This is a genomic window from Roseateles subflavus, assembly GCF_030285365.1.
GTDB lineage: Bacteria > Pseudomonadota > Gammaproteobacteria > Burkholderiales > Burkholderiaceae_C > Roseateles_B > Roseateles_B subflavus.
The window spans coordinates 333,705-386,702 of sequence record NZ_JASVDS010000001.1 but is presented as its reverse complement, the minus strand read 5'-3'; the positions used below and the strand labels follow the sequence as shown (position 1 = coordinate 386,702).

Genomic DNA, 52,998 nt, shown 5'->3' with positions numbered 1-52,998 from the left:
CAGTGGCAGACGAGCTCGGGCATGCCCAGCACGTGGCCCGGGAAACGGCCGCCGGGGAACCCGACATGGCCGCCCTGCTGCGGCTGCCACAGCGTCACGAAGGGGCCGGCATCCTGGGGGCCGGGCAGCGAGGCCGCCGGCACAAAGGGGTCGTTGCGGGCGTTGAGCACCAGGGCCGGCACGCGGATGCGTGGCAGCTGGGGCTTGGCCGAGGCCCGCGCCCAGTAGTCCTCGGTGTTGCGGAAGCCGTGCAAGGGGGCGGTGAAGAGGTTGTCGAACTCGTAGAGGTCCCGCACCTCGCGCAGGGCCTGGCCATCGAACAGGCCGGGATGCTGCTGCAGCTTGCGCAGGGCCTTGGGCACCATGCTGCGCAGGAACATGCGGGTGTAGACCTGCCGGTTGAAGCCGCTGCCGATGGCGCGGCCGGAGGCGGCGAGATCGATCGGCGAGCAGATGGCCGCCACGGCGCCGGCCGTCTGCGAGGCGCTCTCGCCGGCTTCCTGCGCCCAGCGCAGCAGCGCGTTGCCGCCGAGGGACACGCCCGCCGCGATCATCGGCCCGCGGTGCTGGCGGCGCACCTGCGCCAGCATCCAGCCGATCTCGGCGTAATCACCCGAGTGGTAGGCCCGCGGCGCGAGGTTCAGCTCGCCCGAGCAGCCGCGGAAGTGCGGGATGACGAAGCGCCAGCCGCGGCGCCGGGCCGCATCGGCAAAGGCCTGCGCGTAATGGCTCTGCGAGCTGCCCTCCAGGCCGTGGAAGAGCACCAGCAGGGGCACGTCCTCCCGGGGGGGCGCGGGGGCGGCGTCCCGGGGATGGCGGCCCTGCGGCGGGGGATCGAGGAGGAAGTCGGCGTCGATGAAGTCGCCGTCCGGCGTGTGCCAACGCTGGCGCTGGAAGGCCAGGGGCTCACCGAAATGCCGCCGCGCGAACAGGGCCGGCCAGATGGTCTGGACCTGCCCCCCGGGCTGCCACCAGGGCGTGCGGAACTCCATCAGTGCAGGATCGTGGGCTCCTGCACGACTTCCTGGATGTCGTGGCCGGTGCCGGGGCTGGCATGGTGCAGGACCATGCGCCAGCCGTGGGAGGTCTTGAGGTAGACGTTGGTGGCAATCACCCAGGCGCTCTGCACGCCGTCCGCGCCTTCCACCTGCACCCGCTCCAGCACCTGATGGATGGCGGTGTCGCCGGTGTGCAGGCGCCGCACGCGCTCCGGCGTGACGGCGATGGGGCCTTGCTGGAACACGGTCTCGAAGGCCGCACGGATGGCTGCGAGGCCCACGACCCGCGGGCCGCCGGGATGGACGCAGGACACTTCGTCCTCATCCGCCCAGATGTCCATGAGCCGGTCCAGCTCGGCGTGCTGCAGGGCTTCGTAGAACTGCTGCTCGATGTCCTCGGGCGAGGCCATCAGCGCGGCGGTCTGCGCCTTGGGGCGATGCATCGCGAGGCCTTCAGTGGGCGGCGTGCAGGTGTTCGCCGTCCTTGAGGCGATAGACGGTGCCGCAGTAGGGGCACTTGCCGCCGCCTTCGTGCGAGACGTCCACGAAGACGCGCGGATGGTTGCTCCACAGCGGCATGGCCGGGTTCGGGCAGGCGACCACGCCGGGGCCTTGCACGTCCTTGGCCAGGACTTCGACGACGGATTTGACTTCGCTCATGAGGGCTTCTCTTTGGGGGGTTGGGGCTGCAGACCGGGCACTCAGACCGGGCTCAGCCAGTGGGCGTACTTGGGATTGCGGCCGTTGACGATGTCAAAGAAGGCCGCCTGGATCTTTTCGGTGAGCGGGCCGCGGGAGCCCGTGCCCAGCTCGATGCGGTCCAGCTCGCGGATGGGGGTCACTTCCGCCGCGGTGCCGGTGAAGAAGGCTTCGTCGGCGATGTAGACCTCGTCGCGGGTGATGCGCTTCTCCACAAGGGGCAGGCCCAGGTCCTGGCAGATATGGAAGATGGTGTTGCGGGTGATGCCGTTCAGCGCGCCGGCCGAGAGGTCGGGCGTGTAGACGACGCCGTTCTTGATGATGAAGAGGTTCTCGCCGGCACCCTCGGACACGAAGCCCGAGGCGTCCAGCAGCAGGGCCTCGTCGTAGCCGTCGTCCGTGGCCTCCATATTGGCCAGGATGCTGTTGGTGTAGTTCGAGACGGCCTTGGCCTGCGTCATCGTGATGTTGACGTGGTGGCGGGTGTAGGAGCTGGTCTTGACGCGGATGCCGCGCTTGAGGCCTTCCTCGCCCAGGTAGGCGCCCCAGGCCCAGGCGGCGACCATCAGGTGGATCTTGTTGCCCTTGGGGCTCACGCCCAGCTTCTCGGAGCCGATCCAGGTGAGCGGGCGCAGGTAGCCGCTCTCGAGCTGGTTCTCGCGCACGACGGCCTTCTGGGCTTCCTCGACCTCCTGCAGCGTGAAGGGAATCTTCATGCGCAGGATCTTGGCGCTGTTGAACAGGCGCTCCGTGTGCTCGCGCAGGCGGAAGATGGCCGTGCCCCGGGGGGTCTTGTAGGCGCGCACGCCCTCGAAGGCGCCGCAGCCGTAATGCAGGGTGTGGCTCAGCACATGAATCCTGGCGTCGCGCCAGTCGACCAGCTGGCCATCCATCCAGATCTTGCCGTCGCGGTCGTCCATGGACATGAGGGCTCCTTGCTCGTGGGCTTGAGGGTCAACCCGGAGATTCTATGCCGCACCCGTGCCGGGAACGTCGTCCGGCGCCCCTGGCGGTCGCCGCAACTCCCACCGTTGCAGGACGCCCTTGCGGAACTGCAGCTCCAGGCGGATGCCGCCGGCGTCCGTCCAGGCCCAGGTCTCCGCCTGTCCCTCGACCTTGGCGCCGAGGCTCTTCGTCATCGGCAGCACGTCCATCAGCTTCATGCCCTCGCGCAGGCGGGACTGCAGCATGACGGCGCTGTCGATCTGCCCGACGGGCGCGCCGTTGGCCGTCTGCATCACCCGCATCAGGCGGCTGAACTGCAGGAGCAGCCAGAACACGACCACCGTGAGCGCCAGGATCACGCCCTTCCAGCCCAGCAGCAGGCCACCGCCCACCAGCGCGGCCAGGGCCAGCGCGATGCCCACGACCGGGTTCATGCCGCGCCTCCCTGCATCGGGTCGGCGCTGCCGTCCTGCTCGTCCCAGCCATAGGCGCGCTCGACGCGGGCGACGCGCAGCTCGTAGTGGCGGTACCAGCGCAGGCGGCCGGTGTCGCGCGCGGCCTGGTGGCGCAGCTCGGCGCGCCAGGCGGCGACGGCGGCCTCGTCGGCCCAGTAGGACACGGTGATGCCCAGGCCGTCGGCCCCGCGGGCGCTCTCGGCGCCCAGGTAGCCCGGCTGCTGCGCGGCCAGCGTCACCATGGCCTCGGCGGTGGCGTCGTAGGCCGGATCCGGCGCCCGGCGCTGGCTGGTGAAGATCACCGCGACGTAGGGCGTCGGGAATCGTCCGGCAAAGCCGGCGGGCGGCATGGCGGGGGCGGGAGTCGGGCGCATCGTCGGCTTGGGTTGTGTCGGGGAGAGGCGTATTCTGTGCGATCGCGGTGCCCGCCTCCGCGTGCCTTCGCGGCGTGGCGGCCACTCTCAACGAGGTCTCCAGCACAGGCGTCGTGGCGCCGGAGGTATCGGCATGTCGGAGCGAATCCCAGTGGGGCGCCTTTCGCGAGGTGGCGCATGACCCTGCGGCGGCGCCTGCTGCGCTGGCGGGTCCGCTGGCGCGAGGGGCCGTCCCTGGCCCAGGGCCTGCCCTGGGCGGTGCTGCTGCTGGGGCTGCTGCTGAGCCTGGGTCTGTGGTCGCACGAGCGGCGCGAGGCCGAGATCGTCCTGCAGCGGGACGTCGATGCCGCCCTGCATGCCGCCAGCCAGCGTCTGGGCCACCGGCTCGACGCACTCCAGCAGATCCTCTCGGCCGTCCACGCGCTGGCCCAGGCGCAGGAGCCGGCCGGCGGCCCGGCGCTCGACGAAGCGCGGCTCGCACGCTTTCTTGCGGCCATGCCCCTGGGCATCGAGCATGCGGGGCTCGAGGGTCTGGCGCTCGTGCGCTGGCTGCCCAGCCGCCCGGAGGATGACGAGGCCGCGCCGCGCGCCCTGCTGGGGCCGCTGCTGCCGGGGCCGGGGCCGCTGGGACAGCCGCAGGACCTCTGGCGGGACCCGCTGCTGCGGCCCGCGCTCCTGCGGGCGCGCGAAAGCGGGCAGATCACGTTGAGCCCGGCCCTGGACCTGCGCCGCTGGCGCCTGGGCCACAGTCCGGGCGTCCTGCTGGTGCAGCCGCTGTTCCGGCCGGCGCCCGACGGCAGCCGCCGGCTGGAGTCGTGGGTGCTGGCCCCGGTGTCCGTGGCCGCCCTGATGGATCCCTTGCAGGCCCAGTTGCCGCGCGGCCTGAGCCTGCGGCTCTTCGAGGGCGACGCCCCCGGCGACGACACCCTGCTGTACCAGGCGGCGCGGGCGCCCGCGGGCGGCTTGCTGCAGCGCCAGCAACGTTTGCTGCGCGGCGGGCAGGACTGGACTCTGCAGCTGCAGGCCCACGAGGACTACGCGCCGCTGGCTGGCCGGGCGGAGCCCCGCACCCTGGCCCTGAGCGGCGTGCTGGGCAGCGTGCTGCTGGCCCTGCTGGCCTGGGCGCTGGCCGGCTCCCGCGAGCGGGCGCAGGCGCTGGCACAGCGCATGACGCGGGCGCTGCGTGAGAGCGAGCAGCGCTGGGCCTTCGCGCTCGAAGGGGCGGGTGACGGCGTCTGGGACTGGGACATGCGGGCCGACGTCCTCGTCACGACCGCGCGCTGGAAGACGCTGATGGGCTGGCCGCTGATGGCCGGCGAGCCTCGCTTCCAGCAGATGCTGCCCCTGGTCCATCCGGACGAACAGCCCGGCCTGCGGCAGCGCCTGCGGGACTGCATCCAGGGCGGTGTCGGCAGCTTCGAGGTGGAGTTCCGCGTGCGGGCGGCCGACGGCGGCTGGCGATGGCTGATGGCGCGCGGGCGCATCGTCGAGCGCGACGGCCGGGAGGTGCCGCGGCGCATGATCGGCACGCTGTCCGACATCGACGCCCGCCGGCAGTCCGAGGCCCAGATCCACTTCCTGGCCCGCCACGACCCGCTGACGGAGCTGGCCAACCGCGCGCACTTCTCGGAGCGCCTGCAGCTGGCCCTGGCCCATGCCCGGCGCTATCACGAGACCCTGGGGCTGATCCTCGTGGACCTGGACCGCTTCAAGCCGGTCAATGACCTCCACGGCCACGCGGTGGGCGACGATCTGCTGCAGGCCATGGCGCGCCGGCTGAAGGCGGCCGTGCGGGAGACGGACGTCGTGGGGCGCATCGGCGGCGACGAGTTCCTCGTGCTGCTGTGCGGCCCGGTGAGCCGCGACAGCGCCCGCCACGTGGCCGAGAAGATCTACAACCTGGTGGCGCAGCCGCTGCAGCTGGGTGAGCTGCGTCTGGAGCTGACGTGCTCGCTGGGCCTGGCGCTGTATCCCGAGGATGGGGACGACGAGCGCAGCCTCAAGAAGGCCGCCGACGATGCCATGTACGCCAGCAAGCGCGCGGGACGCCTGCTGCTGGGGACGGCCGGCCACTGAGGCCGCCGCAGGTGCCGGCGCTGGCGCCCAGGGGCCAGGTCAGCGTCGACGCGTCAGGGCTTGACCTGCAGCAGCACGCAGCGGACCCAGTGCCCCGCCTCGAGGTCGGCGCGATGGCCGGCCAGGAACTTCTCGGCGGTGGAGTTGGCGGAGAGGAAGCGCATGCCGTGCAGATGGCCCATGCCCGGCAGCGGGCGCGTCCAGGCGCGCTCCAGCACGCCGTTGAACCAGGACACCTGCTCGTCCTCGCCGGGCTCCGCGTCGGCCTGCCCGAGCAGCAGCACCACCTCGTAGGGCCCGTGGTCCAGCGTCTCGGAGGCGCTGGTCAGCACCTGCAGCCCGCCATTGCTGATGTTCAGCACCAGGCCCGCCGGGCCGCGGGTGAACTGCACGGGCTTGAAGATCCAGCCCGGCAGCGAGGCCACGTCCTGCTGCGACGCCGGCAGGTCGAAACGGGTGTGCTGGCGCTGCTCAGCAGAGTCGGTCATGGCGGGCTCCTTGGTGGCAGGGGCAGTTCGAGATGCGCCCCATCGTAAGCAGACTTCGCCGCAAGAGCCAGTCCCTGTGAAGCCCGGCAGGGGGCCGGGATGCCAACCTTGACTCAGTCCAGCCCGCGAAGCACGTCGATGGCGTCCTCGATGCGGTCCACGGCATGCACGGTCAGGCCCTCGATGGGCTTCTTGGGCGCGTTCGCCTTGGGCACCACCGCCACACTGAAGCCGAGCTTGGCGGCCTCCTTGAGCCGCTCCTGGCCCCGGGGCGCCGGGCGCACCTCGCCGGCCAGGCCCACCTCGCCGAAGGCGATGAAGCCGCGCGGCAGGGCCTTGCCCCGCAGGCTGCTCTGGATGGCCAGCAGCACGGCGAGGTCGGCCGCCGGTTCGCCGATGCGCACGCCGCCCACGGCGTTCACGAAGACGTCCTGGTCACTGGTGGAGACCCCGGCGTGCCGGTGCAGCACGGCCAGCAGCATGGCGAGGCGGTCGCGGTCCAGGCCGACCGAGAGCCGGCGCGGGCTCGGCCCGCCGGAGTCGACCAGGGCCTGCAGCTCCACCAGCAGCGGTCGCGTGCCTTCGAGGGTGACCAGCACGCAGGAGCCCGGCACCGGGTCGCCGTGGGTGGAGAGGAAGAGGGCGCTGGGGTTGGCGACCCCCTTGAGGCCCTTGTCCGTCATGGCGAAGACGCCGATCTCGTTGACGGCGCCGAAGCGGTTCTTGATGGCCCGCACCAGGCGGAAGCTGCTGTGGGTGTCGCCCTCGAAGTACAGCACGGTGTCCACGATGTGCTCCAGCACCCGCGGCCCGGCCAGCGCGCCTTCCTTGGTGACGTGGCCCACCAGCACCATCGCGCAGCCGCCGGCCTTGGCCGTGCGGGTGAGCTGCGCGGCGCACTCGCGCACCTGGGCCACGGAGCCGGGCGCGGAGGAGAGCTGGTCGGAGTAGAGCGTCTGGATGGAGTCGATCACGCAGAAGGCCGGCGACTCCGCCTCGATGGTGGCCAGGATCTTCTCGAGGTTGATCTCGGCCAGCACCCGCACCTGGGCGCCGGAGAGCCCGAGCCGCCGGGCGCGCATCGCGACCTGGGCGCCCGACTCCTCGCCGGTGACATAGAGCACGGTGCACTGCTTCGAGAGGGCGTCCACCGCCTGCAGCAGCAGCGTGGACTTGCCGATGCCCGGGTCCCCGCCGATCAGCACCACGCCGCCGGCCACGATGCCGCCACCCAGCACGCGGTCCAGCTCTTCCTGGCCGGTGGGCGTGCGGTCGTAGTCGCTGGCCTCGATCTCGCTGAGCGTGGCCACCGGCTGGCTGCGGGCCAGGGCCTGGAAGCGGTTCTTGCCGCCGCCGGCCGGTTCGACCAGCGTCTCGACGAGCGTGTTCCAGGCGCCGCAGTGCGGGCACTTGCCGAGCCACTTCGGGCTGCTGCCGCCGCATTCGCTGCAGCTGTAGATGGTTTTTTCCTTGGCCATGGTCGGCATTGTGGCGTGACCCGCCGCCCCCTGGCGCTCGCCGGGCGGGACCGCCTCCGTCCTGTGGACCACGAGTGGCCCCGCGCGGGCCGGGCGCGGGCGGCGTTCATGACCCAGGCCCCGTGACCTCGGCAAAAACCCGGACAAAGTGCTACAACCACGGTTCGCCGCCGCCCACCGCTGTCTTCGGGCGCGGCCTTCGCTGGAGCACCTCGACATGGAATTCTCGACCTGGCTGGCCTTCTTCGCCGCTTCCTGGGCCATCAGCCTCTCGCCGGGCGCCGGCGCCATCGCCGCCATGAGCTCCGGCCTCAATCACGGCTTCCGCCGCGGCTACTTCACGACCTTTGGCCTCGTGCTGGGCATCCTCACGCAGATCGTGCTGGTCGGTGCGGGCCTCGGCGCGCTGATCGCCGCCTCGTCCTTCGGCTTCGCGCTGGTCAAGTGGTTGGGCGTGGCCTACCTCGTCTACCTGGGCGTGCAGCAGTGGCGCGCGCCGGCCAAGCCGCTGGTGGCGGCCGCCGAGCCGGGCGAGGCCCGCGCGGTGAGCCTGCGTCAGCTGGTGCTGCGTGGCTGGGCCATCAACGCGGTCAACCCCAAGGGCACGGTCTTCCTGCTCGCCGTGGTGCCGCAGTTTCTGGACATGCACCAGAGCCTGACGTCGCAATACACCGTCATCGGCGCCACGCTGTGCTTCACCGACCTCGTGGTGATGGCGGGCTACACGGCGCTGGCGGCCAAGGTGCTCTCCGCGCTGCGCAGCGCCGAGCACATCAAGACGCTCAACCGCGTCTTCGGCAGCCTCTTCATCGCCGCCGGCACGCTGCTGGCCACCTTCAAGCGCGCCGCCTGAGCCGGGCCTGCGCAGGAACCGGGTCGCCGCACGCGGCGCACCCGTCGTGAAATGCAACGGACGCGCCCTCACGGCGCGTCTTCTTTTTGGAAACTGAATGAGTACGACTGCAATGCCGGCCGCCCCCAGTGCCGGTCTGTCCTCCCGCTGGCTGTTCTGGGGCCCCACGCTGATCTGGGCCAGCACCTGGCACGTGATCCTCTACCAGCTGGACAGCGGCGTGCCGGTACTGAACTCCGTGGCCTGGCGCTTCGCCCTCGCGGCGCTGATGCTGGCCGGGCTGGCGCGCTGGCATGGCGAGTCCCTGCGCCTGCCGCTGTCGGCCCACGGCCTGATGCTGGCCACCGGCATCGTGCAGTACAGCGGCAACTACTTCTCCGTCTACGAGGCCGAGCGCCACATCCCCACCGGTCTCGTGGCGGTGCTGTTCTGCCTGATGGTCTTCGGCAATGCGCTCTCCGGGCGGCTGTTCTTCGCCCAGACGGTCAGCCGGCGCTTCCTCGTTGCGGCCAGCGGCGGGGTGGTGGGCGTCGTGATGATCTTCTGGCCCGAGATCGCCGCCACCGGCGCCCGGCCCACCGCGGCGCTGGGGCTGGGCCTCGGGCTGCTGGCCGTGCTGTGCGCCTGCGTGGGCAATGTGCTGACGCTCACGCTCACGCGCCGCGGCCTGCCCCTGGTGCCGGTGCTGGCCTGGAGCATGGGCTACGGCTCGGCCTTCCTGGCCAGCCTCTCGCTGGCCAACGGCACGGGCTGGCACTTCAGCTGGCAGCCGAGCTACCTGCTGAGCCTGCTGTACCTGGCCGTGGCGGGCTCGGTCATTGCCTTCGTGCTGTATTTCAAGCTCGCGCAGCGCCAGGGGCCGGCCCGGGCCGCGCTCACGGGCGTGGTGATTCCAGTGATCGCGCTGGCCATCTCGGCGCTGCTGGAGGGCTGGGTGCCCACCGCGCTGTCCGTGGCGGGCATGGCCCTGTGCCTCGGCAGCATCTACGCCGCCACGCGGCCGCAGCAGTAGGCCGGCGCGCCCCGGGGGCGCCTCAGGCGGGCGCGGGCCGGTGTCGCAGCGCGAGCGTGCCGCCGGCGGGCAACGACTGCCAGTCCTGGAGCATCCGCAGCGCCTGCGCGTGGAGCGAGGCGCCGTAGTGCCGCGCGTCCGTCGCCGGCACCCCGACACCGCGCGCCTCGCAGGCCAGCCGCACGCCGTCGGCGAAGGCGTCGGCATCGAAGCAGCCGGCCCACAGCTGGGTCTGCAGGGCCTCGACCACCGCCTCGACCTGCCAGGCCCCCGCCGCGGCCTCGGCCGCCTCGGCCGGGTGCGCATGGAGCTGGCGCATCGTGAAGGCCGGCTCGGCACCCCGGGCGACCTGGTCCAGGAAACCCTGGCGCAAGGCGGGCAGGGCCTCGACCAGCACATGGATCAGGTCATGCGGCAGGGTGCCCTGACGGGGCATCTGCAGCCGGACGCGGCTGCCGTCGTCGCGCCGCAGCTCCAGGGTGTCGACCTTGTCCTGAGCCGGGTGCTTGGTGGCGATCAATTCCATGGCGCCAGGATACGGGGGCCGGGCGCACCTTCGCGGCCTCAGGCCCGGTCCATGGGGCCCGCCGGGGCGATCTTCGGCAGCGAGAGCACAAAGCGCGTGCCTTCGCCCAGGCGGCTGCTGAGCTCGATGTGGCCGCCCAGCACATCGCAGACGATGGTGTAGACCAGGTGCAGCCCCAGCCCGCTGCCGCCCTGGCCGAGGCGCGTGGTGAAGAAGGGCTTGAAGACCTGGTCCAGGTGCTCCGCCGGGATGCCGCGGCCGTTGTCGCTGAGGGCCAGGTGGATGTGCTCGGCATCCTGGCTCAGCAGCTCGATGCGGATGCGCCCGCCCGGTCGATCCCCGAAGGCGTGGATCACCGCGTTCTGCACGAGGTTGGTCAGCACCTGGCCGAAGGGCCCGGGGTAGCCGTCCAGGCTGAGATCCTCAGGCAGCTCGATGAGCACCTCGTGCTGCGGCCCCTTGAGCGAGTGCTGCAGCAGGTGGACGACCTCCTCGCAGACCTGCCGCAGCTGGAAGGGCCGGCGCTGGAGGCTGGCGCGGTCGATGGCGACCTGCTTGAAGTCGCGCACGAGGCCGGCACTGCGCTTCAGATTGCCCAGCGTGAGATGCAGGCTCTCCTCGGCGAGCTGCAGCTGGCGCTCCAGCTCGCTGCGGCGCACGGCCGGGCCGGCGAGTGTCTCGCGCACCGCGCGCAGGGTCTCGGCGGCGGTGTCCGCACCGATCAGGGCGTTGCCGATGGGCGTGTTCAATTCATGGGAGACCCCCGCCACGAGCGAGCCCAGGCTGGCCAGCGTGTCCCGCTGCACCAGCTCCTCGTGGGCCTGCTGCAGCTGCTGGCCGCGCTCCTGCACCCGGGCCTCGAGCGAGAGATTCAGCAGCCGCACCGACTCCTCCGCCTGACGACGCTCCTGCACCTCGTGCTCCAGGGCGCTGCGCACGCTGTGCTCCTCGCGGCGGTGTGCGGCGAGGCCCGCCGCCAGCGTGTCGAAGGCCCCGGTCAGGCGGATGAGCTCGGGCGAGGCGGCGGCCGGCAGCGCGCTGGGCTCCTCGCCGCCGCGCACGCGCTTCGCCTGCGTCTCGATGGACTGGCTGAGCGCCTCCAGCGGTTCGTAGAGCCGGCGCCGGACCACGCCCCGCAGCAGCAGCAGCGTCAGCACCAGGCCGAACAGGCCCACGCTCAGCATCCAGCGCACGACGGTGCGCAGGATGCGGTCGATGCTGTCCACGGGAATGATGCGCACCGCCCACCAGTCCGGCCCCGGCATGCGACTCCAGGCGACCAGGTAGCGGCCATCCGCCGTCATGCCGTCCTGTCCGCCCGCCTGGCCGCCCGTGCCGGCGCCCCGGGTCTTCAGCAGCGTGTGGACCTGGTCGAGCACCGGGTCCTTCAGGTCCTGCAGGGCCAGCTGCCCCTGCGCCTGGGCGATGCGCTCGCGCAGCTGCGGGTGGGCGATCAGCTGACCGGCGCCGCTCAGGATCATGGCCGTCGAGCCCATGGGCGCCTCGGCGTCCACGATCTGCTGCAGCAGCGCGTCGATGGTGATGTCATGGCCGACCGTGCCCACCCAGCGCCCCTGCCAGTCCAGCGGCTGGATGACCGAGACCATCCAGGCCTTGGCCTCGGTGTCGAAGTAGACCGGGGTCCAGAAGCGCTGCCGCTGCGGATTGCGCGCCGGGTCCGAGCCGGTCATGGTCGGGTAGCTGAAGTTGTCGGTGGTGGGCGTGGCGCTGCGGCCCCAGTCGATCCCCCGCGAGAACACCATCAGGCCCTTCTCGACGAAGTCCGTGTAGACCGAGAAGAAGGGCGGCACGAGCGCCGGCCCCTGTTCGAGCAGCAGCTGGTGGCTGACGACGGCGCGCCGCCTCGCGGAGGCATCGGGGCCGTGGGCACCGTGCTGCAGATAGAAGGTGGGCGCGCGCTCGGTGTCGATCCAGCGCGGCTTCAGCCGCCAGACGCCGTCCGCCTGACGCTCGAACAGCTCGGCCCAGCGCCGGTCGATCTCGGCGTCACTGGCCTGGCCGATGCGGCGCTGCCATTCCTGCCCCAGGCGCTCGACGCTGGCCTGCGCCTGCAGAAAGACCTGCCCCTGCTGCGCGGCATGCAGGCTGACGGTGCGGCGCATCACCGGCGGCACCACCTGCAGGGCGGCCTGGCCGATCACGGCATAGGCCAGGCCGGTCAGCACCGCCAGCATGACGGTCACCAGCAGGCTCAGCTGCAGGACCAGCTGCCGTGACAGCGACTGCCGCAGGAAGACATTCAAGAGTCGCTTCATGGACCCCCGGGGGTGGGCCGACGCCGGTTGGGTCGGTGAATGCCCATGCTACCCCGAGGGTCGGGATTCCGGCGCCTCAGCCGTGTGGCGAATCCCCGGATCGCCCGGTCATTCCTCGGGCACGAAGATCCACAGCAGCAGGTAGATCAGCAGGCCGCCGCCGACGCACAGGCTGGTCAGCACGAAGAGCAGGCGCCAGATCCAGGACTCGACGTTGGTCATGCGGCCGAGACCGCCGCAGACGCCGCCCAGCCAGCGGTCGTTGAGGCTGCGGCGCAGGAGGGTGTTGCCGGCCGCACCGGCCGTGCCGCTGCCCATGCCGCTGCCCATGCCGGCCTGGAAGCCGCCCTGGCTCTCCTGGCCGCCCGCCGCCGCGGACTCGCCCTGCAGGATGCGGGCCTTGGCGCGTGCGAACTCGTCGTCGCTCAAATGGCCCTGGCGATGCAGTTCCGCCAGGCGTTCCAGCTCACTGCTCATGCTGCTCATGTCTGCTCCTTGTGGTCGAGAACCCCTTGTTCTCAGGTGCAAGCCTACCGCGACCGCCGCGCCGTCCAAGCCGTCCGCGACGACCTGCCGCACGGCCCGCCTGGGCTGCACCAAGAGGGGACTGCCTGCAGCAGGAGCCGCCGGGAAGGGCGCGGATCGCCCGGTGGCTCAGGGCTGGATCGGCTCGACGCGCACCGGCACGCGGCGGGTCACGGCGCACATCAGCTCATAGCCGATGGTGCCGGCCGCGCGGGCGACCTCGTCGATCGACAGGACGGCGCCCTGGCTGCTCTGGCCCCACAGCGTCACCTCGGCGCCGAAGCCGGCGTCGGGCAGCTCGGTGAGGTCCACCGCCAGCATGTCCATGGAGACGCGCCCCACCGTCAGGCTGCGGCGGCCGTTGACCAGCACCGGCGTGCCGCTGCCGGCATGGCGCGGGTAGCCGTCGGCATAGCCGCAGGCCACGGTGCCGATGCGCATGGGACGCTCGGCCACGAAGGTGCTGCCGTAGCCGACGGAGTCGCCCGGCTGCAGATGCTGCACCGCGATCACCTGGGCGCGCAGGCTCATGCCGGGCCGCAGGTCCCAGTGGGCCAGGTCGTGCTCGGGGAAGTCCGGCACGCCGCCGTAGCTCATGATGCCGGCGCGGACCCAGTCCGCCCGCACCTCGGGACGCTGGTTGTAACGCAGCGTCGCGGCACTGTTGGAAAGCGAGCGCTCACCTGGAAGGTCCTGCGTGGCGTCCGTCCAGGCGGCCATCTGGTGGGCGATGCCGTCCTCGCCGAAGCGCGTGGCGTCGGCGTCGGAGAAGTGCGTCATCAGCGAGATCTCGTCGACCTGGGGCAGGGCGTTGAGCCGGGTCCAGGCGGCACGGAAGGCCTGCGGCGAGAAGCCCAGGCGGTTCATCCCGCTGTTCATCTTGAGGAAGACGCGGTGGGGCTCGTGCGTCTTGTGCATCGCCAGCCAGTCGATCTGCTGCTCGCAGTGCACGGCGTGCCACAGCTTCAGGCGGGAGCACAGCTCCAGATCGCGAGGCTCGAAGCAGCCCTCCAGCAGCAGGATGGGGCCGCGCCAGCCGAGGTCGCGCAGGCGCTGCGCCTCGTCGAGGTCCAGCAGGGCGAAGCCATCGGCGGCCCGGAAGGCCTCGAAGACGTTCTCGACGCCATGACCGTAGGCATTGGCCTTGACCACCGCCCAGACCTGGGCGTCGGGGGCACAGGCGCGGGCACGCGCCAGGTTGTGGGCCAGGTTGGACGGGTGGATCAGGGCTTGGATGGGGCGCGGCATGGTCGACATTGTGGCAGCAAAGGCCGAGGGTTTGCCCTAGCCTGCGGGCCGGCCGTGCGCTGCGCGCGGCCGGCGGCGCGCCGGGCGGGCGGCAGCGCCGTCACCGCCATGGCCTGCGAAGGATTGCAGCCGGGAGCGGCGTGCGCCCCATCGCGGCGCCCCCTGACGTCATGGCGCCCACAGGCCTGCATGCTATAAACCCGCCGCAGCATGGCCCGCTTGTGAAGTTTTGTGAGGCGTTTACGGGGGCACGGCTCTTCTCTCCATTGCTTCGACAAGACAGGCATTCACAAGCTCGGGTCCATGAAAAAAGGCTTCTACACCATCATGGCGGCGCAGTTCTTCAGCTCGCTGGCTGACAACGCGCTCTTCGTCGCCGCCGTGGAACTGCTGCGCAGCGGTGGCTCCCCCGAGTGGCAGCGTGCCGCCCTGGTGCCCATGTTCGCGCTGTTCTACGTCGTGCTGGCGCCCTTCGTCGGCGCCTTCGCCGACGCCGTGCCCAAGGGCCGGGTGATGTTCATCTCGAACAGCATCAAGGTCGTCGGCTGCCTGCTGATGCTCACCGGCCTGCACCCGCTGCTGGCCTACGCGGTGGTCGGCCTGGGCGCGGCGGCCTACTCGCCGGCCAAGTACGGCATCCTCACCGAGCTGCTGCCGCCGTCCCAGCTGGTGAAGGCCAACGGCTGGATCGAGGGCCTGACGATCACCTCCATCATCCTGGGCGTCCTGCTGGGCGGCCAGCTCGTGGGGCAGCACATCGCGCCGGCGCTGCTGTCGCTGGACCTGCCCTTCATCGACACCGGCATCGACACCCCCGCCGAGGCGGCCATCGCGGCCCTGGTGAGCCTGTACGCGGTGGCAGCGCTCTTCAACCTGCGCATCCCCCGCACCGACACGGCGCTGCAGCCGATGGGCCGGGACATGCTCTACCTGGTGCGCGACTTCGCCAACTGCAACTCGCGCCTGTGGCAGGACAAGCTGGGCCAGATCTCCCTGGCCACGACCACGCTGTTCTGGGGCGTGTCGGGCAACCTGCGCTACATCGTCCTGGCGTGGGCGCTGGCGGCGCTGGGCTACGGCACCACGCAGGCCTCCAGCCTCGTCGGCGTGGTGGCCATCGGGACGGCGGCCGGCGCCATCGTGGCCTCCATGGTCATGCGCCTGGACAAGGCCACCGCCGTGGTGCCGCTGGGCATCGCCATGGGCCTGCTGGTCATCCTGATGAACTTCATCCACAACGTGTGGGTGGCGGCGCCCTTCCTGATCGTGCTCGGCGGCATCGGCGGCTACCTGGTCGTCCCGATGAACGCCCTGCTGCAGCACCGGGGCCACAACCTCATGGGCGCCGGCCGCTCCATCGCGGTGCAGAACTTCAACGAGCAGGCCTGCATCCTGGGCCTGGGCGCGCTCTACACGGGCATGACCCGGGTGGGCATGTCGGCCTTCGGCGCCATCACCATCTTCGGCCTGGTCGTGGCCGGCACCATGTGGCTGATCCAGCGCTGGCATCGCAGCAACCTGGTCCACCATGCCGACGAGGTCCAGCGCCTGCTGGCCATCGCCCGTTCGGACAAGCACTGAGCGCCGCGGCGCCTGACAAGCGAAGGGGCGCCATGGGCGCCCCTTTTGCATGGTTCCGGCGGTGCCGGCGCCGGATCAGGCCTTCTTCTTGCCGCCGGTGTTCCCGTTCAGCACGCCCTCGATGTGCTCGCTCCAGGCACGGGCGATCTTGAAGCAGCCGCTGTGGTTCAGGTGGATCTCGTTGAACCAGTCGCCGCTGTTGCCGCTGGAGCCGGGCGCGGCCAGGGCCAGGGGCACGGCGGTGGAGTCGAAGACATGCAGGCGCGGGTAGAGCTGCTGGTCGGCGGCGAGGCGCTTGAGCAGCTGGGCCAGGTGGTGGACCATCAGCCGGCTGACGGCCGCCCAGTCCGCCGCGGGGATGGCATAGGCCTTGAGCGCCGGGTAGAGCCAGGGGCCCGAGGCATCCTCGGCACCAGCCGGGCGGGGCATGGGCACGGCGTAGCTGTGCATGAAGACCGGCTTGCCCGCCGAGGGACCCTGGTCCCGCAGGCTCAGCAGGTGGCGCAGGTTGGCGCTGAGGTAGTCGGCGTAGGTGGCCCAGCCGGGCTCGGAGAAATAGCGGGCGACGCCGGCGGCAGGGGGGCCCCATTCCGTCTGGCGGCGCAGCAGGCGCAGGTGGAGCTCCACGGGCTCGCCGCCCGGCAGGTGCGCGGGCGTCTGGGCGGCCTTCACGAGGTCGTTGCCGCCCACGGAGAGCAGGATGCCGTCCCAGGTCGGCGCGTCGTCCGCCGAGAGCAGGCGGACGAAGTCCGGCGCGGACTCCAGATCGACCATGTGACTCAGCGCGTTGCTCTGCCCGGCGCAGTTGACGGCCAGGGCCTTGTCCCGGAAAACGAGTTCTTCCAGCAGGTTGGCATGCGCATTCATCTGCGCGGCCGTGAAGCTGAACCAGGAGTCGCCCTGGGCCAGCAGTCGCCAGCGGTAGGCGCTGAGGTCCGGCGCCGGTTTGGTTTGCAGATCAGCCGGGGTCAAGCAGGCCAAGTGGTCCAAGTCGGGCTCTCCCTAGTTCGTAGGCTCATCACGGATGGCAGGCCTGCCGAGAAGGCCGGCTCGATGGCGTCCCGATTGGAGTCGCTTCCCCTGCGGAACACCATGCTATAAACCCTGCGCATTGTGGGTCGGCAGTGTGTCGGCTTTCCAATGGATTTCAAGGGGTTGTTGCAGCGAGCCAACCCATGCCCTGTAAGCAGTGACACGGTCCGGACGGTCTGCCTGCACCTGGGGGGCATGACCTGACCCCATCCGTCGCGCCGGCACTCGCATCCGCCGGCTCTTGTGTGCGCCTGCTGCATGGCTTTCATCGGTCTGATCTTCAACGCCCTGGTCTGGGGTCTCTCGTGGTGGCCGTTCCGGCAGTTCCAGGCCGCGGGGCTGCATCCCCTGTGGGCCACGGTCAGCTTCTTCAGCCTGTCCTGGCTGGTGATCGTGGTGCTGCGCCGCCAGGCCTGGCGCGAGCTGCTGGCCACGCCCTCGCTGTGGCTGATCATGGCAGCGGCGGGCACGACCAACACCTTCTTCAACTGGGGCGTCTCCACCGGCGATGTCGTGCGGGTGGTGCTGCTGTTCTATCTCATGCCCCTGTGGGCCGTGCTGCTGGCGCGGCTGATCCTGGGCGAGCACCTGACCCGCCTGGCGCTGCTGCGCATGGCCCTGGCCCTGGGCGGGGCGGCGGCCGTGCTGGCGCCGGCGGGGGGCGGTCTGCCCATGCCCTCGAGCCTGTCCGACTGGCTGGGGGTGCTCGGCGGGATGTCCTTTGCCCTGAACAATGTGCTGCTGCGCCGCGAGGCCGGCCGCAGCGCGGAGGCCCGGGCCCTGGCCATGTTCACGGGCGGCATGCTGGTGTCGTCGGCCACCGCCACCGTGATGGCCAGCCAGGGCCTGGTGCCGTGGCCGGCCCTGGCGTCGGCCCTGTGGCTGCTGCCCCTGGCTGGCATGACGCTGCTGTTCTTCCTCTCGAACCTGTCGCTGCAATATGGGGCAGCGCGCCTGCCGGCCAACGTCACCGCCATCGTGATGCTCTGCGAGGTGCCCTTCGCAGCGCTGTCGTCCCTGGCCTGGGGCGGCGGGAGCCTGACGCTGCAGACGGCCCTGGGCGGCCTGTGCATCGTCGGCGCGGCCCTGCTGGCGGCGCTGGAAAGGCGGCGAGGCTAATATCCAGCCTCCTGCAGGAGCCAGTCATGCCAAACCCGACGGTCTACGACTTCAACGCCACCGCCATCGACGGCCAGCCCTTCTCGCTGGGCGCCCAGCACGGCAAGGTGCTGCTCATCGTCAACACCGCCAGCGAATGCGGCTTCACGCCGCAGTTCAAGGGCCTGGAGAAGCTCTGGCAGGACTTCCGCACGCGCGGCCTCGTCGTGGTGGGCTTCCCCAGCAACGAATTCGGTGGGCAGGACCCGGGCACCAACGACGAGATCTCCTCCTTCTGCGAGATCAACTACGGCGTGACCTTCCCCATGATGTCCAAGGTGCAGGTCAACGGCGACAAGGCCGATCCCCTGTGGCAGTGGCTCAAGAAGGAGAAGCCGGGCCTGCTGGGCACCCAGGCGATCAAGTGGAACTTCACCAAGTTCCTCGTCGGCCGCGACGGCCGCGTGATCCGCCGCTACGCACCCAACGACACCCCGGAAGCCCTGCGCGCCGACATCGAGGCGGCGCTGGGCAGCTGAGCCCGCTCAGCAGGCGAGCGACTCCCGCAGCTGCGCGCCGTCCAGCGCGACGAGCAGCGCCGCGGCCTGCAGCCGCAGGCGCCCGCCGCGCGATCCCTCCAGCGTGAGCGTCAGCCGGCCCTTCAGCCGGCCGGGCAGCGTGAGGGTCAGGTCTTGCCCATCGCACTGCAGATGCGCCGAGGCGATGCGCCCCGGCACCAGGGCTGCCGCCTCCCAGTCCTGAATTCCCGTGAACTGCAGCCGCAGCGGCCACACCCAGCCCTGCTGCGGGGCGCGCTGCGTGAGGCTGGGCCAGTGCACCCGGGCGCTGGCGAGCGTCAGCACGGCCTCGTCCCCGCGGCGCTCGGCGCTGTCCAGCTCCGAGTCCGCCAGGACGAGGGTCAGGGGCGAGGGCCAGTCCGCGGGGGTGGAGTACATGCCTTCATTGTCGGCGCCATCCCTAGCTCTATGGATGAAGTGATCCTGCAGCCGCGTTGCCCCGCTTCTACAGTCCGGCAGAGGTCCACAACAAAGGGGAAACAAGATGAACAGGACGCTTCAACGCGGGCCACTGGCCCTGGCTTGCGCCGCTCTGGCCCTGGCGGCCTGCGCCGTCTGGCAGCCCGTCCCGAACAACACGCCGGTGCCTGACAGCGCCGGCCCCATGCCGGTCTTCAGCCTGGATCAGGGCTGGGACCAGAAGACGCAGATGTCCTTCTGGTTCACCTCGCAGGGCTCGCAGATCATTCCCTACCGCTGGTTCCTCGTGCTGGAGCGGGCCGAGAGCACCGAGCCCTTCCGCAGCCGTGCCCACATCGAGCAGCTGGGCTACCTGCCGGCCGACCCCGGGCCCGGCGCCTGGAACCCCGACGGCCTGCCCGTGGGCTTCACCCGGGCGACGGACGCCAAGGGGCAGGACTGGATGGGCCTGAGCTGCGCAGCCTGCCACACGGGCCAGATCAACTTCAAGGGCCGCGGCCTGCGCATCGACGGTGCCCCGGCGCTGGCGGACTTCAACCGTTTCTTCGCCGAGCTGGTGGCCGCGCTGCAGGCCACGCAGGTGGACGAGGCCAAGTTCCAGCGCTTCGCCACGGCCCTCGGCCAGACGAGCCCGGCACAGCAGCAGGCGCTGCGCGAGGCGCTGGCGCGCGAGGCGGCCGAGTCCGCGTCCCGGCTGGCCCTGAACCGGCCGACGCAGAGCCCGGGCCATGCGCGGCTCGACGCCTTCGGCAACATCTTCAACGAGGTGCTGGTGACCTCCCTGGACCTGCCGGCCAACGCGCTGCCGCCCAATGCGCCGGTGTCCTATCCCTTCCTGTGGGATACGCCCCAGCACGACAAGGTGCAATGGAACGGCTCCGCGCCCAACGGCCCCATCGGCCTGGGCGAGGTGACGCGCAATGTGGGCGAGGTGCTGGGCGTGTTCGGCAACCTGCGCATCGAGGACTGCAAGCCCATCGGCTGCCGCTACCCGAGCTCCGTCGACATCCGCGCGCTGGGGCACCTGGAAGGCTGGCTGCGCAGCCTGTGGTCGCCGCAGTGGGACGAAAAGCTGCTGGGCCCCCTGGACCGCAGCCTGGCGAAGCAGGGCGAGGCGATCTACGGCCAGCAGTGCGCGCAGTGCCACCTGCCCATCGAGCGCACCAACCCCTACCGGCGCATCACGGCGCAGATGCACGATGTCGGCACGGACCCGACCATGGCCACGGCCGTCGCGATGCGCCAGGCGCTGACCGGCCGGCTGCAGGGCGTGCAGATCACCGGTGCACCGCTGGGCACGCGCTACGGCGCCAAGGCACCGGGCGCCACGATGGTGGTGCAGGGCGCGCTGGGGGTGATGCTGTCCGACATCCCGTCGACGCTGGACGCCCTGATCCTGCAGTACGAAGCCCAGCTGGCGGACGAGCTGCGTGGCGCCGGCCAGTTCCAGCCGCCGGCCGGCTGGACGCACCAGCGCCCCACGGCGGAGCTGCTCAAGCAGGTGCTGTCCTCGCCTCCGGCCCCCGGTGTGGCCCATGACGCGGCACCCGCCGTGGCGCCGGCGCCCGCGCCAACGCCCGTGGCGACCTACAAGGCCCGGCCGCTGAACGGCATCTGGGCCACGGCGCCCTACCTGCACAACGGCTCGGTGCCCAGTCTCTGGGCGCTGCTGCAGCCGGTGGCGCAGCGGCCGGCGCGCTTCTTTGTGGGCAGCCGCGAGTTCGATCCGGTGCGCGTGGGCCTGGTGAGCGATCAGGGGCCGTCCAGCTTCGACACCACGCAGCCCGGCAACGGCAACACCGGCCATCTGGCCGGCACCACCTTGCCCGAGGCGGACAAGCGCGCCTTGCTGGAGTACCTCAAGACCTTGTGAGCGCCGGGCCGGCGGGACGCCACCAGATGCAGCGATAGGCCTGGCGCAGCCGGCCTTCGCGCGCCTGCTGGCCCAGCCATTCGTTGACCGTCTGCCGTGAGACGCCCGCCAGCGCCGCGAGCGCCGCCTGGCTGGCCCGCAGCCGCCGCCAGCCCGGCTCGCCCGGCACGTCCTCGCCCCGCTCCTGGTCCAGCTGCTGCAGGCTCAGCAGCAGGCGCTCGGCCGCGGTGGCGTGCCGGGACGCCGCCAGCAGGCCCAGCGTGCCCGCATAGCGCCCGGCGAACTCCCGCATGAGGGCCCGCGCGAATCCAGGCAGCTGGTCCATGAGCCAGGTGTAGGCGCCCGGGCCGATGGCGATCAGCTGGCTCGGCTCGCGCGCCACGGCCTCGTAGCGCGAGGGCTGGCCGCACACGAAGCCCGCCAGGCCGAAGAGCCGCGGTGGCGCCACGGCTTCCAGCACGGACACCTGGCCGTCCAGCCCGCTGAAGCGGGCCTCAACCTCGCCCGCCGCCACCGCAAAGAAGGCCTGCGGCCGATGGCCCTGCAGCAGCACCGGCTGGCCGGGCGCCAGCGGCAGCAGGCGCAGCAGGGGGCCGAGCGCCGCCCAGCGGGCGTCGTCCAGCGTCGGCCCGAGGCCCGGTGACAGCGCGTCCAGGACCGCGGTGAAGGCGGCACGCACGTCCGTCCGCGGGGCGTGGCCGTCTCGGGGCGCGGCCCGCCGGGCAGAGCGGGCGGGCGCAGGAGGGGGCGGGCGGTGTCGGGGAGCGGTCATGGTGAGATTGTCGGGTGTCCGACTGTTCTGGCGAGGCGGCCGCCCTATGCTGCCCGCATGACTGCCGCTCTCCACCTGTCACACCTGCCATGCCCCCCCGGGCCGGATGCCCCGGCGGCGCGGACCGACTGGTCCCGCGTCTTCCGGGCCTTCGCGGCCGAAGACTGCCCCGAGGAGCCGCTCTATCAGGCCATCGGGCGCGCGCTCGCGGCGCAGCCCGCCCTGCTGGCGCCGATGGACGAGACGCCCCCGGAGCAGGCCCGGCCGAACCTGTACCTCGCCGCCCTGCACAGCCTCGTGATGGAGGCGCCGGCGTCGGCGTTGGCCGCCTATTTCCCTTCGGTGGGCGGCACCCGGATCCCGGACGCGGCCTTGCCTGCGGCACTGGCGGCGTTCGTCGAGGCGCACGAGCCGGCGCTGCGGGCGCTGCTGCGCCGTCGGGCAACCCAGACCAACGAGATCGGCCGCTGTGCAGTGCTGTGGCCCGCCCTGCAGCACCTGGCCCGGGCCGGCGGGCGCCCGCGCCTGGCGCTCTTTGACTTCGGCTGCAGTGCCGGGCTGAACCTCGGGGTGGACGCCTACGGCTACCGCTATCTCGACCCGCAGGCCGCACCGGGCCAGGCGGCGAGGCTCGAGGTGGCCCCGGCGTCGTCCGACGCGCCCGTCGCCACCTGCCGCTGGCACGGTGCCTTCCCGTCGCCGGAGCCCGGCTTCGCGCTGGCCCGGCGCCTGGGGGTGGACCTCGCGCCCCTGCAGGTCGCCGACGAGGCTGACGCCCGCTGGCTGCTCGCCTGCCTGTGGCCCTACGACCACGAGCGGCGGGCGCGGCTGAGCGCGGCGCTGGGCGTGGCGTGCCGCCAGCGCTGGCCCGTGCAGGCGGCGTCGGACGGCCTGGCCGTGCTCGAGTCCTGGCTGGACGGCCTGCCCGCCGACGTGCAGCCGGTGCTGTTCAACAGCTGGGTGCTGTACTACTTCCAGGAGGCGGACCGGCATCGCCACCGGGCGCGCATCGAGCAGCTGATGGCGGCGCGCGGGCTCTGGTGGCTCAGCGCCGAGGCCCCGGCTCACAGCGACTGGCCGGCTGACGTGCCGCTGGCCGCCCGTCCCGAGGCGCTGTCGGCCGGGAGCGCCACGCTGTGGCAATGGCGCCGCGCCGGGCAGGCGCCCCAGGCGCTGGCATGGTCCCATCCGCATGGGCGCTTTGCGCACTGGCTGGCGCCCGCCGGCTGAGGCGGCCCTCACGCCTGGCCGGCCCCACCGGCCCCACCGGCGCCGCGGCCCCGGGCGGGTCCGCACGGGTGTCCTTCGGCACGCGAACATCGGCGGCGGCTGGCATAGACTGCGCGCCAATCCCCCGCCGCGTGGCCTGTGTCAGCGCCCTTGGCGGGCAAGCCTCCCCTCATCAGGGACGAAGGCGACCGCCCCGCTGCGGCGGGGCTGCCGACCGGCCCGCGGGGCCTGTCTGGCAGCCCCCGGCCGCATAATGGCGGGCTGACCCAGACCCCCGGAGTGACTGCCATGTTCCAACACGTTGACGCCTATGCGGGCGATCCCATCCTCAGCCTGAACGAAGCCTTCCAGAAGGATCCGCGCGCAGGCAAGATCAACCTGTCCATCGGCATCTACTTCGACAACGACGGCCGCATCCCCATGATGGATTCGGTCCGCAAGGCCGAGCTGGCGGTGGTCGAGACCGCCGGCGCGCGCCCCTACCTGCCCATGGAGGGCCTCGCCGCCTTCCGCAGCGAGGTGCAGGCCCTGCTGTTCGGCCGTGACGCCGAGGTGCTGAAGGCCGGCCGCGTGGCCACCATCCAGAGCGTGGGCTCGAGTGGCGGCCTGAAAGTCGGCGCCGACTTCATCAAGCGCTACTTCCCCGAGAGCGCGATCTATGTCTCCGACCCGACCTGGGACAACCACCGCGCCGTCTTCGAGGGCTCGGGCATCGCGGTCAAGACCTACCCCTACTACGACCCCGTGAGCGGCGGCGTGCGCTTCAACGAGCTGCTCGAGGCCGTGCAGGCCATGCCCGCCAAGAGCGTGGTGCTGCTGCACGCCTGCTGCCACAACCCCACCGGCGTGGACCTCACCCCCGTGCAGTGGGACACCCTCATCCCCCTGCTGAAGCAGCGCGAGCTGCTGCCCTTCCTGGACATCGCCTACCAGGGCTACGGCGACGGCCTGGAGCAGGACGCCTTCGCCATCCGCGCGATGGCCGACGCCGGCCTGCCCTTCTTCGTGGCCAACAGCTTCTCGAAGAACATGAGCCTGTACGGCGAGCGCTGCGGCGGGCTGTCGGTCGTCTGCCCGGATGCCCAGCAGGCCACGCACGTGCTGGGCCAGCTCAAGGCGACCATCCGCCGCAACTACTCCAACCCGCCGATGCACGGCGGGCAGCTCGTGGCCAAGGTGCTGGGCGACCCGGCCCTGCGCGCCCTGTGGGAAGGCGAGGTCGAGGAGATGCGCGAGCGCATCCTCGCCATGCGCAACGCGCTGCACCAGACGCTGTCGGCCAAGCTGCCGGGCCGCAACTTCGACTACTTCCTGCACCAGCGCGGCATGTTCAGCTACACCGGCCTCACGCCGGCGCAGGTGGACCGCCTGAAGGACGAGTTCGGCGTCTACCTGGTCCGCTCGGGCCGCATGTGCGTCGCCGGCCTGAACACCAAGAACGTGGAAGCCGTGGCGAACGCCATGGCCGCGGTGCTGGCGTGAGCCGAGCCGGCCGCATCGCCTGGGGCGCCGCGCTGGCGCTGCTGGCCTGCGGCCTGACGTTCTCCATCGGCCCCCGCAACGGCGAGATCGCCTGGGAGCCGGCGCCGACGACGCCCGTGCACCTGCCGGAGCCGCTGGAGGCGCTGGAGCGCCATCTGCGCGCCGAGGAGGCCCGCTTCCCGGGGCTCACGCCGGGCACCGAGAAGCACATCGTCTGGGGCGAGAAGGGCCGCCAGCGCGCGCCCTGGGCCGTGGTCTACCTGCATGGCTTCTCGGCCACGCGCCAGGAGATGGCGCCGCTGCCCGAGCGCCTGGCCGCGTCCCTCGGGGGCAACACCTTCTACACCCGCCTGGCGGGCCATGGCCTGCCCGGCGAGGCCATGGGCGAGGCCAGCATCGGCCAGTGGAAGGCGGATGCGCTGGAGGCGCTGCAGGTCGGCCAGCGGCTGGGCGAGCGCGTGCTGGTCGTCGGCGCATCCACGGGTGCCACGCTGGCCGCCTGGCTGGCGCAGCGCGAGGAAGCCAAGGACGTGGCCGGATGGGTGCTGATCTCCCCGAACTTCGGTCCCCGGGACCCGAAGGCCGGCGTGATCAACTGGCCCTGGGGCCGCAGCATCGCCCGCATGGTCCAGGGCCCCGAGTACCAGGAAACGCCGGCCAACGAGCGCAAGGCGCGCTTCTGGACCCACCGCTACCCCACGAAGGCGCTGTTCCCGATGATGGCGCTGGTCGAACGTGTGCGCGGCAGTGAGCTGGGCAAGATCCAGGCGCCCACGCTCATGCTCATGTCCCCGCGAGACACCGTCATCGACGTCAGCGAGGCCCGTGCGGCCTTCGAGCGCATCGGCAGCGCCCGCAAGCAGCTGATCGAGGTCGACTACAGCGAGTCCCCGGGCCAGCACGTGCTGGCCGGCGAGATCGACGCCCCCCGGGCCGTGCAGCCCATGCTCGAGCAGATCCGCGAATTCGTCGCGACGCAGGTCGAGCCGCGCCCCTGAACCGCGCGCCCCCGGCGTGCCACCGCTACAGGGGACGGCACCCCGAAACAGGGGGCTTCTGCGCCTCAAATGCGATGGCCTGACGCGGCCCGGCGGCGCAAACTCAAGCCATCACTGACGCCGCCGAGGTCAACCATGGCACAGCTGATCAAGCCCCGCGGGGCCTCGCTTCCCGAGACAGGCATGGCGCGCATGGCCGCGCTGGGACGCACTGCCATGAACGCCATCGCGCGGCCGTTGAGCCTCGCGAGCAGCAGCAAAATCGAGGGCCTGGACGTCCAGGACTCCACGCTCGAGGAATGGGAGCAGTGCCAGTCCCAGTTCGAGGACAAGTTCCGGCACGGCGTCAGCGACTACCTGCGCTGAAGCCCGCCCGGCGCTCCCGTCGGCAGGCGATACAGTGCGGCCCATGCGCCGCTCCTCCCTGCCTCCCGCCTCTTCCGGCCGCGGCCTTGCGCTGGCCCTGGTCCTGAGCACCACGGCCCTGCTCGCCACCGGCACGCCGGCCGGGGCCGAAAAGACCCGGCCCACCCGGACCGCCCCCGCCCGCACGCCGCCCGCGCTGGTGCTCGACCCCGCCGAGACCCGCCGCCCGCAGGCGCCCGAGACGACGCTGCCGGCGCCCGTGCGCCAGGCGCTCGCGGAGGTGGGCATCCCGGCCGAATCCCTGGCGGTGCGCGCCTTTCCCCTGGACGATCCCGCGTCCGGCCTCGTCTGGCAGGCCGAGCGGCCCATGGTGCCGGGTTCGGTCATCAAGCTGCTCACGGCCGCCGTCGCGCTGGACCGCCTGGGCACGGAGCTGCGACCGCGCACCGAGCTGCTGGCCGATGCGCCGCTCCTGCAAGGCGTGCTGGACGGCCCGCTGTACCTGCGAGGCGCCGGCGATGGCGACTTCGACACCGCCGCGCTGTGGTCCCTGCTGCGTCAGCTGCGCTTGTCGGGCGTTCAGACCCTGGCCCAGGGCGTGGTGCTGGACCGCTCGCTGTTCTCGCCCGCGCGGCCGGACCTCGTGACCCCGCCGTTCGATGAGACCCCGAACTTCGCCTACAACGTCGTGCCCGACGCCCTGCTGCTGGACGGCGGCGTGCAGCAGCTGGAGTTGCGCAGCGCGGGCACCGGGGCGTTGCAGGCCCGCCTGCCGGACTGGCCGCAGGTGGAGGTGGACACCCGCGCCGTCGCGCTGGCCGAGGCCCCCTGCCGTCACTGGGACGTGCTGCCGCTGACCTTCCGCTTCCTGCCCCCGCCCGCCGGCGCGCCGGCGCTGCCGCCCCGCCTGATCCTCGAGGGGCGCTTCCCGGTGAGCTGCGAGCAGAAGCCGTGGCTGCAGGCACTGGATCGTCAGTGGGTACTGGCTTTCACGCTGCGCCAGCTCTGGCAATCGCTGGGCGGCGAGCTGCGCGGGGAGATCCGGGACGGCGTGACGCCGGCGGCGGCCCGCGTGCTGCAGGCCCACGGCGGGCGGCCGCTGGCCGAGAGCCTGCGCGGCGCACTCAAGCGCTCCGACAACCTGCAGCTGCGCCTGCTCTACCAGCGCCTCGGCGCAGCGGCCTCGGACGGCGCCAACGCCGCCAGCACGCAGGACCGCGCCGCCCTCGCGACGCAGGCCTGGCTCGCGCAGAACGGCCTGGACAGCGCCGGCCTCGTCCTGGACAACGGCGCCGGACTGTCACGCACCGAGCGCATCAGTGCCGATGCGCTGGCCCGGCTCATCCGCCACATGGTGCGCAGCCCCCGCGCGCCGGAATGGCTGTCCGGCCTGCCGGTCGCGGGCGTCGACGGCACCTTGCGTCGGCGTTTCGTGGGCGCGCCGGCCCAGGGGCGGGCACGGCTCAAGACCGGTACGCTGCGGGACGTCGTCTCGCTGGCCGGCGTCGTCCAGGACGGCCGCGGCCGGACCTGGGTGCTGGCCGTGATGCTCAACGACGAGGCCGCCGGCTGGGCCGGCCGCCCGGTGCTGGACCAGCTCGTGAACTGGCTGGCCAGCCGGCGCTGACTCCCGCAGGCGCCCCGTCCGGCGGCCGCTGGCGGGAGTGCCGGGCCCCGTGCCGAGGACCTCGGGGGCGGCGTCTTGACCTGCGGCAGCACCCGGCGACAACGCCGGGCGCCCACATCCCGGGCTCCGATATGCTTGCCGCATGCGATTCCCCACCTGCCTTGCCGCCGCCTGGATCGTGTCCGCCGTGATGGGCCTGGCCCCGGCCGTGTCGAGCGCCGAGCCGCTGCCGGCCGGCCCGGCGCTGCGCCGCTTCGTCACCGAGGCGCTGCCGCCCTACGTCGTCGAGCGCCAGGGCCGGGCGACGGGCCCGCTGGTGGATGTGCTGCGCGCCGTCTGCGAGCAGCTCCGCTGGCGCTGCGACATCCAGCTGCTGCCCTGGCGACGGGCCTATGCCGACGCCGAGGCCGGTCGCGTCGACGGCATCTTCCCGCTGCTGCAGACGGCGGAGCGCGAGCCGCTGTTCCTCTTCAGCAGCCCGGTCATCGACGCTCGCTACGCCCTGTTCTCGCGCAGCGGCCAGAGCTACGTCTACCAGGGGCCGGCCAGCCTGAAGGGTCGCGAGATCGGTGTCTACGGGCCCTCGGGCACCTCCTCGGCCCTGGCGGAGCTGGCCCGCGAGCTGCCCGGCCTCGTCATCCACACCGAGCCGGACAACAGCACCGTGCTGCGCAAGCTGGGCCACGGCCGCTACGGCGAGCAGGGCCTGGCCTTCATCAACGAGAGTGTGGCGCTGTGGCTGCTCAAGCAGGAGCGCCTCCAGGGCCTGCAGATGGCGGGGGCCGTCCGCGAGTTCACCTATGGCTACGGCCTGGTGCGCGCCCGCTGGACGCCGGCGGACTTCGAGCAGTTCGACGACGCGCTGCAGCGCCAGTGCCGGCAGGGGCGCACCGCCGCCCTGCTGCGTCCCTACATGGTGCCGGCGTCGGCCTGCGCGCTGCAGCCGCGCTGACGGGGCCAGCGAGCCGCCGGCCCGGCCGGCGCTGTCTCACATCGGCTGCACATCCGAGTGCTTCGCTGCGGTGTCAGCCGCGTGTCGTGGCCGGCCCGCTATGCTCGGCGCCCTTGGCAGGCGAGGCAGGGTGACCGGATGGTGGCGATCAGCGGGAGGCAGGCGCAGCGCGGAGGCCGTGGCGGCCGGGCGGTGGCGGACGGGGTGCCGGGCGTTGCCGCGCGCTTCTTGGCGCTCCCGCTCCTGGCCGTACTGCTCGTCGGAGCCTGCGCCGGGGCGGGCGCCGCCACGCCCATCCGCATGTTCTACACCCAGGACCGCCCGCCCTACACCTACCGCGAGCAGGGCGAGCCCGCCGGCCCCATGGTGGCCGTGCTGCAGGCGGTGTGCGCGGAGCTGAAGTGGCGCTGCGAGGTGCGCTTCCTGCCCTGGCGCCAGGCGCTGGCCCGCGCCGAGCAGGGCGAGGCGGACGGCCTCTTCACGGTGGCCGACATCGCCGAGCGGCGCCGCTTCTTCCACGTCACGCGCCCCGTGCTGATGGCGCGTTATGCCCTCTTCGCGCGCAGCGGGCAGGCCTTCGTCTACAAGGGGCCGCGCAGCCTGGTCGGTCATACCGTGGCCGCCTACGGGCCGTCCGGCACCGCCCAGCTGCTGCAGGAGCTGACGCAGGGGCTGGACGTCGACGTCCGGGTCGAGCCCGACAACCTCACCGTGCTGCGCCGCCTGGGCCAGGGCGCCTATGGCCCGGACGGGCTGGCGCTCGTCAACGAGAGCACGGCGCTCACGCTGCTGCAGAACGAGACCCTGGCGCCGCTGCAGTCGGCCGGCGTCGTGCGCCAGCTGAGCTACCACTTCGGCCTGAGCCGGCAGCGCCTGAAGCCGGCGGAGCACCAGGCCTTCGACCGCGTGCTGGCCCAGCTGTGCCGCAGCGGGGCCACGGCGGACCTCCTGCTGCCCTACGGCCTGCCGGTCGCGCCCTGCCGCTGAGCGGGCGGGGGCTCAGCGAACGGCGGGCTCCAGCAGGCGCAGCGTGCAGGCGTCGGCGTCGATCTCGGCCTCGGCGCCGAGCGGCAGCGTGAACTTGCGCGGGATGTGGCCGATCATCGCGCCGCGGTAGACCGGCACGCCCAGCCCGCCGAAGTAGTCCTCGAAGACCTCGTCCAGCGTCAGCGTGCCGTAGTTGCCGTCACCCGGCGTGCACTGGGTGAACTGGCCCAGCACCACCCCCGCCAGCTGACGCAGGGCCCCCGCCAGGCGCAGCGTGGCGAGCATGCGGTCGACGCGGTAGATGTACTCGTTGATGTCCTCCAGGAAGAGGATCGCCCCCTGGAAATCCGGCCAGTAGTCGGAGCCCGCCATGGCGCTGAGCACGGCCAGGTTGCCGCCGATCAGCCGCCCTCGCGCGCGGCCGCCGCGCACGGTCCAGGCGCGGTCATGGGCCTGAACGAGGTCGCCGCCCTGCTCGCCGCGCGGGTTCTGCAGCAGGGGCGCCTCGCCCGCCATCACGAGGGCGCGGAAGTGGCGGGTGGTGAAGTCCGTCCAGGTCGAGCCCGCGAAGGGCGCATGGAAGGTGACGAGCCCCGTCTGCCGGTGGATGGCGTTGATGAGGCAGGTGACGTCGGAGAAGCCGCCGAAGAACTTGGGGTGCGCCCGGATCAGCCCGTAGTCCAGGCGATCGACGATGCGCGCGCAGCCGGAGCCGCCCGTGAGCGCCAGCAGGCCGGCGATGCGGTCGTCGGCGAAGAAGCGGTGGATGTCCTCGGCCCGCTCGGCGTCCGTGCCGCCGAACTGCCCGCGCCGCGAGAGGGCATGGGGCCCGAGCCGCACCTGGAGGCCCAGGGCCTGCAGCGCCTCGGTGGCGAGGGCCACGGGCTCGCGTTCGAAGCTGGCGTTGGCCGGGCTGATGAGGCCGATCGTGTCGCCCGGCTGCAGGCGCCGCGGGCGCAGCAGTGGTGCTCGCCCGGCCGCGGCCGCGCCGCCGCCCGTGGCCGCGAGGGCGCCCAGCGGCGCGGTCTGCAGGAAATGACGTCGGTCCATGCGGGGCTCCTTGGGGGCGTCACAGGACGCGGGGCAGCGTCGCGCGGGCCTGCTCGCGATCGCCGAACTCGAAATGCCACCACTCCGTCGTGATGGTGTGGAAGCCGCCGGCGCGCATCGCCGCGCGCAGCCAGCCGCGGTGGCTCAGCTGCTGCGCGGTGAGCAGGCCCTGCGCCAGATGCTCGGCCTCGTGGTCGGGGTGGGACAGCAGGCACATCTCGTCGAAGCCCGAGCCCATGTCCAGCTCGCGCCCGTCGGCGTCCAGCAGCCCTGCGTCCACGGCCACGCCGAAGGAATGCAGCGAGCCGGCCTCGGGATGCGCCAGGTACAGCGCCAGCGGCGTGCCCTCGAGCTCGGCGTAGAGCGCCTCCTGCACGCGCTGCGGCCGCAGGGCATCGAAGACGCGGATCCGCCAGCCGGCGCGATGCCGCTGCAGCCAGGCCGCCGCGCGCTGCAGGCCGGCGGCCGCGTCACGTCGCAGGTAGGCGCAGTCCAGCGGGCCGTAGACATCGCGGCTCACGAAGTTGTCCGGCGTGGCGTAGCGCAGGTCGAGGTCGATCTCGGGGAGGCCGCGCAGGGACTGGAAGTCGGGGTGCGCGGCGATGTCCTCGCAGGCGATCAGGGGCAGGGGTGTCGGCATGGGCGTCGGGAGACTCAGCGGCAAGGTCATTCGCGCCAGACCTTCTCGAACTCGACGCCGCCATTGGGGTTGATCACGAAGCCCTTCACGTCCGCCCGCACGGGCAGGTAGAGCGTGGAGTGCGCGAAGGGGATCCAGGGCCGCTCGCGGTGGAAGATGCGCTGCGCCTCGACGTACAGGGCGGCGCGCCGGGCGGCATCGGGCGTGGCGCGGGCGGTGTCGATCAGGCGCTCGAACTCGGCATTGCAGAACTTCACGCCGCTGCGGTTGGCCGCGCAGCTGAGATTGGGCGTGAGGAACTCGTCGGCGTCGCCGCTCTCGCCGCTCCAGCCGCTCATGTAGACGTCGTGCTCGCCCTTGTTGGCACGCTTGAGGTACTCGCCCCACTCGTAGGTCTTGATGTGCGCCCGCACGCCGATGCGCGCCCAGTCCTGCTGGATCATCTGTGCCAGCAGCAGGCCGTTCGGGTTGGTCGGCCGGGCGATGGGCAGCGCCCAGAGGTCCAGCGCGAAGCCGTCCGGGTAGCCCGCCTCGGCCAGCAGGCGGCGCGCGCGGGCGGGGTCGTACGTGTTGCGCAGGCTGCGGTCGAAACCCGGGATGGCCGGCGGGAAGGCGCTCACCGCCGGCGTGGCGTCGCCCCGCGGGAACAGCACCTTGAACAGCGCCGGGCGGTCGATGGCGATGTCCAGCGCCTCGCGCACGGCACGCACATTCGTCGGCGCGCGGGCCAGGTTGAAGCTCAGGTAGCTGATGTTCAGGGCCTGGACCTGCAGCAGCTGGATGTCCGCGCGCTTGGCGAGCACCGGCACGTCGATGTCCCGTGCCGGCGAGCTCACCTGGCACTCGCCGGCCAGCAGCTTCTGCACACGCACATTGGGCTCGCGGGCCATGGCGAAGATGAGCTTGGGCGTGCGCACCGGGCCGGCCCAGTAGTCGGGATTCGCCTCCAGGCGCAGGACGTCGTCCTTGTCGTAACGGCGGAAGGCGAAGGGGCCGGTGCCGATCGGCGCGCTGTTGAGCCGGTGCGGCTCGCCGCGCTGCAGCAGCTGCTGCGCGTACTCCGCCGAATGGAGGCCGGCGAAGGGCATCGCGAACCAGCTGAGGAACACCACGTTCGGCTCGCGCAGCGTGAAGCGCACCGTGTGCTCGTCGAGCTTCTCCAGCTTCAGCACGAGCTTCGCCAGGCCCAGGTTGTTGGGATAGATGAAGTTGCCGGGCAGCGCCCGGTTGAAGGGATGCGCCGGGTCGAGGAAGCGGCCGAAGGTGAAGAGCACATCGTCCGCGTTGAACTCGCGGCTCGGCGTGAACCAGGTGCGGTGGTGGAACTTCACCCCACGGCGCAGCTCGAAGGTGAAGACGCGGGCATCCGGCGACACCGTCCAGCGTTCCGCGAGGCGCGGCACCAGCGCCGTGCCGCCGCGCTCGAAACCGAGCAGGCCCTGGAAGAGCTGGCGCACGGCGTTGTTGGTGCTGGTGCTGTCCCACAGACCGGGATCGAAGCCCTCGGGGCTGGCCTCGCTGCAGTAGACGATGGGCTTGCCGGGCGCCTCGGCGTGCGCCGGCGCGGCGGTCAGCAGGGACCCGAGCGCGGCCAGGAGGCCCAGGATCCCGGCGCGCAGGCGGGGAGCGGGGGAGGCGGGCAGTCCGGGGCAGGGCATCGGCAGGGCGGGTTCACGGCGGCGGTGGCGACGGCTGCATTGTGCGCGCAAGTGTCCGGGGGAGGCCGCCCCGGCACCAACGAGGCGGGTCTGCTGTCGACTCGGCGCCGCTGCTGTCGATCCGGCAAGTCCCGGGGGGCCGCCGGCGCGGGATTTCCTAGACTGCCGGCACAGCGGCCGTCAGCGGGCTGCAGGAGCGAGGAATGGACATATCGCAGGACCCGGCACCGCACGGTGCCGTCTTGCAGGCGGCGGGCCTGCGCAAGCGCTACGGCGCGCACGAGGTGGTGCAGGGCATCGACCTGATCCTGCCCGCGGGGCAGATCCGCGGGCTCCTGGGCCCGAACGGTGCGGGCAAGAGCACCACCGTCGCCATGCTCGCCGGCCTCCTGCCGCCCGATGCCGGCGAGGTGCGGGTGCTGGGCCAGCGGCTCGCCGGCGATGCCCAGGCCGTCAAGGCGCGCATCGGCCTGGTGCCGCAGGAGCTGGCTCTGCACGAGACGCTCACCGCGGCGCAGAACCTGCGCAGCTTCGGCGCGCTGTACGGCCTGCGCGGTCGCGCGCTGGACCATGCGGTGGCCTCCGCGCTCGACCTGGCCGGCCTGGCGCCGCAGGCCCACTCGCGCGTGGACACCTTCAGCGGCGGCATGAAGCGGCGGCTGCACATTGCCGTGGCGCTGCTGCATGACCCGGCCGTCGTCTTCCTCGATGAACCCACGGCCGGCGTGGACCCGCAGAGCCGCAATGCCATCTTCGAGGCGCTGGAGCAGCTGCGGGACGCCGGCAAGGCGCTGCTCTACACCACGCACTACATGGAGGAGGCGGAGCGCCTGTGCGACCACCTCACCATCCTGGACCAGGGGCGGGTGATGGCCGAGGGCCCCCTCGCCGCGCTGCACGAGCAGCTGCCGCTGAAGGCCGAGCTGTCGGTGCAGCTGAGCCGTCCGCTGGCACCGCAGGACCTGCTGGAGCTGGGCGACCGGCCCGGGGTGCTGCAGTTCGAGGCCACGGACGAGCGCCGCTGCGCCTGGCGCGTGGGACTGGCGCAGATGGCCGTCGCCCCTGCGCTGGTCATCGCGCTGCATGAACGGGGCTACGGGCTGGAGCTCCTCGCCACGCGCCGCCCCAGCCTGGAGCAGCTCTTCCTGCATCTCACCGGCCGTCGCCTGCGCGACTGAGCCCTTCACCGGAGACGTGTCATGACCGCCTGGTTGGCCCTGGTGCAAGTTCAATTGCGCCTCTACCTGAACAATCGCAAGGCCCTGGTGCTCCACGTGCTGGCGCCCATCCTCATCGCCACCTTCTTCGGTTCGCTGTTCGGAGGCGCGGGCGGCAGCAAGGAGCCGGTCCACGTGAACGTGGGCTGGGTGGACGAGGACGGCAGCCCGGCCGCCGTGGCCCTCGGCGAGGCCCTGGCCGCGGACCCCCAGCTGCGGGTGCAGCGCCTCTCGCGCGAGGAGGCGCTGCAGCGTGTGCGGGCGGGCAAGCTGCCCGTGGCCGTCGTCCTGCCGCCGCAGTTCGCGGAGCAGGCCGGCAACGCGCTGTTCGTGGGCAGCAAGCCGGTGCTGCCGCTCTACTACGACCCCTCCGACCGCATGGCCCTGGGCCTGGTGCGCGGCCTGCTGACCCAGCACGTGATGCAGCAGGTCCTGTTCAAGGGCTTCGCCGGCGCGCAGGGCAGCCGGCGCATCGAGGCGCTGCAGACGCAGCTGCAGGGCCAGGCGGGCCTCCCGTCCGAGCGTCGCGGCCAGCTCGAGTCGCTGATGCGCTCGGTGCAGGCCCTGCAGACGCCCCTGCCGCAGGAGACCGCCGCCTCGGCTGCCACCGCCACCGCCGCGCCGTCCCCGACCCTGGGCGCGCCCTTCGAGGCGCAGGAGCAGGCCGTGACGGGGTCGCAGTCCGGCTACAACGGCTACGCGCACTCGTTCGCCGGCATGGGCGTGCAGTTCGTGCTGATGCTCGGGGTGGAGCTGGGCGTCGGCCTGCTGGTGATGCGCCGCAGCGGGCTGTGGCTGCGCCTGCGGGCGGCCCCGCTGAGCAAGGGCACGGTGTTGGGCAGCTACTTCGCGAGCACCGCCCTCATCGCCTTCCTCATCTTCTCGACCGTGCTGCTGGCCGGCATGCTGATGTTCGGCTTCCGTGTCGAGGGCAGCGTGCCCGGCGCCGTCCTGCTGCTGGCGAGCTACGCCTGCTTCACCGCCGGCTTCGGCCTCTTCCTGGCCGCGGTGGGCGGCAGCCCGGAGGCCACGCGCGGCCTGGCCATCATGGCGACCCTGCTGATGGTGATGCTGGGCGGCGCCTGGGTGCCGAGCTTCGTCTTCCCCGCCTGGATGCAGGAGGCCACGCTCTTCGTGCCCGTGCGCTGGGCGGTGGACGGGCTGGACGCCATGCTGTGGCGCGGCCAGCCGCTCGCCGACGTGGGGCCGCCGGTGGCGGTCCTGCTGGGCAGCGCCGCGGCGCTGGTGGCCCTGGCGGTCTGGCGCTTTCGCTGGCGGGAGGGGGACTGAGCGCCGGCCCGCCGACCGCTAGCCGGCGTTCGGCGCTCCGGGGCGAGGGGGGCGGGCATGGGCCTGGCGGAACTGGCCGGGCGTGCAGCCCAGCAGCGCCTGGAAGCTGCGGTGCAGACTGGCCTCGCTGGCGTAGCCCAGGGCGGCCGCCACCGTCTTGACGGGGGCCGAGGACTCGCACAGCTGCTCCGCCGCCTGCCGCAGCTTCAGCAGCCGCAGCCACTGACCGGCCGGCCGCCCGGTCTGCGCCGGCAGCCAGCGGCCCAGCGTGCGCAGGGACATGCCGATCGCCGCCGAGGCGCCGGCCAGCGTCAGCGCCTGGGCCGGCTGACGCTGCGCAAAGACGATCAGCTGGCGCAGCCGCGCATCCTCCTGGCTCAGCAGCTCGACGCAGCGGAACTGCGGCGGCCACTGCTGCGGCCGCGGCAGCATCAGCACGGCCTCGACGTCGCGCAAGGCGTCCGCGTCCAGGCGCTCGGACAGGCTCTGCAGCATCAGGGGCAGGTAGCCGTGCGGGCCCGCGGCCGTGCGTATCGGTCCGCTGTGCACGACCTGCTCGTCGAAGCGCCAGCGCACGTGGGGAAAGCGTTCAGCCAGGGCCGGCCGGAGCCACCAGGTGGCTGTCGCGTCGCGGTGATCGAGCCGGCCTGCCGCCGCGAGCAGGGCCACGCCGGCGCAGTAGCTCCACAGGGACTCCCGGGCAGGGCGGGTCCGCAGCGCCTGCACGAGCGGGTCCAGGGCCGCCCGCTGACGGTCGAGGTCGGACCGGGACGCCGTCCACAGGCCGGGAACGAGCCAGGCCTCGCAGCCGGCCTCGGCCAGGGCGGCCTCGGGGGCCAGGGCCGGGCCCTGCCAGGTCTGCACCGGCCGGCCGTCGAGGCTGACCCAGCGCACGACGAAGGCCGTCCTGCCCAGGCGCAGATTGGCCGCCCGGGCGAGATCGGCGGCGGCGAAGAGCCCGGCCGGCATGCAGCCGTCGAAGAGCAGCAGGCCCAGGTGCAGGGGCGGTGGCGGCATGGGGTCAGGCGTTTGGCTGGAAACCGAAGGATCTTGGCAGATCAGGCCATTGTGCGGGGGGCGAGCGCTTTGAACAATGGCACGGTCTGCTCTCACCGCGCCCTGCGCAAGGACCCCGATGCAAATCACCCAGATCCGCAATGCCACCGTCCTGCTGGAGTTCACGAGCGGCGGTCAGGCCGTCGGCCTGCTGGTCGACCCGATGCTGGCTGACGCCGGGGCGCTGCCCAGCCTGCGCTACCTGGGCGGCACGCGGCGCCGCAATCCGCTCGTGCCGCTGCCAGCCGGAGCCGCTCCAGCGCTGGAGCGGGCCACGCATGCCCTCATCACGCATTGCCAGAAAGGCCACTTCGACCACCTGGACCGCGCCGGGCGGCGCTTCCTGCGCGAGCGCGCGCTGCCCGTGGCCTGCATGCCCGATGACGCGGGCTGGCTGGCGGCCCGGGGGCTCGTGACGCTGCCGCTGTCAGGCCCGCAGCGCCAGTCCTTCCTGGGCGGCCACATCACCCCCATTCCCTGCCTGCACGGCCGGGGCTGGGTGGGGCGGCTGATGGCCCACGGCATGGGCTACCTGATCGAGATGCCGGGAGAGCCCAGCGTCTATGTGGCGGGTGACACGGTGCTGACCGATCCCGTGCGGCACTGCCTCTCGGTCCTGAAGCCGGACCTGGCCATCCTGCCGGCGGGCGGCGCGCGCTTCGACCTCGGCGGGGAGATCCTGATGGACGCCGAGGAGCTGGCCGCGGCCGTGCGGGACTATGGCGGCCAGGTGCTCGTCAACCATCTCGAGGCGCTGGACCACTGCCCGGTGTCGCGGGCCGAGGTGCGCGAGCGGGCCGCCTTCCTGGGCGCTCGCCTGTGGGTGCCGCAGGACGGCGAGACCCGTCGCTACGAGCCGGCCGGTGCCCCTCAGCGCGCCGCCTGCGCCAGCCGCCCGCAGAGGTAGGTCCAGACGAACTGCGCGGCTGCGTAGCTCGTGAGCTCCGCGTGGTCGTAGGGCGGGGCCACCTCGACGCAGTCCATGCCGACCCAGGGCAGGTCGGCCAGCTCCTCCAGCACGCTGAGCACCTGGTTGCTGCTCATGCCGCCGGGCTCCGGCGTGCCGGTGCCGGGCGCGAAGGCCGGGTCCAGGCAGTCGATGTCGAGGCTGAGGTAGACCGGCGGATGGCCCAGCGCGGCCAGGCGCGCGCGGATCTCGCCCAGGATGCCGGCCAGCTGCGCGGGGCTCTCCAGCCCGCGCAGGCGGCGGGCGTCGTAGATCAGCCCGCCCTGGTCCCGCACGTAGTCGCGCGCCTCGCGCTGGCCGGCCGAACGGATGCCCAGCTGGACCATGCCGGCGGGCATCACCAGGCCCTCCTGCAGGGCCTCGTAGACCCAGGTGCCATGGCCGCTGGGCTCGCCGAAGTGGTCTTCCCAGGTGTCGCAGTGGGCGTCGAAGTGCAGGCAGGCCAGCGGGCGACCGTGGTGCGCGCGGTAGGCGCGCAGCAGGGGCAGCGTGATGCTGTGGTCGCCCCCCAGCCACACCATGTGCTGCTGCGCGATCAGGGGCGCGATGAGGGGCATCATCGCCGCGCGCATGCCCTCGAGGCTGGTGTTGGGCAGGGGCAGGTCGCCGAAGTCCGCGAGCTGGCCGTCGGGCGTGGTGTTGAAGAACGGATGAATGCCGTCGCACAGCATGTGGCTGGCCTCGCGGATGGCGCGGGGGCCGAAGCGGGCGCCGGGGCGGTTGGTCACGCAGCCGTCCCAGGCAATGCCGGCCAGGCCGAAGGGGCGGGCGCCGGGCGCCGCCGCAGGCTGCTTCATGAAGGTGGACTGGCTCAGGAAGGCGAAGTGGCTCATGGGACTCCCGCGGGGCTGGCGTCAGGCGGCCGGCCTGCCCCCGGATTGAATCACGACCGGCGCCGGGAGCCAGGACCTGCGATAGCATCGCCGCACCTAACACCAATTCTGGAGGGAGCATGACAAACACCGCACGCCGCCTGAGCCTCGCCGCCCTGGCGGTCACCGGGCTGTGGGGCCTCACCGGCCTGAGCGCCGCGCAGGCGGCCGGCACGCCGCAGCGTGTGGCCGTGGTGTCGCTGCTGGGGGACGAGCTGCAGGTCGTGACCGGCAGCCGCAAGACCGGCAGCCACCTGGACAGCAACCGCCGCGACGCCTGGCCGATGCCGGCCGGCCTGATGGACGGCACCTCCCTGGTGGCGGTCGAGAAGGCCGGCAAGCAGGTGGCGCCCGAGAGCGAGTTCCTGCTGCTGAAGCTGCCCTCCGCCCGCCTGTTCGGGGACCCGCTGGGCCAGCCCGAAGGTCCGCGCTATGAGATCCCCGCGGCGCTGAAGCCCACGCTCCAGCAGATCCAGGCCACGCAGCTGATCCTCATCACGCCGGTGCGGACGGACCTGCGCGTGCAGGGCGTGGACTTCGCGACGGGCAACGGCGTGCTCACGGGCCTCGGCTTCTACGTGGACGACCTGATGCGGGTGCGCCAGATCAACCGCGCTGATCTGCGCGAGACGGGCGAGGTCGCGCGCGGCTTCCTCGCGCCCTACGTCTATGTGAAGGCCTCGCTGATCGACGCCCGGACCGGCGCCGTGCTGGCCCAGAAGGTCGTGGCCAAGGCCGAGGCCGTCGTCGGATCGCGCGACGAGGGCGTGGCGGATCCCTTCGAGAGCCTGGACGGTCCCTCGAAGGTCAAGCTCCTGACCGACATGCTCACCGCCGAGGTGGGCGAGGCCACGAAGACGCTGCTCGCCCCGCGCTGATCCGGGCTGCGGGGGCCTCAGGCCCGCCGCAGCTTCGGGTCCAGCGCGTCGCGCAGGCCGTCCCCCACGAGGTTGACGCTCAGCACCGTCACGAGGATGGCGAGGCCGGGCAGGCTCAGCACCCAGGGCGCGCGCTGCAGCGCGTCGCGCGCCGAGGCCAGCATGCTGCCCCACTCGGGCGTCGGCGCCTGCACGCCGAGGCCGAGGAAGCCCAGGCCGGCGGCCTCGAGGATGGCCGAGGAGAACGCCAGCGTGGCCTGCACGATCAGCGGTGCCGCGCAGTTGGGCAGCACCGTGCGGAACATCAGGTGCGCCGTCGAGGCGCCCGCGGCGCGCGCCGCCTGCACGTAGTCCCGCGACTTCTCGGCCAGGGCGGCCGCCCGCGCCAGCCGCGTGCTGCCGGGCAGGGCGCCGATGGCGATGGCGATCACCGTGTTCGTGAGGCCCGGGCCGAGGATCGTGATCACGCAGATCGCCAGCAGCAGCCCGGGCAGGGCCAGCAGCACGTCCATGCTGCGCATCACCAGCGGCGACAGCCAGCGCTCGTGGAAGGCGGCCAACAGGCCCAGCGCGATGCCCGGCACCAGCGCCAGCACCACGGATGCCAGCCCCAGGCCCAGCGAGACGCGTGCGCCGTGCAGCAGCCGCGAGAGCAGGTCGCGGCCGAGCTCGTCGGTGCCCAGCAGGAAGCGCGCGCTGCCGCCGTCCATCCAGACGGGCGGCTGCAGGAGGTGGTCCCGGTACTGCTGCAGCGGATCGTGGGGCGCCAGCCACGGCGCCAGCAGGGCTGCGAGCGCCATCAGGACGAAGACGAGCAGCGCGGCCAGCGCCCCGCGCTGCGTCGCGAAGCGGTCCCAGGCCAGGCGCAGCGGGCCGCGGCTGCGCACCGGGCGGGCGTCGGCGGGCGAGGGGGTCAGGTCTTGCGTCGGCATGGCCATCTCAGCGGGCGCGCATGCGCGGGTTGACGACGCCGTAGAGCACGTCCACCACGAGGTTCACGCCCATGAAGGTCAGCGCGGAGATCAGGATGCCGGCCTGCACGACGGGGTAGTCGCGCCGGCTGATGGCGTCGATCAGCCACTTGCCCACGCCGGGCCAGGAGAAGATGGTCTCGGTCAGCACGGCGCCGGCGAGCAGGCTGCCCGTCTGCAGGCCGACGACGGTCAGCACCGGCACCAGGGCGTTGCGCAGGGCATGGCGCAGCACCACGCGGGTGGCGGAGAGGCCCTTGGCGCGGGCGGTGCGGATGTAGTCCTCCTGCAGCACCTCGAGCATGCTGGAGCGCGTCATGCGGGCGATCACGGCGGTGCTGGAGGTGCCCAGCACCAGGGCCGGCAGCAGCAGGTGCAGCAGCGCCGAGCGCCATGCGCCGGGCTCCGGGTGCAGCGCCGCGTCGATCAGCATGAAGCCGGTGACCTGCGTGACCTCGTACTCGATGGCGATGCGGCCCGTCACCGGCGTCCAGGCCAGGCCCACCGAGAAGGTCATGATGAGAATCAGGCCCCACCAGAACACCGGCATCGAGTAGCCGAGCGTGGCCACGCCCATCACGCCCTGGTCCAGCCAGGAGCCGCGCCGCAGGCTGGCCGCCAGCCCGAGGGCGAGGCCCAGCACCAGCGCCAGCAGCAGGGCCGCCGCGGCCAGCTCCACGGTGGCGGGGAAGAGGGCGAGGAACTCCCGCGCCACCGGCTCGTGGCTGACGAGGCTGCGCCCGAGGTCGCCCTGCAGCAGCTGCAGCAGGTAGCGGCCGTACTGCACCGGCAGCGGCGCGTCGAGCCCGAGCTGGTGCAGCAGCTGCGCGTGCGTGGCGGCGTCCAGGGCGCGCTCGCCCATCATCACCTCCACCGGATCGCCCGGCACCAGGCGGATCAGGCCGAAGGCGACCAGGCTCACGCCCAGCAGCGTGGGCAGCAGCGTGAGCAGGCGGCGCAGCAGGGCGGCGAGCATGGGCGGGTCAGCGCGCCGGGGCGCTGTCCTTCATGCGAAGGCCGTCGCGCCGGGTGACAACGTCCAGCAGCGCGGCGGTCTCGGCGTCGGCCTCGCCATCATGGAGGGCCGGCCGGTACTTCATCTGGAAGGCGGCCAGCACGGCCCGGGTCTCGGTGTCCCAGAGGCCGCTGGGGGTGAGCCCGAAGCCATGCTGGGCGAGCTTCTGCTGGAACCAGGCGGCATCCGGCAGGGCCTGCTCGTACTGCGGGCGCAGGCGCTCGGCCAGGGCCTCGTCGGGCCAGGGAATCAGGCCCGCGGCCCAGAGCTGCTTCCACGGGAAGGCGGGGCCGGGGTCCTGCTTGCTCAGGGGCTGGACGTCGCTGTGGCCGAGGATGCGGTCCGGGCGGATGCGGTGGCGCGCGACGATGTCCTGGCACAGCCGGATCACCTCGTCGATCTGCGCCTGCGGGTAGGGGGCGTAGCGCGGGCCCTCGTCCGTCTGGACCCGGCCGGGGTTGACGATCTCGATGCCGATGGACGCCGCATTGACGTTGCCCCAGCTCTTCCAGCGGCTCACGCCCGCGTGCCAGGCGCGGCGGGATTCGTCCACCAGTCGGTAGGTGCGCACGGGCTCGTCGCGCACGAGGTAGTGGGCCGAGACCTCGCCGCCTTTCGGATTGGGCTGGGTGAGCGTCTTCAGTGAGCTCTCGAAGTTGCCCACGGTGTAGTGCAGGATCAGCAGCTGCGCGCGGCTGTCCTCGTTCTGGGAACGGTAGCTGTCGTCGATCTGCAGGCCCTTGGGTGCGGTGGCGCAGGCGCTCAGCAGCGCGCAGGCCAGCAGGGCGAGGGCGCCCGGGCGGCGCAGGAGAGGGGACGGGCGGTGAGCGCGAAGGCCGTTCATGGGCCCGCATTGTTGCAGCAAGGCCCGGGGGCCCGGCAGAACGAGAAGGATGCACGGTCTGCGCCTGATCTGGCGCAAGCGCCCGGGCGATTGCAAGGCCGGCGACAGCCGGCCCGCTAGCATGGGTCGACACGTGCCGCTCCGATGGCACCGGAAGGCATGCCCATGAGCCAGCCGCTGCGGCATCTCCAGCAGATCGAGGTCCGCAAGTCCGGCCTCGGCGGGCGCCTGCGCAGCCTGCACGGGATCATCCAGAGCCGGTTTCCCCGGATCAGCCGCGTGGCGCTGGCGCTCTACGACCCGGTCAGCGACACCCTGCGCACTTTCGCGAGCAGCAACGAGGACGGGGTCGCCCTGCAGCGCTACGAGGCCCGCCTGCACGAGGTGCCCTCGCTGCTGAAGCTGCGCGACGCGCGCGAGGCGCGGGTGGTGTCCGACATCGCCCAGTCCTTTGCCAACGACAGCGCCCACACGGCCTGGCTGCGCGGTCGCGAGTACCGCAGCAGCTACACCCTGCCCATCTTCCACGGCGAGGCCCTGGTGGCCTTTCTCTTCTTCGATGCCAAGGAGCCGGATGTCTTCCAGCCGGAGGTGACGGTCTTCCTGGACGTGTTCGCGGACATCGTCACGCAGCTCTACCTGCTGCGCCTGGCGGCCGTGAACACGCTGGTGGGCGCGGTGGACATCGCCACGGGCTTCGCCCGCATCCGGGACGTCGAGACCGGGCGCCACCTCGAGCGCATGGCGGCCTACGCCCGCCTCATCGCCCAGGGCGTGGCCGAGCGCCACGGGCTGAGCGACGAGACGATCGAGTACATCCACCTCTTCGCGCCGCTGCACGACATCGGCAAGGTGGGCATCCCGGACCGCACCCTGCTCAAGCCGGGGCCGCTCGATGCGGACGAGTGGGCGGTCATGAAGCGCCATGTCGACATCGGCCTGGACCTCGTCAACCACATGATCGACGACCTGGGCCTGCAGGCCGATCCGGTCGCGCGGGTGATGCGGGAGGTCGTCGGCGGTCACCACGAGCGCGGCGACGGCTCGGGCTACCCGCTGGGCCTGCGCCTGGCGGAGATCCCCGTGGTCTCCCGCGTGGTGGCGGTGGCCGATGTCTACGACGCCCTGACCACCGTGCGCCCCTACAAGCGCGCCCTGCCGGACGCCCGCGCGCTGGACCTCCTGCGCGAGGACGTGCAGGCCGGGCGCCTCGATGCGGACTGCGTGGAGGCCCTGGTGCGGGCGGAGGCGGGGCGGCTCGGGATCCATCGCACCCTGGCCGACTGAGCGCCGCCGCCCGGGCCTAGGGAAAGGCCTGACCCGCAGGCCGGGGCTGACGAGCGGCAGGGGCGGGCCTCAGGCGCCACAATGCGTGCCTTCACGAAGACACGCTTTCCCCACCATGAAGACTGCCCGCAAGACTGCCCGGTCCGCCTGGCGCCTGAGCGCCCTTGGCGCCGCGCTCGCGTTCGCCACCCTCGCCCAGGCGCAGGAGACCAAGCCGGCCGAACAGCCGCTGGAGCGCCTGCCCTACACGCCCAGCCTGGACCTCTCGGCCATGGACCGCAGCGCGGATCCCTGCGAGGACCTGTACCAGTACGCCTGCGGCGGCTGGAACAAGAACAACCCCATCCCGGACGACCAGGCCCGCTGGTCCGTCTACGCCAAGGCCGCGAACGACAACCAGCGCTACCTGTGGGGCATCCTCGCCAAGCTGGCCGAGCCGGCGGCTGCCGGTGAGACCCGCACGGAGTCCCAGACCAAGATCGGCGACTACTTCGCCGCCTGCATGGACGAGACCGCCGTCGCCCAGAAGGGCCTGGCCGCGCTCAAGCCGCTGATGGACCGCATCAACGGGCTGAAGGACAAGTCCGAGCTGCCCTTCGTGCTGGCCGCCCTGCACCAGAACACGCACAACGGCCGCTTCTTCTTCAGCTTCGGCGCCGGCCAGGACTTCGCCGACAGCACCCGCCAGATCGCCTTCGCCGGCACCGGCGGCCTGAGCCTGCCGGAGCGGGACTACTACCTCAAGACCGACGCCAAGAGCCGCGAGCTGCGCGCGAAGTTCCAGGCCCACGTGGCCCGCACCTTCGAGCTGCTGGGCGATCCGGCGCCCAAGGCCGCCGCGCAGGCGCGCCTGGTGCTGGCCGTCGAGACGGCGCTGGCCAAGGCCTCGCTGAGCGTCGTCGACAAGCGCGATCCCTACAAGAGCTTCCACCGCTTCAACGGCAAGCAGCTGCAGGCCCTGATCCCCGACTTCGACTTCGCCGCCTACCAGAGCGCGCAAGACCTGGCCCCGCAGAACGAGTTCAACGTCAGCGAGCCGGCCTTCTACAAGGCGCTGGCCCAGCAGTGGAAGCGCCTCTCGGTGGCGGACCTGCGCACGATGCTGCGCTGGCAGCTGGCCAGCAGCATGTCGCCCTACCTCGGCCCGGACTTCGTGAACGAGAACTTCGCGTTCTTCTCGAACACGCTGCACGGCGTGCCCAAGCAGCAGGCCCGCTGGAAGAAGTGCGTGACGCTGGTCGATGGCCAGCTGGGCGAGGCCCTGGGCCAGGAGTTCGTGGCCCGCAACTTCAGCCCGGAGCTGAAGGCCGCGACCCAGCGCATGACCGAGCAGATCGAGGTGGAGATGGGCAAGTCCATCCGGGCGCTGCCCTGGATGAGCGAGGACACCAAGAAGCGTGCCCTCGAGAAGCTGCACAGCATCGTGAACAAGGTCGGCTACCCCGACCAGTGGCGCGACTACGGCCGCTTCACCGTGCTGCGCGGGGACTTCGTGGGCAACGTGATGCGCGGCCAGGCCTTCGAGCGCCACCGCGACCTGGCCAAGATCGGCCAGCCGCTGGACCGCGGCGAGTGGGGCATGACGCCGCAGACGGTGAACGCCTACTACAACGCCCAGATGAACGACATCAACTTCCCGGCCGGCGTGCTGCAGCCCCCGCTGTACGACGCGAAGATGGATGACGCGCCCAACTACGGCAACACCGGCGGCACGATCGGCCACGAGCTGGTGCACGGCTTCGACGACGAAGGCCGCCAGTTCGACGCCAAGGGCAATCTCAAGGACTGGTGGACGAAGAAGGACGCCAAGGCCTTCGAGCAGCGCGCTGCCTGCGTCTCGAAGCAGTACGCCCAGTACAAGGTCATCGACGACATCAGGATCAACAGCAAGCTGACGCTGGGCGAGGACCTGGCCGACCTCGGCGGCCTGGTGCTGGCCTGGGCCGCCTGGCAGACGCAGATCGCGGGCAAGCAGCTGCCCGCCGCCGACGGCCTGACGCCCGAGCAGCGCTTCTTCGTGGGCTTCGCGCAGTGGGACTGCAGCGACACCCGCCCCGAGGCTGCCCGGGTGCACGCCGCCACCGACCCGCACTCGCCGGGCCGCTACCGCATCAACGGCGTGGCGGTGAACATGCCCGAGTTCGAGAAGGCCTTCGCCTGCAAGCCCGGCCAGGCCATGGTCAAGCCGGCTGCGGAGCGCTGCAAGGTCTGGTAAGCGGCTCGTCCGCGCCATGAGGGGGCTGCCGCGGCAGCCCCTTTTTTCATGGCAACGTGACCGGCGACATGCGTCGGTGCAGGGCCCCCTCTGGCAAGCTGTGCCCATGACGACGCCCATGCCGACGAGCACGCCGACCCCCTTGCCTGCCACCTCGGCACTCGTGCTGCGCGCCGGCCACGCGGGTGACGCCGAGGCGATCGGCGCGCTCATCGCCTCGCTCGCCCCGGCCTTCTTCCTCTCGCCGGACGGCGCCGGCACCGCGCCCTTCCTGGCCTCGGTGTCGGCCGCCGCCGAGGCGGGCTATCTCGCCGATCCCCGCTACCGCTTCTGGCTCCTGACCGACGGGGCCGACGAGCCCGGTGCGCTGGCCGGCTTCATCGCCAGCAGGGACGGGAGCCATCTGTTCCATCTCTTCATCGCGCCCGCCTGGCAGGGCCGCGGCCTGGCACGGCAGCTCTGGCAGGCGATGCACACGGCCGCAATCGACGCTGGCCACCGGGGCGGCTTCACCGTCAACGCCTCGCTCAACGCCGTGCCGGTCTACGCGCGCTTCGGCTTCGTGCCCGAGGGCGAGGTGCAGCGCGTGCACGGCGTGGCCTACCAGCCCATGCGCCACCCCGGCCCGGTGCGATGATGCGCCGTCACCGATCTGACCCCGTCCGCCCATGCCCTCGCTCGACACCCTGCTCGTCTTTCTCGGCACCGCCCTGGTGCTCGGCTTCACGCCCGGCCCGGACAACCTCTTCGTGCTGATGCAGTCCGCCACCCAGGGGCGGCGGGCCGGGATCGCCGTGGTGCTCGGCCTGTGCACGGGCATCGTGGTCCACACGACGGCCGTCGCCCTGGGCCTGGCCGCGCTGCTGGCGGCCTCGCCGCTGGCGTTCACGGTGATGAAGGGCGCCGGTGCGGCCTACCTGCTCTACCTCGCCGTCGGGGCCTGGCGCGCGCCCGCCACCGCCTTGCCGGGGGCCTCGCAGGCACCGGCCGAGCCGCTGGCCGCGCTGTACCGCCGCGGCATCGTGATGAATCTCAGCAACCCGAAGGTGCTGCTCTTCTTCTTCGCCCTGCTGCCCCAGTTCGTGGTGGCGGAGCGCGGCCCGGTGGCGCTGCAACTGGCGGTGCTGGGCGGGGTCTTCATTCTTTCCACGCTGATCTCCTTCGGCGCCATCGCCTGGGCCGCCGGGCTGCTGGGGGAGCGCCTTCGCCGCTCGCCCGGCCTGCAGCGCGGCCTGAACCGCTGCGCCGCGCTCGTCTTTGCCGGGCTGGCCGTGCGGCTGGCGACGGTGCAGCGCTGACCCCCGCCCCGCCCATGCTCGAGATCCGCCCGCTGCATCCTGGCGACTCCCTCGCCGAGCTCACCGCGCTGCTCCACAAGGCCTATGCCCGCCTCGGCGCCCTGGGGCTGAACTACACCGCCGTGGACCAGGACGAGGCCGCCACCGCCCGCCGCGTCGCCGGCGGACACTGCCTCGTGGCCCGCGTGCAGGGCGTGCTGGCCGGCACCGTGCTGCTGCAGCCCACCTACGCGCAGAACGATTGCGCCTACTTCACGCAGCCCGGCGTGGCGGCCCTGCACCAGTTCGCGGTCGACCCCGCGCGGCAGGGCCAGGGCGTCGGCCGGGCGCTCATGGCGGCCGGCGAAGACTGGGCCCGCGCGAACGGCTTCCGGGAGCTGGCCCTCGACACCGCCGAGCCGGCCACGCATCTCGTCACGCTGTACCGCAGCCTCGGCTACGAGCCCGTGTCCCATGTGCAGTGGCCTGGCAAGGTCTACCGCAGCGTGGTCCTGAGCAAGCGCCTCGGCGGCGCTGGGGCCTGATCGCATGCGTCGGCTGTTGCTTGCGCTCATCGAGCGCTACCAGCGTCACCTCTCGCCCCGCAAGGGCTATGGCTGCGCCTACCGCCTGCATTGCGGCGGGGCCGGCTGCTCGGGCCTCGGCTGGCGGGCGATCCGCTGGAAGGGCGCCTGGGCGGGACTCCTGCTGCTGCGAGAGCGTCTGGCGCGCTGCGCGGCCGTGCATGCCCGCGCGCATCCCGCACCTCGGCGGCCGCCCGCGGCGCAGCGGGGGGACTGCGACTGCGGCGGCTGCGACGCCCCGTCCGGCGGCTGTGACCTGGGGGACGCCTGCGACTGCTGCGACGCCTGTGACGTCTTCGAGCGCAAGTCCCGCCGCGAGCGCCGCAAGAAGACGTTCCGCGGCCGTTTTTCCTGAGCGGCCCAGCTTTTGCGATGATCGCGGCATGAAGATCTCCACCTCCCTGTGCCTGGCCCCCGTCCTGGCCCTTGTGCTGGGCACCGCCCATGGCGCGCCCACCGCGCCCGCCGTCCGGACCGAGATCCTGAGCCTGCTGCAGCGCCTGCAGGACTCCGGCTGCGAGTTCAACCGCAACGGCAGCTGGTACAGCGGCGCCGAGGCCCGCGGCCATCTGCTCAAGAAGCTCGACTACCTGGAGTCCCACGATGCCGCCCTCAAGCGCAGCGAGGACTTCATCCAGCAGGCCGCCACCAGCAGCAGCATGAGCGGCAAGCCCTACCTCGTGCGCTGCGCCGCCGCGGCGCCCGTGGAGAGCAAGGTCTGGCTGACGCAGGAGCTGACGAAGCTCCGCGGCGGCAAGACCTGACCCCGTTCATGGTGTCCCTCCCTGCCGCCACGTCCTTTGCCGCCCCATCCCCCAATTCGCCGGAGCCCGCCATGCTGAACCGCCGCACCGTCCTCCTCGTCACGCCCCTGTCGGTCGCGCTGCCCGCCTGGGCCCTGGGTGAAAGCGAAGCGGCCAGCGGCATTCGCGCGGCCCTGGAGCGGGGCGCCCAGGCCGCCGTCGCGCAGCTGGGCCGCCGGGACGGCTTCCTCGGCGATGACCGCGTCCGCATCGAGCTGCCCGATTCCGTCAAGGGCGCTGCCCGCCTGCTCAAGGCCACGGGCCAGGGCCACAAGCTGGACGAGCTGCTCACCGCCATGAACCGTGCCGCCGAGGCTGCCGTGCCCGAGGCCCGCCTGTTGCTGGTCAACGCAGCCCGGAACATGAGCGTGGAGGACGCCCTGAAGATCGTGAAAGGCGGCGAGGACTCGGTCACGCAGTTCTTCGCCGCCAAGACCCGCGAGCCGCTCACGCAGCGCTTCCTGCCCATCGTGACCCGCGCCACGGAGAAGCAGGCGCTGGCCGACAAGTACAACGCCGTCGCCGGCAAGGCCGCCGGCCTGGGCCTCGTCAAGCAGGACGATGCCAACATCCAGGGCTACGTCACCCGCCGCGCGCTGGACGGCCTCTTCTTCATGATCGGCGAGGAAGAGAAGCAGATCCGCCGCGACCCGGTGGGCACGGGCTCGGCGCTGCTGAAGAAGGTCTTCGGCGGCTGAACGGCCGGCACCGGGGGGCGGGTTGACCCTGTCCCGGACATGCGGGGGGGCGGTCGGCCCCGGCTTCACGGGCCTGTCATCGCGCCGCACAAAGATGCCGGGCTGGTCCTGCCTGGAGTCCTGCCATGTCCCGCCCCCTGCCCATTCCCCGGCCGCTGCCCCGCTTCGGCCTGCGTGCCCTGACCCTGTGCCTCGCGCTCGCGCTGCCCGCCGTCGCGAGCGCCGCCCCGCTGCTCGCCATCGGCTCGCTGACCGGCTCGCATGACCAGTCCGGCCTCTCCGGCACGCTGGAGAACGGTCTGCCGGCCGATGGGCTCGGCGGCATGGGCTCGGCCCTGGCCTGGGCGGGCGGCAACACCTTCCTCGCGCTGCCGGACCGCGGTCCGAACGCCACCGCCTACCGCCCGGCGGTCGACAACACCACGTCCTACATCAGCCGCTTCCACACCGTGCAGATGAACCTCACGGCCTCGGCCGGCGGCTCGCTGCCCTTCACGCTGACGCCGACGCTGCTGAGCACCACGCTGCTGTCCAGCCCGACGCCGCTCACCTATGGCAGCGGCACCGCCTTCGGCCTGCCCCACGGCGCGCCCGCCCTCAACACCGCCTCGCGCCAGTACTTCACCGGCCGCTCGGACGGCTTCGATCCGGCCCGGTCCTCGCTGAATCCCGACAACGCCCGCCTCGACCCCGAAGGCGCGCGCGTCTCCAACGACGGCCGCTCGGTCTTCATCAGCGACGAGTACGGTCCCTACGTCTACCAGTTCGACCGCGCGACGGGCCAGCGCCTGCGCAGCTACGCGCTGCCGGCCGAGCTCGGCGTGACCGTGCTGGGCACCACGACGGCGGCCGAGGACAAGCCGGTCAACAGCAGCGGCCGCGTGGCCAACAAGGGCATGGAAGGCCTGGCGCTCACGCCCGACGGCAAGACGCTGGTCGGCGTCATGCAGGCGCCACTGCTGCAGGACAGCAACAAGGTCATCCGCATCGTCACGATCGACGTCGCCACCGGCGTGACGCACCAGTACGCCTACCCGCTGACCGAGGGCAGCGGTGTCAGCGAGATCCTGGCCCTCAACGACCACGAGTTCATCCTGGACGAGCGCGATGACGCCGGTCTGGGCGACGGCAGCGCCGCCAAGACCAAGAAGCTGTTCAAGATCGACCTCCAGGGGGCCGCGGACGTCAGCGGCAAGAAGGGCGACCTGCGCAGCTTCGCGGTCAAGAAGCGCCTGTTCCTGGACGTGGCCTCGACCCTGATCGGCGCCGGCGTCGGGCTCACGGCCGAGACCGTGCCCGCGAAGATCGAGGGGCTGGCCTGGGGCGAGGACGTGGTCTGGAAGGGCCAGCGGCTGCACACGCTGTGGGTGGCCAATGACAACGACTTCCTGCCGACCGAGGCCGGGGGCAACCACTTCTACGTCTTCGGCATCGGCGACGACGATCTCAAGGGCTCGGTCTACGTGCCCCAGGACCTGAAGGCCGTGCCAGAGCCCGCCTCGCTGGCCCTGGCCCTGAGCGCGATGCTGCTGGGGGCCGGGGTGGTGCGCCGCCGCTCGCGCTGACCGTCCGCCCGGTCCCCCGCGGCTGTTACACATTTCTCCTGCCCCGCCTGTAAGTTCCTCGCGCCGGGCGCGACAGACCCGCAGATCCAGCCGCCGAGGTCTCGTGCCCGGCGCGCGGGATCGGTGTCTGACTTCAACAAGCAACCAGGAGATTCACATGCAACACCCCCTCAAGACCAGCCTGTCCGTCGCTGCCACCGCCGCGGCCCTGTTCGCCGCAGCCGCGATGCCCGCCCAGGCCCAGGCGCCCGCGGACGACGGCATGGTCAAGTGCTCCGGCATCAACAGCTGCAAGGGCACCTCGGAGTGCAAGACGGCCAAGAGCGACTGCAAGGGCCACAACAGCTGCAAGGGCCAGGGCTGGGTCAAGAAGAGCGAGGCCGAGTGCAAGAAGGCCGGCGGCACCGTCATGAAGTGATCGGCGGCACGCCGTCCGGGCCGGTGCCTGCCGCGTGCAGGCGCCGGCGTTCGATTCCTCTTGCGGCCGCCCGCCATGAGCTCCATCCCCATCGAAGGCTTCGGCCTGGGCCTGCGCGTCGAGCACTACCAGGCCCTCGGCGAGGCCCTGGACCCGGCCTTGCGTCCCCAGTGGCTGGAAATCATTTCCGAGAACTACCTGGTGCCTGGCGGCAAGCCGCTGCACCACCTGGAGCGCCTGCGCCGGGACTATCCCGTGGTGATGCACGGCGTCTCGCTGTCCATCGGCAGCGCCGATCCGCTGGATCTCGCCTACCTGCATGAGCTTCGCGCGCTGGCGGATCGTGTCGAGCCCGGCTGGGTGTCCGATCACCTCTGCTGGGGTGGGGTGGACCACCGCCGCCTGCATGACCTGCTGCCGCTGCCCTACACCGAGACCACGCTGCGCCACCTGCTGCCGCGCATCGCGCAGGTGCAGGAGCTGCTCGGGCGGCCGCTGGTGCTGGAGAACGTCTCCAGCTATGTCCGCTACGCCCAGGACGAGATGGGCGAGGCCGAGTTCATCGCCGCCCTGCTGCAGCGCAGCGGCGCCGAGCTGCTGCTGGACGTCAACAATGTCTACGTCTCCAGCCGCAACCACGGCTTCGACGCCCGTGCCTTCATCGACGCCATGTCCGCTGCGCGCGTGCGCCAGATCCACCTGGCCGGCCACGAGGACCTGGGCGAGCTGGTGATCGACACCCACGACCATCCGGTGTGCGACGCCGTCTGGGATCTCTATGCCTACACGCTGCAGCGCCTGGGCCCGGTGCCCACCATGATCGAGCGTGACGACGACATCCCGCCGCTGCCGGTCCTGCTGCAGGAGCTGGACCAGGCGCGGCAGCTCGCGCGCCGCACGCTCGCCGGTTGGCGGGAGGCCGCATGAGCGCGCCGTCCGCCCTGCCCACGCCGGCCACGCCCTCGCTGGCCGACACCCAGCGGCGCCTGCAGGCCCTGCTGCTGGACGCCGCGCCGCCCGATGCCGGGGATCTGCTCGATGCCGGCTCGGCGCGCGGGCTCGCCGTCTACCGTCATGCCTACCGCGCCCGCCTCGTCGCCGCGCTGCGGGACAACTACGCCGTCCTCGTCCAGGTCATGGGCGACGAGGACTTCGACGCGCTGGCCGCCGCCTATGTGCAGGCGAAGCCCTCGCCGCATGCCTCCATCCGCTGGTACGGTGAGCAGCTGGCCGACTTCCTCGCCGACCGTCTCGCCGGGCACGATGCGGTGGCGCATCCGGCCTTTGTCGACATCGCCCGCATGGACTGGACGCTGCGCGCCGTCTTCGATGCGGCGGACGAACCGGCGCTGGCCTTCGAGTCCCTGCAGCGCCTGGCCCCGCAGGACTGGGCCCGGCTTCGGCTGCGGCCCCGCGCGAGCAGCCGCCTGCTGCCGCTGGACTGGGCCGTGGCGCCCGCGTGGGCGGCGCTGGCCCGACGGGCCGCACGCGCGCCGGGGGATGACGGAGATGAGGCGCTCGCGCTGCCCGCGCCCGAGCCCCTGGTTCATGCCCTGCTGGCCTGGCGCCCGCAGCTGGAGACGCGCTGGCGCTCGCTGGCGCCTGGCGAGGGCGCGTTGGTCGCCGCCGTGTTCGCGGGGGTGGACTGGCCCGGGCTCGGCGAGATCGCCGTGACGCACTGGGGCGAGGACGAGGCGCCAGCGCGCCTGGTCGCCTGTCTGCAGCAATGGGTGGCGGAGGGCTGGCTGCGGGCGTCGGACTGAATTCCGCCCGCCCCGCGCCAGCAAATAGCCGAGCCCTGGCAGAGGGCTTGCGTCAGGGGCATGATGCGGGCCACTGAACCTCACAAGGACGCCCATGCGCGCGACCCCCCGCTTCTTCCTGCCCGCCCTCCTGGCCGCTGCCGCCCTCGCGGGCCCGGCCCACGCCGCCCTCAAGCCCGGCGACGCCGCCCCCGACTTCAGCGCCGATGCCGCCCTGGCCGGCGAGCCCTACCGCTTCCAGCTGGCCGAGGCGCTCAAGAAGGGCCCCGTGGTGCTGTACTTCTACCCCAAGGCCTTCACCAGCGGCTGCACCGTCGAGGCGCACCAGTTCGCCGAGGCCACGCCGAAGTTCCAGCAGCTCGGCGTCACGGTGATCGGTATCTCGAACGATGACATCGCCACGCTCAAGCGCTTCAGCATCGAGGCCTGCCGCAAGCAGTTCGCCGTGGCCGCGGACGCCGGCGCCAAGGTCATGAAGGCCTACGACGCCAAGCTGCTGATGATGGCCGACACGGCGGACCGCATCTCCTACTTCATCCTGCCCAACGGCCGCATCGGCGCCGTGCACGCCAAGATGAGCGCCGACGGCCACGTCGAGGCCATGATGAAGGCCGCCGAGGCCTGGAAGGCCGGCCGTTGAGCCTGGCGCCGCCCCGCCGACGCGCGCTGCTCGTCGCGGCGGCGGCCCTGCTCCTGTCGGCCTGCGCCGGCCCGGTGCCGTCCGCCGCGCCGTCGGCGCCGGGTGACGACCACCTCGCGCCGGAGCCCGTCGGCGGCGCGCAGTGGCGCGTCGATCCCGCCGGCTCGCTGCTGCAGGTGCTGGCCTTTCGGCAGGGCGCGCTCTCGGGCCTCGGGCACAACCACGTCGTGACGGCCCCGCAGCTGCAGGGCTGGCTGCAGACGCCGGCCGAGGCGGCGGACCCCTCGCGCCTGAGCGCCGCGCAGCTCGCCGCCACGCGCTTCGCCCTGGCCTTGCGCCTG

Annotated in this window: 55 protein-coding genes (2 of these 55 running past the window's edge); 32 read left to right on the top strand and 23 right to left on the bottom strand. The window is 72.1% G+C overall.

Annotated elements, in window-relative coordinates; all coding sequences use genetic code 11:
- The 6 genes in view from QRD43_RS01760 to QRD43_RS01735 are tightly spaced (at most 42 nt apart) and all read right to left on the bottom strand, a layout consistent with a single transcriptional unit that may run on beyond the window.
- Positions 1–992, bottom strand: the 5' portion of a protein-coding gene (locus QRD43_RS01760; protein ID WP_285980752.1) for a YheT family hydrolase. Its footprint begins 22 nt before the window's first position; 992 of the gene's 1,014 nt are visible here — the first part of the coding sequence; the start codon lies at positions 990–992; its stop codon lies off the left edge, out of view.
- Entirely contained in the window at positions 992–1,441 is a 450-nt protein-coding gene (locus QRD43_RS01755; RefSeq protein ID WP_285980751.1) for a YybH family protein, read from the bottom strand. The genes QRD43_RS01760 and QRD43_RS01755 overlap by 1 nt, the downstream gene beginning before the upstream one ends.
- Before the next feature lie 10 nt (positions 1,442–1,451).
- Positions 1,452–1,658, bottom strand: coding sequence for a zinc-finger domain-containing protein (locus QRD43_RS01750; RefSeq protein ID WP_285980750.1), 207 nt, complete (start codon positions 1,656–1,658; stop codon positions 1,452–1,454).
- A 41-nt stretch (positions 1,659–1,699) separates the two neighbouring features.
- Positions 1,700–2,623, bottom strand: coding sequence for a branched-chain amino acid transaminase (locus QRD43_RS01745; protein ID WP_285980749.1), 924 nt, complete (start codon positions 2,621–2,623; stop codon positions 1,700–1,702).
- A gap of 42 nt (positions 2,624–2,665) precedes the next feature.
- Positions 2,666–3,076 carry a hypothetical protein gene (locus tag QRD43_RS01740; RefSeq protein WP_285980748.1) on the bottom strand — a complete coding sequence of 137 codons (411 nt, stop codon included), beginning with the start codon at positions 3,074–3,076 and terminating at the stop codon, positions 2,666–2,668.
- Entirely contained in the window at positions 3,073–3,471 is a 399-nt protein-coding gene (locus QRD43_RS01735; RefSeq protein WP_285980747.1) for an antibiotic biosynthesis monooxygenase family protein, read from the bottom strand. The genes QRD43_RS01740 and QRD43_RS01735 overlap by 4 nt, the downstream gene beginning before the upstream one ends.
- Positions 3,472–3,648: 177 nt before the next feature.
- Between QRD43_RS01735 and QRD43_RS01730 the strand changes: the two genes are divergently transcribed.
- Entirely contained in the window at positions 3,649–5,547 is a 1,899-nt protein-coding gene (locus tag QRD43_RS01730) for a diguanylate cyclase domain-containing protein (protein WP_285980746.1), read from the top strand.
- A gap of 53 nt (positions 5,548–5,600) precedes the next feature.
- Here the strand turns inward: QRD43_RS01730 and QRD43_RS01725 are convergent, their stop codons facing one another.
- Together QRD43_RS01725 and radA are read right to left on the bottom strand one after the other, a co-directional pair.
- A complete protein-coding gene (locus QRD43_RS01725) occupies positions 5,601–6,035 on the bottom strand; it encodes a hypothetical protein (protein ID WP_285980745.1) in 435 nt (144 codons plus the stop codon).
- 113 nt (positions 6,036–6,148) lie between these two features.
- On the bottom strand, positions 6,149–7,513 hold the full coding sequence (radA, locus tag QRD43_RS01720; protein WP_285980744.1) for a DNA repair protein RadA: 1,365 nt from the start codon (positions 7,511–7,513) through the stop codon (positions 6,149–6,151).
- Between the two features lie 217 nt (positions 7,514–7,730).
- On the opposite strand from radA, the gene QRD43_RS01715 reads away from it, so the two are divergent.
- On the top strand, positions 7,731–8,366 hold the full coding sequence (locus QRD43_RS01715) for a LysE family transporter (protein ID WP_285980743.1): 636 nt from the start codon (positions 7,731–7,733) through the stop codon (positions 8,364–8,366).
- 97 nt (positions 8,367–8,463) lie between these two features.
- A complete protein-coding gene (locus QRD43_RS01710; protein WP_285980742.1) occupies positions 8,464–9,378 on the top strand; it encodes a DMT family transporter in 915 nt (304 codons plus the stop codon).
- 22 nt (positions 9,379–9,400) lie between these two features.
- On the opposite strand, the gene QRD43_RS01705 is transcribed toward QRD43_RS01710, so the two are convergent.
- From QRD43_RS01705 to alr, 4 genes are all read right to left on the bottom strand, one after another.
- A complete protein-coding gene (locus QRD43_RS01705) occupies positions 9,401–9,904 on the bottom strand; it encodes a hypothetical protein (RefSeq protein WP_285980741.1) in 504 nt (167 codons plus the stop codon).
- 38 nt (positions 9,905–9,942) lie between these two features.
- Positions 9,943–12,180: a sensor histidine kinase gene (locus QRD43_RS01700; protein WP_285980740.1), complete on the bottom strand. Its 2,238-nt coding sequence runs from the start codon at positions 12,178–12,180 to the stop codon at positions 9,943–9,945.
- A gap of 108 nt (positions 12,181–12,288) precedes the next feature.
- Positions 12,289–12,666 carry a PspC domain-containing protein gene (locus QRD43_RS01695; protein ID WP_285980739.1) on the bottom strand — a complete coding sequence of 126 codons (378 nt, stop codon included), beginning with the start codon at positions 12,664–12,666 and terminating at the stop codon, positions 12,289–12,291.
- Positions 12,667–12,834: 168 nt separating this feature from the next.
- Positions 12,835–13,953, bottom strand: coding sequence for an alanine racemase (gene alr / locus QRD43_RS01690; RefSeq protein ID WP_285980738.1), 1,119 nt, complete (start codon positions 13,951–13,953; stop codon positions 12,835–12,837).
- A 303-nt stretch (positions 13,954–14,256) separates the two neighbouring features.
- On the opposite strand from alr, the gene lplT reads away from it, so the two are divergent.
- Positions 14,257–15,534 (top strand): lysophospholipid transporter LplT, encoded by a 1,278-nt coding sequence (lplT, locus tag QRD43_RS01685; RefSeq protein ID WP_285980737.1) that lies wholly within the window; start codon positions 14,257–14,259, stop codon positions 15,532–15,534.
- 75 nt (positions 15,535–15,609) lie between these two features.
- Here lplT and QRD43_RS01680 read toward each other — a convergent pair whose 3' ends face one another.
- Positions 15,610–16,506: a hypothetical protein gene (locus tag QRD43_RS01680; protein WP_285980736.1), complete on the bottom strand. Its 897-nt coding sequence runs from the start codon at positions 16,504–16,506 to the stop codon at positions 15,610–15,612.
- Between the two features lie 318 nt (positions 16,507–16,824).
- Here QRD43_RS01680 and QRD43_RS01675 point away from each other — a divergent pair, with 318 nt between their 5' ends.
- Both QRD43_RS01675 and QRD43_RS01670 read left to right on the top strand, forming a co-directional pair.
- Positions 16,825–17,685 (top strand): DMT family transporter, encoded by an 861-nt coding sequence (locus tag QRD43_RS01675; protein ID WP_285980735.1) that lies wholly within the window; start codon positions 16,825–16,827, stop codon positions 17,683–17,685.
- Between the two features lie 26 nt (positions 17,686–17,711).
- Positions 17,712–18,203: a glutathione peroxidase gene (locus tag QRD43_RS01670; RefSeq protein WP_285980734.1), complete on the top strand. Its 492-nt coding sequence runs from the start codon at positions 17,712–17,714 to the stop codon at positions 18,201–18,203.
- 6 nt (positions 18,204–18,209) lie between these two features.
- Here the strand turns inward: QRD43_RS01670 and QRD43_RS01665 are convergent, their stop codons facing one another.
- Complete coding sequence (locus QRD43_RS01665) at positions 18,210–18,620, bottom strand: hypothetical protein (RefSeq protein ID WP_285980733.1); 411 nt, start codon at positions 18,618–18,620, stop codon at positions 18,210–18,212.
- 106 nt (positions 18,621–18,726) lie between these two features.
- On the opposite strand from QRD43_RS01665, the gene QRD43_RS01660 reads away from it, so the two are divergent.
- Entirely contained in the window at positions 18,727–20,535 is a 1,809-nt protein-coding gene (locus QRD43_RS01660; protein WP_285980732.1) for a di-heme-cytochrome C peroxidase, read from the top strand.
- Here the strand turns inward: QRD43_RS01660 and QRD43_RS01655 are convergent.
- Positions 20,522–21,307, bottom strand: coding sequence for a Crp/Fnr family transcriptional regulator (locus QRD43_RS01655; protein ID WP_285980731.1), 786 nt, complete (start codon positions 21,305–21,307; stop codon positions 20,522–20,524). The two genes, QRD43_RS01660 and QRD43_RS01655, sit on opposite strands and share 14 nt — an antisense overlap.
- A gap of 57 nt (positions 21,308–21,364) precedes the next feature.
- Between QRD43_RS01655 and QRD43_RS01650 the strand changes: the two genes are divergently transcribed.
- From QRD43_RS01650 to QRD43_RS01620, 7 genes are all read left to right on the top strand, one after another.
- Complete coding sequence (locus tag QRD43_RS01650) at positions 21,365–22,537, top strand: DUF2332 domain-containing protein (RefSeq protein ID WP_285980730.1); 1,173 nt, start codon at positions 21,365–21,367, stop codon at positions 22,535–22,537.
- A gap of 288 nt (positions 22,538–22,825) precedes the next feature.
- Positions 22,826–24,019: an amino acid aminotransferase gene (locus tag QRD43_RS01645; RefSeq protein ID WP_285980729.1), complete on the top strand. Its 1,194-nt coding sequence runs from the start codon at positions 22,826–22,828 to the stop codon at positions 24,017–24,019.
- Positions 24,016–25,017 (top strand): alpha/beta hydrolase, encoded by a 1,002-nt coding sequence (locus QRD43_RS01640; protein WP_285980728.1) that lies wholly within the window; start codon positions 24,016–24,018, stop codon positions 25,015–25,017. The genes QRD43_RS01645 and QRD43_RS01640 overlap by 4 nt, the downstream gene beginning before the upstream one ends.
- A gap of 135 nt (positions 25,018–25,152) precedes the next feature.
- A complete protein-coding gene (locus QRD43_RS01635) occupies positions 25,153–25,383 on the top strand; it encodes a hypothetical protein (protein WP_285980727.1) in 231 nt (76 codons plus the stop codon).
- Between the two features lie 43 nt (positions 25,384–25,426).
- Positions 25,427–27,010, top strand: a complete 1,584-nt coding sequence (dacB, locus tag QRD43_RS01630) for a D-alanyl-D-alanine carboxypeptidase/D-alanyl-D-alanine endopeptidase (protein WP_285980726.1) — start codon at positions 25,427–25,429, stop codon at positions 27,008–27,010.
- 142 nt (positions 27,011–27,152) lie between these two features.
- Positions 27,153–27,962: a substrate-binding periplasmic protein gene (locus tag QRD43_RS01625; RefSeq protein WP_285980725.1), complete on the top strand. Its 810-nt coding sequence runs from the start codon at positions 27,153–27,155 to the stop codon at positions 27,960–27,962.
- Between the two features lie 228 nt (positions 27,963–28,190).
- The gene (locus tag QRD43_RS01620) at positions 28,191–28,949 is read left to right on the top strand and encodes a substrate-binding periplasmic protein (protein ID WP_285980724.1); all 759 of its coding nucleotides are present in this window, start codon (positions 28,191–28,193) and stop codon (positions 28,947–28,949) included.
- 12 nt (positions 28,950–28,961) lie between these two features.
- Here QRD43_RS01620 and QRD43_RS01615 read toward each other — a convergent pair whose 3' ends face one another.
- From QRD43_RS01615 to QRD43_RS01605, 3 genes are read right to left on the bottom strand one after another with little or no spacing between them, the layout of a single operon-like run.
- Positions 28,962–29,999: a S66 peptidase family protein gene (locus QRD43_RS01615; protein WP_285980723.1), complete on the bottom strand. Its 1,038-nt coding sequence runs from the start codon at positions 29,997–29,999 to the stop codon at positions 28,962–28,964.
- 19 nt (positions 30,000–30,018) lie between these two features.
- Positions 30,019–30,669, bottom strand: coding sequence for a M15 family metallopeptidase (locus QRD43_RS01610; RefSeq protein ID WP_285980722.1), 651 nt, complete (start codon positions 30,667–30,669; stop codon positions 30,019–30,021).
- Complete coding sequence (locus tag QRD43_RS01605; protein ID WP_285980721.1) at positions 30,666–32,297, bottom strand: ABC transporter substrate-binding protein; 1,632 nt, start codon at positions 32,295–32,297, stop codon at positions 30,666–30,668. Before QRD43_RS01605 ends, QRD43_RS01610 begins: the two co-directional genes overlap by 4 nt.
- 203 nt (positions 32,298–32,500) lie before the next feature.
- Between QRD43_RS01605 and QRD43_RS01600 the strand changes: the two genes are divergently transcribed.
- Complete coding sequence (locus QRD43_RS01600; RefSeq protein WP_285980720.1) at positions 32,501–33,475, top strand: ABC transporter ATP-binding protein; 975 nt, start codon at positions 32,501–32,503, stop codon at positions 33,473–33,475.
- A gap of 21 nt (positions 33,476–33,496) precedes the next feature.
- Positions 33,497–34,804 carry an ABC transporter permease gene (locus tag QRD43_RS01595; RefSeq protein ID WP_285980719.1) on the top strand — a complete coding sequence of 436 codons (1,308 nt, stop codon included), beginning with the start codon at positions 33,497–33,499 and terminating at the stop codon, positions 34,802–34,804.
- Positions 34,805–34,822: 18 nt separating this feature from the next.
- On the opposite strand, the gene QRD43_RS01590 is transcribed toward QRD43_RS01595, so the two are convergent.
- Positions 34,823–35,821, bottom strand: coding sequence for a helix-turn-helix domain-containing protein (locus QRD43_RS01590; RefSeq protein ID WP_285980718.1), 999 nt, complete (start codon positions 35,819–35,821; stop codon positions 34,823–34,825).
- Between the two features lie 118 nt (positions 35,822–35,939).
- Here QRD43_RS01590 and QRD43_RS01585 point away from each other — a divergent pair, with 118 nt between their 5' ends.
- Complete coding sequence (locus QRD43_RS01585; protein ID WP_285980717.1) at positions 35,940–36,767, top strand: MBL fold metallo-hydrolase; 828 nt, start codon at positions 35,940–35,942, stop codon at positions 36,765–36,767.
- On the opposite strand, the gene QRD43_RS01580 is transcribed toward QRD43_RS01585, so the two are convergent.
- Complete coding sequence (locus QRD43_RS01580) at positions 36,731–37,660, bottom strand: agmatinase (protein ID WP_285980716.1); 930 nt, start codon at positions 37,658–37,660, stop codon at positions 36,731–36,733. The two genes, QRD43_RS01585 and QRD43_RS01580, sit on opposite strands and share 37 nt — an antisense overlap.
- Positions 37,661–37,779: 119 nt before the next feature.
- Here QRD43_RS01580 and QRD43_RS01575 point away from each other — a divergent pair, with 119 nt between their 5' ends.
- Entirely contained in the window at positions 37,780–38,577 is a 798-nt protein-coding gene (locus QRD43_RS01575) for a hypothetical protein (RefSeq protein ID WP_285980715.1), read from the top strand.
- A gap of 17 nt (positions 38,578–38,594) precedes the next feature.
- On the opposite strand, the gene QRD43_RS01570 is transcribed toward QRD43_RS01575, so the two are convergent.
- The 3 genes from QRD43_RS01570 to QRD43_RS01560 are packed head-to-tail and all read right to left on the bottom strand — an operon-like array spanning position 38,595 to position 41,407.
- A complete protein-coding gene (locus tag QRD43_RS01570) occupies positions 38,595–39,509 on the bottom strand; it encodes an ABC transporter permease subunit (protein WP_285980714.1) in 915 nt (304 codons plus the stop codon).
- A 7-nt stretch (positions 39,510–39,516) separates the two neighbouring features.
- A complete protein-coding gene (locus tag QRD43_RS01565; RefSeq protein ID WP_285980713.1) occupies positions 39,517–40,524 on the bottom strand; it encodes an ABC transporter permease subunit in 1,008 nt (335 codons plus the stop codon).
- 7 nt (positions 40,525–40,531) lie between these two features.
- Complete coding sequence (locus QRD43_RS01560) at positions 40,532–41,407, bottom strand: peptidoglycan recognition protein family protein (protein WP_285980712.1); 876 nt, start codon at positions 41,405–41,407, stop codon at positions 40,532–40,534.
- A gap of 165 nt (positions 41,408–41,572) precedes the next feature.
- Between QRD43_RS01560 and QRD43_RS01555 the strand changes: the two genes are divergently transcribed.
- The 14 genes from QRD43_RS01555 to QRD43_RS01490 form a co-directional block, all read left to right on the top strand.
- A complete protein-coding gene (locus QRD43_RS01555) occupies positions 41,573–42,694 on the top strand; it encodes an HD-GYP domain-containing protein (protein ID WP_285980711.1) in 1,122 nt (373 codons plus the stop codon).
- A gap of 115 nt (positions 42,695–42,809) precedes the next feature.
- Positions 42,810–44,909: a M13 family metallopeptidase gene (locus QRD43_RS01550; protein WP_285980710.1), complete on the top strand. Its 2,100-nt coding sequence runs from the start codon at positions 42,810–42,812 to the stop codon at positions 44,907–44,909.
- Between the two features lie 106 nt (positions 44,910–45,015).
- On the top strand, positions 45,016–45,546 hold the full coding sequence (locus tag QRD43_RS01545; protein ID WP_285980709.1) for a GNAT family N-acetyltransferase: 531 nt from the start codon (positions 45,016–45,018) through the stop codon (positions 45,544–45,546).
- Positions 45,547–45,577: 31 nt separating this feature from the next.
- Positions 45,578–46,207, top strand: coding sequence for a LysE family translocator (locus tag QRD43_RS01540; protein WP_285980708.1), 630 nt, complete (start codon positions 45,578–45,580; stop codon positions 46,205–46,207).
- A 14-nt stretch (positions 46,208–46,221) separates the two neighbouring features.
- Positions 46,222–46,731 carry a GNAT family N-acetyltransferase gene (locus tag QRD43_RS01535; RefSeq protein WP_285980707.1) on the top strand — a complete coding sequence of 170 codons (510 nt, stop codon included), beginning with the start codon at positions 46,222–46,224 and terminating at the stop codon, positions 46,729–46,731.
- A gap of 4 nt (positions 46,732–46,735) precedes the next feature.
- Positions 46,736–47,125: a membrane protein insertion efficiency factor YidD gene (gene yidD / locus QRD43_RS01530; RefSeq protein ID WP_285980706.1), complete on the top strand. Its 390-nt coding sequence runs from the start codon at positions 46,736–46,738 to the stop codon at positions 47,123–47,125.
- Between the two features lie 28 nt (positions 47,126–47,153).
- Positions 47,154–47,534 carry a YfeK family protein gene (locus QRD43_RS01525; RefSeq protein WP_285980705.1) on the top strand — a complete coding sequence of 127 codons (381 nt, stop codon included), beginning with the start codon at positions 47,154–47,156 and terminating at the stop codon, positions 47,532–47,534.
- A gap of 71 nt (positions 47,535–47,605) precedes the next feature.
- On the top strand, positions 47,606–48,271 hold the full coding sequence (locus QRD43_RS01520) for a DUF4197 domain-containing protein (protein WP_285980704.1): 666 nt from the start codon (positions 47,606–47,608) through the stop codon (positions 48,269–48,271).
- 125 nt (positions 48,272–48,396) lie between these two features.
- The gene (locus QRD43_RS01515; protein ID WP_285980703.1) at positions 48,397–49,836 is read left to right on the top strand and encodes an esterase-like activity of phytase family protein; all 1,440 of its coding nucleotides are present in this window, start codon (positions 48,397–48,399) and stop codon (positions 49,834–49,836) included.
- A gap of 157 nt (positions 49,837–49,993) precedes the next feature.
- A complete protein-coding gene (bufA2, locus tag QRD43_RS01510) occupies positions 49,994–50,254 on the top strand; it encodes a BufA2 family periplasmic bufferin-type metallophore (protein ID WP_285980702.1) in 261 nt (86 codons plus the stop codon).
- A gap of 75 nt (positions 50,255–50,329) precedes the next feature.
- On the top strand, positions 50,330–51,181 hold the full coding sequence (gene bufB, locus QRD43_RS01505) for an MNIO family bufferin maturase (RefSeq protein ID WP_285980701.1): 852 nt from the start codon (positions 50,330–50,332) through the stop codon (positions 51,179–51,181).
- The gene (locus QRD43_RS01500; RefSeq protein WP_285980700.1) at positions 51,178–52,017 is read left to right on the top strand and encodes an HvfC/BufC N-terminal domain-containing protein; all 840 of its coding nucleotides are present in this window, start codon (positions 51,178–51,180) and stop codon (positions 52,015–52,017) included. The genes bufB and QRD43_RS01500 overlap by 4 nt, the downstream gene beginning before the upstream one ends.
- A 94-nt stretch (positions 52,018–52,111) precedes the next feature.
- Positions 52,112–52,657 (top strand): peroxiredoxin, encoded by a 546-nt coding sequence (locus QRD43_RS01495; RefSeq protein ID WP_285980699.1) that lies wholly within the window; start codon positions 52,112–52,114, stop codon positions 52,655–52,657.
- Positions 52,654–52,998: the beginning of a YceI family protein gene (locus QRD43_RS01490; RefSeq protein ID WP_285980698.1), read on the top strand. It continues 411 nt past the right edge of the window; the window shows 345 of its 756 coding nt (coding positions 1–345); it begins with the start codon at positions 52,654–52,656; the stop codon falls past the right edge of the window. The genes QRD43_RS01495 and QRD43_RS01490 overlap by 4 nt, the downstream gene beginning before the upstream one ends.

What these genes read in the sequence shown, in the direction of transcription:
- QRD43_RS01560 (WP_285980712.1), bottom strand. Translation starts at nt 41,407, where the DNA reads ATGAACGGCCTTCGCGCTCACCGCCCGTCCCCTCTCCTGCGCCGCCCG.
- QRD43_RS01515 (WP_285980703.1), top strand. Translation starts at nt 48,397, where the DNA reads ATGTCCCGCCCCCTGCCCATTCCCCGGCCGCTGCCCCGCTTCGGCCTG.
- radA (WP_285980744.1), bottom strand. Translation starts at nt 7,513, where the DNA reads ATGGCCAAGGAAAAAACCATCTACAGCTGCAGCGAATGCGGCGGCAGC.
- QRD43_RS01590 (WP_285980718.1), bottom strand. Translation starts at nt 35,821, where the DNA reads ATGCCGCCACCGCCCCTGCACCTGGGCCTGCTGCTCTTCGACGGCTGC.
- QRD43_RS01670 (WP_285980734.1), top strand. Translation starts at nt 17,712, where the DNA reads ATGCCAAACCCGACGGTCTACGACTTCAACGCCACCGCCATCGACGGC.
- QRD43_RS01710 (WP_285980742.1), top strand. Translation starts at nt 8,464, where the DNA reads ATGAGTACGACTGCAATGCCGGCCGCCCCCAGTGCCGGTCTGTCCTCC.
- QRD43_RS01585 (WP_285980717.1), top strand. Translation starts at nt 35,940, where the DNA reads ATGCAAATCACCCAGATCCGCAATGCCACCGTCCTGCTGGAGTTCACG.
- yidD (WP_285980706.1), top strand. Translation starts at nt 46,736, where the DNA reads ATGCGTCGGCTGTTGCTTGCGCTCATCGAGCGCTACCAGCGTCACCTC.
- QRD43_RS01635 (WP_285980727.1), top strand. Translation starts at nt 25,153, where the DNA reads ATGGCACAGCTGATCAAGCCCCGCGGGGCCTCGCTTCCCGAGACAGGC.
- QRD43_RS01645 (WP_285980729.1), top strand. Translation starts at nt 22,826, where the DNA reads ATGTTCCAACACGTTGACGCCTATGCGGGCGATCCCATCCTCAGCCTG.
- QRD43_RS01610 (WP_285980722.1), bottom strand. Translation starts at nt 30,669, where the DNA reads ATGACCTTGCCGCTGAGTCTCCCGACGCCCATGCCGACACCCCTGCCC.
- QRD43_RS01540 (WP_285980708.1), top strand. Translation starts at nt 45,578, where the DNA reads ATGCCCTCGCTCGACACCCTGCTCGTCTTTCTCGGCACCGCCCTGGTG.
- QRD43_RS01735 (WP_285980747.1), bottom strand. Translation starts at nt 3,471, where the DNA reads ATGCGCCCGACTCCCGCCCCCGCCATGCCGCCCGCCGGCTTTGCCGGA.
- QRD43_RS01700 (WP_285980740.1), bottom strand. Translation starts at nt 12,180, where the DNA reads ATGAAGCGACTCTTGAATGTCTTCCTGCGGCAGTCGCTGTCACGGCAG.
- QRD43_RS01660 (WP_285980732.1), top strand. Translation starts at nt 18,727, where the DNA reads ATGAACAGGACGCTTCAACGCGGGCCACTGGCCCTGGCTTGCGCCGCT.
- QRD43_RS01570 (WP_285980714.1), bottom strand. Translation starts at nt 39,509, where the DNA reads ATGCCGACGCAAGACCTGACCCCCTCGCCCGCCGACGCCCGCCCGGTG.
- QRD43_RS01535 (WP_285980707.1), top strand. Translation starts at nt 46,222, where the DNA reads ATGCTCGAGATCCGCCCGCTGCATCCTGGCGACTCCCTCGCCGAGCTC.
- QRD43_RS01605 (WP_285980721.1), bottom strand. Translation starts at nt 32,297, where the DNA reads ATGCCCTGCCCCGGACTGCCCGCCTCCCCCGCTCCCCGCCTGCGCGCC.
- bufA2 (WP_285980702.1), top strand. Translation starts at nt 49,994, where the DNA reads ATGCAACACCCCCTCAAGACCAGCCTGTCCGTCGCTGCCACCGCCGCG.
- QRD43_RS01520 (WP_285980704.1), top strand. Translation starts at nt 47,606, where the DNA reads ATGCTGAACCGCCGCACCGTCCTCCTCGTCACGCCCCTGTCGGTCGCG.
- QRD43_RS01730 (WP_285980746.1), top strand. Translation starts at nt 3,649, where the DNA reads ATGACCCTGCGGCGGCGCCTGCTGCGCTGGCGGGTCCGCTGGCGCGAG.
- dacB (WP_285980726.1), top strand. Translation starts at nt 25,427, where the DNA reads ATGCGCCGCTCCTCCCTGCCTCCCGCCTCTTCCGGCCGCGGCCTTGCG.
- QRD43_RS01550 (WP_285980710.1), top strand. Translation starts at nt 42,810, where the DNA reads ATGAAGACTGCCCGCAAGACTGCCCGGTCCGCCTGGCGCCTGAGCGCC.
- QRD43_RS01555 (WP_285980711.1), top strand. Translation starts at nt 41,573, where the DNA reads ATGAGCCAGCCGCTGCGGCATCTCCAGCAGATCGAGGTCCGCAAGTCC.
- QRD43_RS01525 (WP_285980705.1), top strand. Translation starts at nt 47,154, where the DNA reads ATGAAGATCTCCACCTCCCTGTGCCTGGCCCCCGTCCTGGCCCTTGTG.
- QRD43_RS01595 (WP_285980719.1), top strand. Translation starts at nt 33,497, where the DNA reads ATGACCGCCTGGTTGGCCCTGGTGCAAGTTCAATTGCGCCTCTACCTG.
- QRD43_RS01755 (WP_285980751.1), bottom strand. Translation starts at nt 1,441, where the DNA reads ATGCATCGCCCCAAGGCGCAGACCGCCGCGCTGATGGCCTCGCCCGAG.
- QRD43_RS01655 (WP_285980731.1), bottom strand. Translation starts at nt 21,307, where the DNA reads ATGACCGCTCCCCGACACCGCCCGCCCCCTCCTGCGCCCGCCCGCTCT.
- QRD43_RS01615 (WP_285980723.1), bottom strand. Translation starts at nt 29,999, where the DNA reads ATGGACCGACGTCATTTCCTGCAGACCGCGCCGCTGGGCGCCCTCGCG.
- QRD43_RS01665 (WP_285980733.1), bottom strand. Translation starts at nt 18,620, where the DNA reads ATGTACTCCACCCCCGCGGACTGGCCCTCGCCCCTGACCCTCGTCCTG.
- alr (WP_285980738.1), bottom strand. Translation starts at nt 13,953, where the DNA reads ATGCCGCGCCCCATCCAAGCCCTGATCCACCCGTCCAACCTGGCCCAC.
- QRD43_RS01565 (WP_285980713.1), bottom strand. Translation starts at nt 40,524, where the DNA reads ATGCTCGCCGCCCTGCTGCGCCGCCTGCTCACGCTGCTGCCCACGCTG.
- bufB (WP_285980701.1), top strand. Translation starts at nt 50,330, where the DNA reads ATGAGCTCCATCCCCATCGAAGGCTTCGGCCTGGGCCTGCGCGTCGAG.
- QRD43_RS01495 (WP_285980699.1), top strand. Translation starts at nt 52,112, where the DNA reads ATGCGCGCGACCCCCCGCTTCTTCCTGCCCGCCCTCCTGGCCGCTGCC.
- QRD43_RS01500 (WP_285980700.1), top strand. Translation starts at nt 51,178, where the DNA reads ATGAGCGCGCCGTCCGCCCTGCCCACGCCGGCCACGCCCTCGCTGGCC.
- QRD43_RS01575 (WP_285980715.1), top strand. Translation starts at nt 37,780, where the DNA reads ATGACAAACACCGCACGCCGCCTGAGCCTCGCCGCCCTGGCGGTCACC.
- QRD43_RS01600 (WP_285980720.1), top strand. Translation starts at nt 32,501, where the DNA reads ATGGACATATCGCAGGACCCGGCACCGCACGGTGCCGTCTTGCAGGCG.
- QRD43_RS01750 (WP_285980750.1), bottom strand. Translation starts at nt 1,658, where the DNA reads ATGAGCGAAGTCAAATCCGTCGTCGAAGTCCTGGCCAAGGACGTGCAA.
- QRD43_RS01745 (WP_285980749.1), bottom strand. Translation starts at nt 2,623, where the DNA reads ATGTCCATGGACGACCGCGACGGCAAGATCTGGATGGATGGCCAGCTG.
- QRD43_RS01545 (WP_285980709.1), top strand. Translation starts at nt 45,016, where the DNA reads ATGACGACGCCCATGCCGACGAGCACGCCGACCCCCTTGCCTGCCACC.
- QRD43_RS01740 (WP_285980748.1), bottom strand. Translation starts at nt 3,076, where the DNA reads ATGAACCCGGTCGTGGGCATCGCGCTGGCCCTGGCCGCGCTGGTGGGC.
- QRD43_RS01725 (WP_285980745.1), bottom strand. Translation starts at nt 6,035, where the DNA reads ATGACCGACTCTGCTGAGCAGCGCCAGCACACCCGTTTCGACCTGCCG.
- QRD43_RS01625 (WP_285980725.1), top strand. Translation starts at nt 27,153, where the DNA reads ATGCGATTCCCCACCTGCCTTGCCGCCGCCTGGATCGTGTCCGCCGTG.
- QRD43_RS01580 (WP_285980716.1), bottom strand. Translation starts at nt 37,660, where the DNA reads ATGAGCCACTTCGCCTTCCTGAGCCAGTCCACCTTCATGAAGCAGCCT.
- QRD43_RS01650 (WP_285980730.1), top strand. Translation starts at nt 21,365, where the DNA reads ATGACTGCCGCTCTCCACCTGTCACACCTGCCATGCCCCCCCGGGCCG.
- QRD43_RS01705 (WP_285980741.1), bottom strand. Translation starts at nt 9,904, where the DNA reads ATGGAATTGATCGCCACCAAGCACCCGGCTCAGGACAAGGTCGACACC.
- QRD43_RS01695 (WP_285980739.1), bottom strand. Translation starts at nt 12,666, where the DNA reads ATGAGCAGCATGAGCAGTGAGCTGGAACGCCTGGCGGAACTGCATCGC.
- lplT (WP_285980737.1), top strand. Translation starts at nt 14,257, where the DNA reads ATGAAAAAAGGCTTCTACACCATCATGGCGGCGCAGTTCTTCAGCTCG.
- QRD43_RS01715 (WP_285980743.1), top strand. Translation starts at nt 7,731, where the DNA reads ATGGAATTCTCGACCTGGCTGGCCTTCTTCGCCGCTTCCTGGGCCATC.
- QRD43_RS01675 (WP_285980735.1), top strand. Translation starts at nt 16,825, where the DNA reads ATGGCTTTCATCGGTCTGATCTTCAACGCCCTGGTCTGGGGTCTCTCG.